We start from the raw sequence: 57,671 nt of genomic DNA on the forward strand, positions 1-57,671 counted from the left end.
ATTGTGGGAACTATATAAACTCGGTTGTCAGGGAAACGACGAGGATTTCGTTCTTCCTTTGGATTATTCTATCACAGATTACACTGATTTGATTTGGGGAACAAGGTTTTAAGGATTAGGAGGATTGCAGTTTTTAACTGACGATTTGTCGGCTATTAGCTGTCGGCTGTTGTCTTTAAGTCAAAATCGGCATATTCTATGAGATTATTGGTGACTTTATGCAAAGATGGGAAAAAGGGTGAAATGATGTGGCTGACGACAAACAGCACCGATTTTAACTCAAAGGACACGATGGGGTTTTCTATCGGCTGTTGTCTTTAAGTCAAAATCGGCATATTCTATGAGATAATTGGTGACTTTATGCAAAGATGGGGAAAAGGTGAAATGATGTGGCTGACGATAAACAACACCGATTTTAACTCAAAGGGTGCGATGGGGTTTTCTGTCGGCTGTCGGCTTTAAGTCAAAATCGGCATATTCTATGTGATAATTGGTGACCTTATGCAAAGATAGGGAAAAAGGTGAAATGATGTGGCTGACGATAAACAACACCGATTTTAACTCAAAGGGCGCGACGGGGTTTTCTGTCGGCTGTTGTCTTTAAGTCAAAATCGGCATATTCTATGTGATAATTGGTGACTTTATGTAAAGATAGGGAAAAAGGTGAAATAATGTGGAAGACCACAAGCAACACCGATTTTAACTCAAAGGACGACAGCAAGGAAAGCGAATAACTTTTTAAGTTGACACAAATTCTGCTTTTTCCACTTGTGTTTTATTATAAGTGAAATAGTTAAAAAATAGAGGTATTATGCGTAAGAAATGGTGGATCATAATCGGAATAATCGTTCTGATTGTAGCTGGCTTGCTTTTTGCCAAAAGCTGCGGCAAAAAGAAACAACCGGAAAAAGTTCAGGCAACGGAAGAAGAGACCTATACTGTAAAGCGGGGTGACATATCTTCTCGGATAGAAATTACCGGTGAAGTTCAGCCCAAAGCAATGGTTTCTCTGAAGTCCAAAGTCAGCGGTAAAATAGTAAAGTTTTATGCCGATGAAAATGATTATGTTACCTCCGGGCAGATAATTGCCGATATTGAACCGGACTATAATCAAGCAAATACATTGTTTAACACGAAAGCGATGTTGCAAAAAGCAGAAATAAACCTGAAAAATGCGCGTAAGGATTTGACTGACAAAACCGTTCTTTTGCAGCAACATTTTATCTCTCAGGATGAATTTAATAAGGCAACCGATGCTTTACAGGAAGCGGAAATTGAATATGCTCAAGCCAGCAGTCAATATGAAATGATTCGCGATTTGGATGTGCCAGGAAAAGTTACTCATGTTTATGCCACTTCCAGCGGAGTTGTTATTGAGCGTGATATCAACGAAGGAGAAATGGTTCAATCCAGTTTAACGAGTTTTGGAGAAGGCACGGTGATAATGAAAATTGCCGATTTGAACCAAATGATCATTAAAAGTAACATCAACGAAGTGGATATTTCGAAATTCAAACTGAGCCAAAATGCGGAAATATCTTTAGATGCGCTTCCTTATGATAAATACGAAGGAAAAGTCATTAGAATCGCTCCTCAAGCTATCATCGAAAATAATGCCAAGGTCTTTCCCATTGAAATTAGCATAAATGCCACGGGAAAAACCGCAAAACCTGGAATGACAGCTAATGTAACTATTCTGGCAGATTCGCGTGAAAATGTTTTGGTAATTCCCATTCGAGCCGTGTTCAGCAACGATAAAAATCAGGATATCGTTTATCTGGTGACAGGAAACAAGACCCCAACTCCCGCTCCCAAAACTAAAGGTAAAGAAAAAACAGAGGTAACTGCCAATAATGTGGCAACTCCGGTAAAGCTGGGGACGAATGACTTATTGCAAGTAGAAGTGATTGAAGGGCTTAAGGAAGGCGATAAAATTCTGCTGAACGAACCCGGAACAGCTAAAAACAACTTTATGATGATGTAAAAAAAATGATTAAAATTGATAAACTTAGCCGCTATTTTGGCGATATCAAAGCCGTGGATGAAATCAGTTTCTGCATTCAGGATAAGGAAATAGTTGGCTTTTTAGGACCCAATGGAGCCGGAAAAACCACTACCCTCAGAATGATTGTGGGCTATTTGCAACCCACTTCTGGCAACATAGAAATTGATGGAGAAAGCATTTTTGCCAATCCTTTGAAAGCCAGCAGTCAAATTGGCTATTTACCCGAACAAAATCCTCTCTATGATGAAATGAGCGTTTATGAGGCATTGGCATATTTTGCTTCTTTACGCAAACTGAAAAAGGATTATTTTATGCAGCGTTTGGATTTCGTGGTGAAAAACTGCGGACTGAAAGAGGTCTTATATCAAAGAATAGGAACACTTTCCAAGGGTTATCGTCAACGCACTGGTTTGGCACAGGCAATTTTACACGATCCCCGGATTATCATTATGGACGAGCCAACTTCTGGGCTTGATCCCAATCAAATAATTGAAATTAGAGAGCTGATTCGAGAATTGGGAAAGGAAAAAATGGTATTGCTCTCCAGTCATATAATGCAAGAAGTGCAAGCATTATGTGACAGGGTGGTAATTATCAATAAAGGCAAAATCATTGTGGATGACACAAAAGATAACTTACCTAACTATTTAATCAAGAGCCGAATGCTGAATCTGGAAGTGCAAGGTGAAAATATTGATTTTTCCGAGTTTTTGGCAATGTATCCTTTTGTGGAAGCAGAGATATTGTCCCAAACCGAAACAACTTGCGAAATCGGTTTTTATGAAACACAAGAAATTGATTTACGCCAAGAACTTTCCAGCTATATCAGACAAAAAGGTTGGTTGATTTTAGAATTATCTGCCAGTAAACTAAGCTTGGAATCTATTTTCCACGAGCTTACGGAGGGTGAAAACATTGTAACGGAAGAAGAAGCAAATGTTGAAGAGCAGACAGAGCAAACCGAAACGGAATGCTCTTCAGAGGATGGAGAATAACGATGAAAACTGTTTTTACCATTGCCAAAAAAGAATTTCAGGTTGCCATGCGTTCTGTTTCCACCTACATTGTTTTTGTCCTGTTTTTAGTGATTATCGGCGTTATTTTTTCCAATATGGTGTTCAAGATTGCCCGAGCCGAACTGCGCTTTTTGTTTGAAATGATTCATATCATCTTTTTGTTTTACATACCTGCCATAACAATGGGAAGCATAGCGAAAGAAAGACAAAGCGGAACTTTGGAATTGCTATCCACTTTGCCGATCAAGCTTTCCTCCATTATTTGGGGGAAAATTTTGGCTGCTTTATATCAGTTAATCACGATTATTATCCTCACGCTGATATGCTTTGGCATAATTGTTATTTTTGGCGAAGGAATAGATTACGGGGCAATAATTTGTGGCTATATTGGTTTAATTCTGGCTGGTCTTGCCTACACTTCCATCGGAGTGTTCGCTTCCAGTTTTCCCAGTAATCAAATATTGGCTTTCGTGCTGGCTTTGCTGATTTCAGCTGTCTTTTATCTGCTGAAATTCATTTTACCACTTTTGCCGTTTAGCATTGTGCCGGTGTTTCAATATCTCAGTTTTGATTATCATTTGAGCAGTTCTTTAAAGGGTGTGATAGATACGCGCGATATTCTCTTTTTCTTGGGTGTAACGGTTATTTTTGCGCTTTTGGCACAATTTAATCTGCAAAGTAAAAATCTGATGCAGGAGCGTTAAATGAAAAAGGCAAAAAAAACCAGTTCCATTCTGGGCAACCTGTTAATCAAGCTGGCAATCGTTCTGATGGTTTTGTTGATTGGCTCCTATGCCAAAGTGCGATGGGATTTTTCCCAAAATAAAGCATATTCCCTTTCGCAGGTTAGCAAAGATGCGGTTAAAACGCTGAAAGACAATATGGTTGTGAAACTATACTCCAGCAAGGATTTACCTGCTCAGATGAGTGCTTCCGATCGCTATGTGAAAGACCTTTTGGAAGAGTATAAACAGGCAGGGAAGGGAAAATTTCATTATGATTTTATTACTGGTCTTACGCAGGAAGAACTGAAAAATAAAGCTCAACTTTATGGCATTCCGACAATGTATTTCCAGATTTTTGAAAATGACAAAACCACTACCAAAGAGATTATTTACGGCTTAGTATTTGAATATCAGGGCAATTTTGAGTCCTTAAACATATTACCGGATATGCAAAATCAGCTGGAATATGAAATGACCCTCAAAATTCAGAAAATTGCCCGCTCTTCTTTACCTGACATTTCCGTTTATGCTGATACGCTTTATTCCGTTATGCCCAAAACGAAATATGAAAATGAGCTTAATTCCAATTACAATGTCCATTTAACCGATTTGATGACTCCTCCGCAACAGACCCCAGTAATGATTTTCCACGCCGGATTTGATTCTTTAACCACTACCCAATTGTATAATTTAGACCAATATATAATGAAAGGTGGAAACCTGGTTGTTTTAGCCGATAAGATTGCTTCCAACGGAGAAAGAGTTTTGGAAATAGATTCCAATCTCTTTTCTTTTCTGGAAAATTACGGCATCAAATTCAGCAATGCCATTGCTATGGATATTTTCTGCGATTCCAGACAAATGGGGGTGGACACTAATATTTCTTTTCCCATTTATCCTGTCTTAAGGGGTTCCCAACATCCCATTACAAAGAATATTTCCAATATTATCATATATATGGGCAATGGGATTATGTTCAATCGAAAGCCCGGTTTGAAATTGCAAACCATTCTGGCTACATCCACAAATAGCGCACTTTTGGAAGGGCCAGATTATGAACTTGATCCGAACTTGTTCATAAGCCCCGATCCCAAAGTATTCACTAAGCCCCCCATTCCTTTGGGAGTTATTGTGGAAGGCAAAATGGAAAGCTATTTTGCCAAGCAAACTCAAAACCAAAAACCGGGTTTTGTGCCGGAAACCACTAAGAGCAAAATAGTGGTTTTTGGAGATAGAGAACTGTATATAGACCCCGATAAACCCATTTATGAAAATAGATATAAGATAATCTTAAATGCCGCGGATTGGATTATGAACCGCAAAGATATGATTTCCATTCGTTCTCGTCAATTACAGGAAAGCATTTTGGATATTCCCTATTATATGCATAAAAGGAATCTCATCTGGGGTGACCCGGCAAAAACGGAACTAAGAATAAAACTCGGCATCAACATCGCTGCAACATTCTTACCTTCTTTAATTCTTATTTTAGTAGGAGGAATTATGGCTTTGCGCCGGAAACGGAATTTGAAAAAGGTAAATGAAGAAAACTAAATTAATTCTTCTGCTGGTTCTGATTATCCTGATTGGGCTATATTTTATCCTAAAAGCTTATCAGCCGAAAGAAAAACTTGCCCGAGTTTTTGATCTGGATACTTTAGCCATCAACAGGATTGAAATCTACGACGCCCAAAATACCCTCAAAATGGTTAAAGAAGGCAAAATCTGGAGATTGACCTATCCAGTTAAATGGGAAGCTGATAGCTTGAAAATCCAGGCATTTTTTAGAGATGTGATATCTGCCACTTACGATACCACTCCTATGAGCACAGGCAAAGAGGCAATAGATAAATATCAACAGAAAGATGAAGAAGCGCTGCATATTATTGTGAGCGATGGGAAAAAAACAGTGCATACTCTATTCAGCAATTTGAACAATCCTTACGATTATTTCCGCTACGCTCACAAGAATGATATCTATCAGATAAAAGCCAAAGTTACCAATAACTATAATACGGAATTAATCAATTGGCGCTCTTCTCATATTGTCAGTTACCAAGAAGAAGAATTGCTGCAGATTGAAGTTACGCATCCCAAAAATAAATACACTCTTACCCGTAAAGGAACGGATTGGCATTATAAGGATTCCACCCAGGAATTTAAAATAAATCCGTATAATCGGGGGTTGATCAAAGTTCTGAATATCCTGGCAAATCTGAATACCTTTATCTTTGTAGATGACGCTGCGGAGAACTATGCAGCCAAATTCCAAAAGCCATATTGCACGGTAAAATTATCCTTAACCAATAACCGCTCTCAGGAACTGAAATTCATAGAACACACTAAGGGTGAATATTTAATGATGATAGATAATGATTCAAGCGTCCTTTTTGTTATCAGCTGGGATTCCGTTTTTCGCTTTACCAGGCATCCGGATGTATTCAAGTATTTGGAGTATTACTAAAATGCTAAACCTGAAAAGAATCAAAGAACTGGATAGTGAACTATATCAAAAGATAACAAAACTGTGGCAAGAAACGGGAATCAGCAAACCGGAACGCAAGGACTCCTTGGAATCCATAAAGAATAATCTACATTATACTGGCACTATTATCATTGCAGAAGAAAATGAAGACCTGGCAGGCGCCGTTTGGGTATGCCACGATTATCGTCGTCTTTACATTCACCATATGGCTGTTTCTCCTTCCAGGCAAAATCAAGGCATCGGAAGTAAGCTGCTATATGAATGTATTGCCATAGCCAAAGAGCTTGGTTTGCAAGCCAAATTGGAAGTTAATATCGACAATCCTGCCGCCTTTCATCTTTATCAGAAATCTGGCTTTACAGAACTTACCGGTTACAGAGTGCTCATTAAAAGAGATGTTTGAATAGTTCTATTTCTTTGCAGTTTTACTGCGGAATATAATTAGAGGTGGCTATGAAAAAACGATTACTTGTAGCAACGGGCGGGGGTGATTGCCCCGGCTTAAATGCAGTTATCAGAGCTATTGTAAAAAGAGCTGCTCTTGAACACAATTGGGAGGTTTTAGGTAGCATTGATGCTTTTAACGGAATTTTACAAGACCCGATGCACATTATTGAACTAACTCCCGAAATAGTTGCCGGAATTCATGTTCGGGGAGGAACCATCATCGGAACGACCAATAAAGGGGGTCCTTTCTCCTGGCCCATTAAAAATCCCGATGGAACCTGGACTGCCGTAGATCGCTCTCAGGACTTTATGGACCGCCTGCGTTATCAAAATATTGAAGCATTAATCAATATTGGCGGCGATGGTTCGCAACGAATATCTCAACAACTTTACGAACTTGGCTGTCCCGTTATCGGAGTGCCTAAAACGATTGATAATGATCTTTCAGCCACGGATTTCACTTTCGGATTTCAAACCGCGGTAGATATTGCTACCGATGCTGTGGATAAACTTGTTACCACTGCCGCAAGTCATCATCGTATCCTAATTTTGGAAGTTATGGGTCGTTATGCAGGTTGGATAGCGCTTCATTCTGCCATCGCGGGAGGCGCGGAGGTCTGTTTGATTCCTGAAATTCCCTATAGCATAGATAAAGTAATGGAAGCAATCAATGAACGCATAGACAGAGGTCACGATTTTGCCAATATTGTAATTGCGGAAGGTGCCAGACCCATAGGGGGAGATATGACTTTTCAGCCAAGTGAAGAACCGGGAGCAATGAAAATGAAATTAGGGGGAGCGGGTTTACGACTGTCTCAGGAATTGAAAGATGCCGGCTGCACCATTGATATTCGCGAAACCATTTTAGGGCATTTGCAAAGAGGTGGAACTCCGAATGCCTTTGACCGGATTTTGGCTTCCCAATTTGGGGTAAAGGCATTTGAACTTGTTTTAGAACAAAAATGGGGCTCTATGGTTGCCTATCATCATCCTAATATTGTAGCTGTTCCTTTGGCGGAAGCCATCCGACAATATAACTATATTGATGTTTCATCGGACTTAGTGGCAACCGCACGCGGGCTAGGTATTTCTTTAGGAGATTGATCTTGAATGGGGATCTCGCCGAAGAAGCCACCGAAAATGTTTCCCGCAGATTACGCAGATTTATTTTCACGCAGATTACGCAGATTGCGCTGATTCTGTTTTAAAGACCAGGATTTTAATAGAATATTTCGCCACCGAAACCACCGAAAATACCGAATTTTCTTCACGCAGATTTCGCAGATAGCGCAGATTCAGTTTTAGAAACAAGGATATGAACACAGTATAGAAATAATGGAGGGTTGAAATCCCCGTCAACCACAACAAACAAACTATCAAGCTGTTATAAAATAAGGCGGAAACTACATAACTCGGTTGTCAGGGGAACGACAGGATGTCGTTCTTCCTTTGGAATATTCTCTCACAGATTACGCAGATTCAGTTTTAGAAACAAGGATTTCAGGATTAAGAGGATTTATAGTTTAGTTCCGTCAGGAACGATATATACTAACGACGGGTTTTAACCCGTTGCAAATAGTAACAGATACAATTAGTCCCAGCGGGACGACAGATATTAACGACGGGTTTTAACCCAGCGTTGAAATACAGGAGGGTTGACGTCCCCGTCAACCACAACAGACAAACTATCAAGCTGATATAAAATAAGGCGGAAACTACATAACTCGGTTGTATGGGGAACGACGAGGACGTCGTTCCTCCTGGTCAACCACAACAAACAAACTATCAAGCTGTTATAAAATAAGGCGGAAACTACATAACTCGGTTGTCAGGGGAACGACGAGGACGTCGTTCTTCCTTTTACACAGATTTAGTTTCACGCAGATTTGATTTTAGAAACAAGGAGTTAAGGATCATGGGTTTGTAGTTTATTTATCTTTAATCTTAATTAGTTGCTGATTCAGTTCTTCCACTTGTTTTCTTCTGGCGTATTTTTCCGCTGGAAAGTGATAAGCGTGTTCCTTATACCTATCTGCAAATAACTTTTCCAGTGCTTTTTTTATAGCGGAAGAACTCTCCATCGGGCAGATATTATTCTGTCCGCTTTCTGCTAAAAGTTCTGCAGCTTCTCCTTGTTTAGGGATAACAGCCAAAATGGGTTTTCCTATTCTTAAATACTCAAATACCTTGCTGGTAATGACTCCGTGAGAAGTATTGGAATTTATCAACAGTAGCAAAGCATCGGAAGATTGCATTGCGGCTAAGGCATCTTTATGGGTAAGCTGAGGAATTATCTTCACAATTTCTTCCACTCCGCTTTGCTGAATTTCCTGATAGGTCTCCCTATGGTAGTTTCCATAAAAATAAAGACAAAAACCTGCCGGGAGTTTATTTTCCTGTTTCAGTTCTTTTATGGCTCGCAGCAACCATTTTAAAGAGAGTTTGGCTGTAATGGTGCCAAAATAACTCAATGAATATTTATCAGGATCGGTTTTCACTTCTTTCAAGTCAGCAAAATCCTCTTCATCATTGCCATTATACAGAAGGAAGGTTTTGTCCCGCAGTTTGCTGTCAAAATGATTACTAATATCTTCTACGATGCCTTTGGAAGCCGCAACAATTAATGCTGCGTCTTTTAGAATCAATTTTTCAAAATGGCGCGAAAAGCATCTATTTAAATATGTTCCTTGCAATTTATAGTCATTCAGGAGAGTCCAATAATCGCGCATATCCAAAACATAAGGCAGTTTAAAGCGTTTACTTAAATATCTTACAGCCACGGCAGATGAAAAGGGTCCGCAGGAAACATAGATAAGATCGTAGCTATCTGCCGCAAGGAATTTTTTGGCTGTCTTCAGTAAATTGGGCAGCCAAAGCACTTTATCATCCAGAGGATAGAGCCAACGGATAAATATTTTCAATTTTTCCGGAGTTTGGTGATATATCTTATCAGACATCGTTTTGTTTTTCCCGCTTAGCTTTTCCAGGATGGACATTGGATCAAAAGAGGGAATATGGATGATGCGATTTTGTTCGCATTGAGCTAACAGTCCGTTATCGTAATAGTTATAAACTATATTGCCCACAGTTAACACATCAATTGTATTACCCAGTTGGCTTAAATATTTAACTGTTTTTAGGTTTCGTAAAGAGGCAGGTCCCGCCAGAGGAGGATAGAAATAACTGATATAGAGTATTTTCATTGGGAGTTAAGTCCGTTGATTATTTTAAAAAGCTCTGGTTCCAGGGCTTCCCAATTAAATTTGTTCTCAGTAAGTTTAATGCACTTATCGCTCATTGCCTGATATGTATTCTTATTCAAGTTTAGCATTTTGGCACAGGCATCGGCTAATGCTTTAGATTGATAAGCCGAGCAGATACCTAAACCGTTTTTTTCAATCAGTGCTTTCATTATGGGGGTTTTAATGGTAACTACGGGAAGTCCGGCAGCCAGATATTCCAAAACTTTTAGGGGGGTGGAAAGTTGTAAGCGCTTATTTTTAGGATTAAATATCCAAAGTCCAAATTTACTGCGTTTTAGCAAAAGACCGATTTTTTCTGCCGGAATCCAGCTTTGATAATAAATTAACGCATTCAAGTTATTATCATTGATGCTTTGATTGAATCTCTGTTCCACTTCTTTTTTAAAGAATTTGCCCACAATCAGCACTTTTAGAAAAGGAAAATCTTGTTTTAGCAGGGAAACCGTTTTCAAAATTTTAAATATTCCCCTATCCTCCGTTAATCCACCAATATAGATAAAATCAAAGTTCATCTCACATATTTGTTCCAAAGAGCCCGGCATATTGCATTCGTAATCCCAAACATTTTTTACCGGATAATTGGGCAGGACAAGATATTGCCTGCTTTGGTTTCTATCCTGAAGTTGTTTTTGCATTGTGCGGTTTACGGTGAACACGGCATCTGCTATTTTCAGCAACTGCTTTAAAGATACTTGATAAATTAGGTAGGCAGGAAAGCGCAAAAACAGGGGAAACCTTTCACTGAAGGCAATTGCAAAGAATTCGTGAACATCGAAAATAACCTTTAGCTGCAGCTTATGCTTCAGAACCCAGGCAATCAGCAAAGTTAAGGGCTCCACGCAAATTAGGATATCCGGTTTTAAATCCCTAACCTTTTTACCCAATTGCCAAATGGCAGCCCAACGGGAGGAAGCGTCAACAACCATTTGATAAGGATTGAGCTTGTTATTTATTACTCCGTTGGTAGTAATCAAATAAACTTCGTTTTCTTTGGCTAAACTCATTGCCAGCTTGTAATATAAACGCACATCATTCGTAGGATGCGTGTTGGTAACAATACATATCTTCATTTTCAGGACTGCCTTTTAAGGTTAATCTTTTACATTATATTAAAGCATAAGCATTTATGTCAAGAGGAAAAGTGGTTATTGCATCGATAACTTATTTAAGCATACCAAAACAATAGTGCCTATCACTCCTCATAATTTGGCTCTGAAAGGATGGATAAATAAAATAAGCTAACTCTCAATTATGGAACAATGCTATTTCCCATTTGCCCAATTGCTAATACGAGGTCTGGGAGATTGGCTCGTAAGAATTAATTATATCCATTTCCACGCCTGCCAGCCATAACTTAATGAGGCAAATAGAATTGGGATCTGGAGGCACATTACATTTCCCGCGTGCTTCTTTCAGTTCTAAACCTTTTTTTTCGGATTCATAATACAAAACAGTGAGCCGTTGAGGATAGAGCATTTTAGCCACAAAGTATGTTTTAGCGCGAATATCTCTCAGATAAGAATAAATGCAATGATGCATTTCCGTGCCTTCTCGATATAATTCAATTGAATTATGAATATGTTCTATCCAAAGCGTATGGCATTTGATATCTTTGGCAATGCTTTCCGGAAATGGCTCATAATCTACCTGGTCGATTTTCGTTATTTGTTTTGCCAGCTCATCGTGGTAATTTTGAACTTCGACCATTGTCCTCAGGTTCATTTTTTTAACTGGCAAACCGTTGTCCTTGATAATTTCACGCATGCGGTAAATATCACTAATTTGAAAACTGATAATCTCTATTTCTTTCTGATTCATAGTGGCAATTTTAGCGATCAAGTTATAGTTCAGTATTTCATCTGCTCCCATACATACGAGGGATAAACTAAAGGCATTGTGCACAGGGAAAAAAGATAATTGACGCAGTAAGTTAGGATTATTCTGCAAACTGGTTCTTAAGATGAAGAAAATATTAGTGGAACAAGATTCCGGTTTTATGTTAGCAAAGGTCTTAACCATCGATTCGCAAGCTGGAAAGCCAAAATAACCCAAAATCTCTTTGCGTTTGTGGGTAATTAGTTTGGCAGAAGATTGCCAGTATTTTTTGCTTTTTAAGGGATGAAAAACAGCGTGCGCACTAAGCAAATAACCAATCGCCGGATTTGTCTGCATCAGTTCAAAAGCATAATTTCCTTCCCTTAAAAGCAGACATAAAATGAACCAATGGCGAGAAGCAAAACGGTTCACCAGCTCAATTTTTTCCGCTCCTATATATGCCTCCATACTTTTGTAGATAGATTCTTTGTGCCGAGCATCCAAGCGAATGGCATAATTACTACTTTTCAGGTTATCGGCTTTGGGCATCCTAAATATAAAAGGATAAGATTGGGTAGGGAGAAAACTTTCCCAGTAATTGTTTTTCAGCTGTTTCTGATAGGCAGCGGGATAAGGACTTCCAAAACGAATGACCTTTATCTTGCGTTTGGTAAAATGATAGAGTTTACCCTCTTCCGCACTGAAGATAAGCGTGCTTTTTTCTATCTCCCGATAATGTCTGGAATCGGTTTTAAATTCCTTTGTTTCCATAGTTTGCCTCCTGCCAGTTTTTTTTGCTCGCTGCAGAATTAATCCACTTTTAGGTGTTTCGCATAAAAACATTCCACTTCAGATGAATATTAATGTCAAGTAAAATCGGGCTAAACTGAAAGGGATATTTTCCTTGACGAATCCACGGTTCATAAAATTCTGGAAAAAAACTCAAGGAGACCTAAAATGGCTGTTAAAATTGATAAAGAGACCTGTATCGGTTGCAGTGCATGTGTTGATGGATGCCCTGTTTCCGCTTTAACGATGGTTGATGGAAAAGCAGTATGTGATGCATCTCTTTGCATAGATTGTGGTGCCTGCATAGCTACCTGCCCCGTTCAAGCAATTTCAGAATAATTAAGTTCCACATATCCTTACACTTAAAGAATTAAGCAACCCCGAAAGCAAATTTTATTTGCTTAGGGTGTTGTTTTTTCTTATATTATTGATATGTTGTCTTAAGCCAATTCCCCCCTTGGCAACTAATTCATTTTCGCTAAAACAGAATTTGGCATAGCATTACATCGTTATCTTAAGACATACAAACGAAGAAGAGGTATTACAAATGAAACGCTTTATTTTATTTTTGCTTATAAGTATTTCGGTTGGGCTTTGTTACTCCATTCAAGTGAGTGGAAATCAAAGCGGTATATGGTCTCCGGAGAATAATCCTTATGAAGTGATAGGTGCCATAACTGTTCCTTCCCCAGATTCTTTAATCATTCAAGCAGGGGTGGAAGTGCATATTATGGGTTCCTATCAAATTACCGTTCAGGGAATTTTGAATGCTTATGGAACACAGGCAGATAGCATTCGTTTTTTGAATATGCAAACCAATCCGACCGCTCTTTGGCCTGGCTTGCGTTTTGAAAATTTACAGCTTACCAGTCACTTGAATTATGTCTATATAGAATATGCCACTTACGGAGTGCGCACGATAAATTCACCCATCGCTTTGGCTCACTGTCATCTAAATCTTTGTGAAAAGGGAATGGAGCTTTATGGCATTGGTTCTGCAGTTCCTCTTCCTAATGTAATAGAATATTGCCTAATAGAAAACTGCACGCAAAACGCTATTTTGGTTACCTCTAATAGCAATGCCTATATCAGGTATAACGAAATTTGCTATAATGGAACCGGACCTCAATTTCGGGCAGCGATTCAAATGGGCAATCAATCTGGCGTAAATCAATGCAATCCCAATATCTTAAATAATCATATCCATCACAACTACAAACAGGGAATTTCTGCTTGGGACATTGCCTCTTCGGGTTCCATCAATCCCCAGATTTTAAACAACATCATTGAATATAACTATACCGGCATCTATTTATTACAGGCATCTGGTTATGTAGCGGATAATCAAATCAACTTCAATTTCATTCCGGGAGATATGAATTCCGGAGCGGGAGTAATGGTTTCGGGAGTTACATCCATCCCTTATTTTGAGCGCAACCATATTGAGGGTAATTATACCGGATTTTACATTACCAATAACGGCAAACCAGTTTTAGGCAACTTGGCTTTAAATCATATTTGGGCGCAAGGAGAAAACACCATTATCAACAATATCGATGCTTCTGGCAATAATAATTCCGTTTTTTGCGATACATATCCCAATGCCAGCTTCATCATTATGGCGGAAAACAATAATTGGGGTTTTTCTACTGTAGCCGCAATTGCTGAGACCATCAACGACCACAATGATAATGCTGCTTTACCGACAGTGGATTTTGAACCCTTCATAATTCCTATGGAAAATACAACCATCAATGGCAGTTATAGTTACAGCGGAACAGCTCAAATTGCTGCAGCACGCTTGGAACTAATTACCGTATCCGAAAGTAATATTCAAGTTACATTTCCCCTTTCCGAGCTTAATTTTTCCCTTGAAACAGATATCGCTGAGGATTTTTATATGCAGGTTGTTCTAACCGAAACAGGAACGGGCAAAGAATTTTATGGTTGTGCCGGCGGTTATGGCACTCCCACTGTTTTTTCACCCAATCCAGGTAATTCCATTAATGTAGGCACAATTGAAGTTACCGATAATCCTCTGCCCCGTTATGAATATGTGGCAGAACCATTTCAGGAGAATAATTTAACCCTCTATCCTTTGGCAACGGGAAGAGGACTTTACTGTTATGAAAAGCTGGATATCGTTTATGCTGAAGGTGACTATCTATACCTGAAAAGAAACTTTTGGCAAACTCCCACCGGGGAAGTGGTAACGGAACTACCTGTGGGCACTATTTACAAAAAATATTTGCATATTAACGCCGGGGACAGCTGGCAGCAGACCGAAGTTAGCTATCCGGGCAATGTAACTTTTACTTCTACCGTTTATGTGGATAATTGCGGGGGAGAATTTTCCAATTCTGACAAACTTTTTACGCGTAAGGACGCCCAAGGCAACATTATTGATAAATGGTTGAAATTGAATAGCGGAGAATTACTTTTCCACTATCAAAATCATTATACCATTGCTAAGGAAAGGGTTCAGTATATTCCTGGCAATAATGATCCCTTAACTGCCGGCAATATTACACTCTTTACCGCTGAACCGTTAAATGATAATCCCACTTACTTGGTTTATGATCCTAATATTCAAAATCAGGTTCGCCTTTTCTGGCAGGCACCTTCCACGGGAAATTACAGCTGGACAAATTATCGTATCTACGAAAATGGTCAGCAAATTGCCGAAATTCCCTTCTCTCTTAGCGAATATGTGGTTAGTCCTTTTAATCCGCAAGTTACGACTTCTTATTATATAACCGCCACCGATGGAACCAATGAATCGGAACCCAGCAATTCAGTTACGGTTATTATAATCGGAACCGAAGATCCCATTCAGAAACCGGTGGTGATCAATGTTTTCCCCAATCCGGTAAATTTTGTGACCGGCTCTGCTTTGAAGATAGAAATGAAGAATTTGCAGAGTAGAAATGCCGAGCTGGAAATCTACAATATTAAAGGACAATTGGTCTTTCGCCAAAACAATCTTGACGCTAACACTATCCTCTGGAATGGAATAGATAATAAAGGTGTGCACAGCGCGTCCGGAATCTATTTCTTGAAAGTGAAAGTTATCGGCGAAAAACCTGTAACCCGCAAAATATTGGTCTTGTAAAAAGGATTTTAGGATTGGATTTTCGGACCAAGGATTTAACAGAATAATTAACCACCGAAGCCACCGAAATTCGATAAACAACCGAGGACACTGAAAAAAATTTAAGCACGCAGATGGCGCTGATGACGCAGATTTAATAGATTTTGGGGCATTTTAGAAACAAGGATTTCAGGATTGAAGCTTAGAAACAAGGATTTCAGGATTTCAGGATTAGGAGGATTTAATTATATAGCCAAAAAAAGCCCCCCAAGGGCGACACAATCATAGCGATGGGAGCGTAAGCCCCTCGGTAAAAATAAAATACGCTCATTATTTTTTTTATTTTCTTTTCCCAAAAAAGCCCCCCAAGGGCGACACAAAAATAGCGATGGTGGCGTGAGCCCCTCGGAATAAGGATTTTAGGATTTAAGCTTAGAAACAAGGATTTAAGGATTTTAGGATTTAGAGGATTTTTTTGAAACCAGGATTTAAGGATTCATAAGTTATCTATTTTAGGTTAGTTCCGTCAGGAACGATACATACTAACGACGGGTTTTAACCCGGCGCAAATAATAACAGCTACAATTAGTCCCAGCGGGACGCAAATAATAACAGCTATAATTAGTCCCAGCGGGACGACAGATATTAACGACGGGTTTTAACCCGGCGAAAATATAGGAGGGTTGACGTCCTCGTCAACCACAACAAACAAACTATCAAGCTGTCATAAAATAATGCGGAAACTAAATAACTCAAGCTTGTATGGAATAATGCGGAAACTGCATAACTTGGTTGTCAGGGGAACGACGAGGACGTCGTTCTTCCTTTAAATATTTTCTCTCACAGATTCCACAGATTTATTTTCACGCCGATTGCGCTGATAACGCAGATCTAATTTTATAAACAAGGATTTCAGGATTATGAGGATTATATTTTATAACTGCTTATTATATAAGAATTTGATAAAGCCCCTGAGGGCGACACAAAAATAGCGATGGTGGCGTAAGCCCCTCGAAAAAAGAAGACACAATCATCATCTTTTTTATTTTAGCCCCTGAGGGCGACACAAAAATAGCGACGGTAGTAAAAATAATCTGTCGGTTGTCGACTTTAAGTCAAAATCGGCCTTTTTAATGAGATAATTATTGACATTGTTCAAAGATAGAACCAATGAATGGAGTTATGTGGCAAATCACAAGCAAAACCGATTTTAACTCAAAGTGCGACTCACTGTTCATTAACAGTTCTTCTTTGCTCGCTAATTTCTCTTACAATTCCTTAACGTTCTTCTTTGCTCGCTAATCCTTCTTACTATTCCTTAACAATTGTTCTTTGCTCGCTAATTTCTGTTACAATTCTTTAACAATTCTCTAACATCTCCGTAACGGCATTACAGCAGTGTTAGGGAAGTGTTACTGAGTCATTACATAATCGATTAGCCACGAATCAATTAAGCCAACCAAAAGCAAAAACACGAGAATTATAGTTAACTTGCTTAAATGCAATATAGATAGCAGGCAATAAGTCATTCTCAATAACTATGTTTTTCTGCTGGTTTCTCTTTTTAGCACTCTATATATCTTCCCAAAGTCATCACCCAAGATTCCTATTTCGTATTCTATCCAATAACAGACAAAAGCAAGGGGAGTAAAGTTGGCAGGCAATAAGTCATTCTAAATAACTATGTTTTTCCACTGCTTTCTTTTTTTTGCATTTGTTACCTCTTCAGAAAATCCTTGCCAAAAATTCCCCTTGCATATTTTATAGAAAATAGACAAAAGCAAGGGGAGTAAAGATGGCAGACAAATTATATTTGCTTGATGGCACAGCGTTGTTATACAGGGCTCATTTTGCCTTTATCAAAAACCCGTTAATCAATAGCAAAGGAAAAAACATAAGCGCCCTTTTTGGTGTTATCAATTCTTTTTTACATATCATAGAAAATACTCAGGCAGCTTATGTAGCCATATCTTTTGACCGAAAAACCCCCACTTTCAGGCATAATTTATATCCGGCATACAAAGCTCAGCGTCCGCCTATGCCGGATGAACTTGCAGCCCAAATTGAGCCAGTAAAACAATTCTTCGAATTGATCGGTTTAAAAGAAATCGGTTTGGATGGTTATGAGGCAGATGATATTTTGGGCACTTTGGCAAAGCAATATGAAGATGAAATGCAAATTGTGCTTGTAACCAGTGACAAGGATTACTGCCAATTAGTTGATGAACAATCAGTTATGCTTGATCCTATGAAAGATGCTCTGCTGGATAGAAATGCCGTTTATGCCAAATATGGCGTTTATCCGGAGCAGTTTATTGATTATTTGGCTTTGGTGGGTGACCCTTCAGATAATATTCCCGGAGTAAAAAGCATCGGTCCTAAAACTGCTTCAATGCTTTTAACAGAACATAAAACCCTCGATAATATTTATGCTAATTTGGAGACATTGAAGCCACGCCTGCAAGAATTGCTGCTGGAAAACAAGGATAGCGCATACCTTTCCAAACAATTAGCCACTATTAAAACCGATGTCCCCATTCCCAAACCCACTTTGGATTATTTAACTTTTTGGACGAAAGACCTGACGAAGGCAATTCCTTTGCTGGAAGAGTATGAAATTAATTCCATCAAACGCAAAATTGAGCTTAAATATGCGGAAGCCAAATCGCCTGTTCAACTTCCCGAATTTCAGGACGATATTTTTTCGGCAAATACGGAATCCCCTCAAGATACATCTGAAACAGAAGCAAAAATGCCTTTTGAAGCAGTTTTGGTTAACCCTCGCAATTTCGTTACTTTGCTGAAAGAACTGAAAGAAGCAAAACAAATTTCCATAGACACGGAAACGGATTCCCCTGAACCAATGCTGGCAAATTTGGTGGGCATATCTTTTTGCGTAGAGGAGAAAAAGGCATATTATCTACCTTTAAAGCATCGGGCAAGAGAAAATTTACCCCTGCCAGAAGTTATTCGGCATCTAAAAGATGCGTTAAAAGATAAAGTCCTGCTGGGACATAATCTCAAATTTGATCTGATAGTGCTTGCCAGGCACGGATTGGAATTGCATAATCCTCTGTTTGATACAATGCTGGCTGCCTATATTTTGGATCCTGGAACACTGAATTATTCTTTGACTGCTTGCGCTCTTAATGAATTGAATTATAAGATGATACCGATTAGTGATTTGATTGGCAAAGGCAAAAATCAAGGCACTTTTGATCTGGTAGAGCCAAATGTTGCCTGTGTTTATTCCGCAGAAGACGCTTGGGCTGTGTATAAACTCTTTCCGATCTATCGTCGGAAAGTGGATTTTAGCCCGATGGCAACTCTGTTTGATTCGATTGAATTGCCGCTCATAAAGGTCTTGCAACAAATGGAAATGAACGGAGTGGCGATCGATTGTTCCATCTTGGAGGAAATTTCACGGCAAATAAATCAGGAATTAAAAGACCTCACCGATAAAATTTATGCTTTTGCGGGCTATGAATTTAACCTAAATTCTACGCAGCAATTGGCAAAAATGCTCTTTGAAGAAAAAAAGTTGCCCTTAGGAAGAAAAACTAAAACCGGTTTTTCCACCGATAACAATGTTTTGGAAGATTTGGCGGTGGATTATGAAATTACCAGAATAATTATCCAGTATAGGCAACTAACCAAATTGCAATCAACTTATATTTCCGCGCTGCCCAAAATGATCAATCCCCAAACGAAAAGGATTCATTCTTCCTTTAATCAAACAGTTACCTCCACGGGGCGTCTTTCTTCATCCAATCCAAATTTGCAAAATATACCGGTTAGAACCGATTTGGGGCGCGAAATTCGCAAGGCATTTTGTGCTAAGGATAATGAGCATCTCATTCTGGATGCCGATTATTCTCAGATAGAATTGCGTTTATTGGCTTTAATGAGTGAAGACGAGGTCTTAATTCAGGCATTCAAACAAGACCTGGATATCCATAAAAGAATGGCTGCCAAGATTTTTAATGTAACCCTCGAACAGGTCTCCACCAGTCAAAGAAGAGCTGCCAAAACCATTAATTTTGGCATTCTTTATGGAATGGGGCAACGCAAACTGGCGCATGACCTGGGTATATCATTATCTGAGGCGAAAAAAATAATTGATGATTACTATGCCCAATTCCCTTCCATCCGCGAATTTATCAATCAATGTATCTATAAAGCTCGCCAGCAACATTATGCGGAAACCCTTTTTGGCAGGCGTTTATATCTGCCCAATATAGAAAGTAAAAACCAAGGACTAAAAAGCGAAGCGGAAAGAATAGCGGTAAATATGCCTATTCAGGGAACTGCTGCTGACCTGATAAAAATTGCTATGATAGATATTTACAATCAGATAGCTGAACGCGAAGACATAAAAATGATTCTGCAAGTGCACGATGAACTGATTTTCGAAATTCAGCAAAATGTGCGGGAAGAAGCGAACTTAATCGTTAAAAAATGTATGGAACAAGCCCTGCCAGCTAAATATGCGGAAAAAGTACACCTTAAGACGGATGTGGGAATAGGGAAAAATTGGTTTGAAACCCACTGAGAAAGCTGACGAACAAACAAGTTAAGTGGTAAAAAAGAACCTTATAAAAAGAATCTGAACTTAGTTATGAGGAGGATTCTCTTTGACTTTTTCGGTATCCTCGGCATTTGATTTTTCTGCATTTTCGCTATGTTTTAACCGCTCCAACCAGTGGGATTTTTTGGGAAAATGCAACATCCAATGGATAAGAAAAAACGCTAAAACAAGAACGATGGCTCCAATCACGATCAGCAACCAAGGAAAATTTTTCCTCAGTTCCACTGTCATAAGTTCTTGTTTATGCCACATTTTGCGAGTATCAAAACGCCAAGTAACGGTGCGATTTTCATAATCCACATTTTCGGATAAAGCATTGGTGGAAATAATTTTCCAAGGTAAATGAACTTTATAGGTCCAGATTGGATTATCAGGTTGTAATCTGCCTAAAATATCTTCAATGCCATCTACTTCTTCTGGTTCCTGATTGCCGAGAGCTATTCTGCGCTTAAAAGTTATTCTTCTGCCCGGTTCTTTGTTGAGGGTTATTTTGCCCCAAAAATCGGCTGCACCCAATTGATCATTTACATTATTAAAGGCATCAATGCTTTTAAATTTGAAACGAATGGTGTAGATTACATCAGGTCCCTTTCTGTGAATGGAATAGGATTGTAAGTTTATACCTGGCAATGTTGCTTTCCGCATAATTTCTTCCGGATTTTCATAAGGAGAACGATGAATAACGCGCAAAACAGCTCTTCCTGAGCCATTGTGATTTATCCACAATTCTTCGTCATATTGAACGCAACCCGCTAATAGCAGTAGCGTTAGTAGCAACAGTCCAAGGCGTTTCATTAACCAATCCTTCTTAAAATATAAAGATTTACAAAGCAATAAAACCAAAAGCGTTTTTTTTGGCAAGGGAAAAATTCCTGTTGACAAAAGTATTAAATTGCTTATAATAGTATAAAGAGATTAAGTAAGGAGGAAATTATGATAGCTCTAAGACAATTATGGCGTTGCCTCATTTGCGGAAATGTAGTTGAAGTAACTTTTGTGGGTGGTGGCGAATTAGTTTGCTGCGGACAGCCAATGCAGTTGTTAACTGAAAATACGGTGGATGCGGCAGTAGAAAAACATATACCCGTTATAACCGATTTAGGTGATAAGATTGAGGTAAAAGTGGGAAGCGTTCCTCACCCGATGGAAGCAAAACATTATATTACTTTTATTGAAGTTCTTACGGATACGAAAGTGATCAGAAAAGAACTAAAACCTGGAGATGAACCTAAAGCCATCTTTAACATTAAGATGGATAAAGTGAAAGAAGTGCGCGAATACTGTAATGTGCACGGTCTTTGGAAAGCATAAAAGAAGGAGATAAAATGACATTTATTGACACTCGAACTGCTGAAAATCTAATGAAATCCTTTGCGGGAGAAAGCCAAGCGAGAATGAGATATCTTTATGCAGCTAAAACAGCTAAAAATGAGGGCTACGAACAAATATCCAATATTTTTACGGAAACGGCGGAAAATGAAAAAGAACATGCCAAGATATTCTTCAAACACTTGCAAAAACTTGGTTTGGAAGGTGAAATGCTCAATATCATCGCTTCTTATCCAGTTGGCTGGTCTGCCGAGAGCACTCAAAAAAATCTGGAATATGCAGCCAATGGAGAAAATGAGGAATGGACTGAGCTCTATCCCGTTTTTGCCGATGTTGCCGAAGAGGAAGGTTTTAGCGATATTGCTCATTCCTGGCGAATGGTTGCCAAAGTGGAAAGAGAGCATGAAAAACGATTTCGTAAGCTATTCAACAATATAAAAGATCAAAAGGTCTTTGTGCGTGAAGGAAAGGTCTTCTGGAAATGCCTGAATTGCGGTTATATTCACGAAGGAACAGAAGCGCCGAAAGTTTGCCCTTCCTGTAATCACCCTCAAAGCTATTTTGAACTTTTTGTGGAAAATTACTAAGATAGCAAGGAGGCAGAAAAATGCAAAAATATCAATGTATCGCTTGTGGATGGATTTACGATCCCGCTGAAAACGACAATATATCTTTTTAGGATTTACCTGATGACTTTGTTTGCCCCGAATGCGGTGTAGGCAAAGATATGTTTGAACCGTTGGATTAGAAATATCCATTCCTAAAACTACCGGGGAGTTTTGGCTCTCCGGTAGTTTATCTAAATGCAGAAGCAGCTATTGCGGAGCTTAGTAATATAACTCTATGTGGGTGATAGTTATTTAAAAATTATAATACTGGAGAAATTGAAGTGCAAAAGCAAGAATTTGACGAAATTCTGGATTTTGCCGTTTCGCGCGAACAAGAAGCGGTAAAATTCTATCAGGACTTGCAAAATTATGCTCGATTTAAAGACCTGAACAGTATGCTGAAAGGTCTGGAATCGATGGAACAAGGACATATCAAAGTAATTGAAAATATCAGACAAAACGGTGTTAAAGAAGAAGATATAAAAAAAGTAACCAATTTGAAAATCAGCGATTACTTAAGTGTTGATATCGCCGATTTGGATATGAATTATCAAAATATCCTCGTGCGAGCAATGAAAAGAGAAGAGAATTCTTTTATGCTCTATTCCGAAATGAGCGTTAAATTTCCCGATCCTGAAATTGCCACTCTTTTTAGACGGTTGGCTGCCGACGAAGCACAGCACAAACTTTTTTTTGAAGGTCTATACGACGATTGGTTGAGAACTGGAAATTGAAACTTGCGCTTGACACCACTCAAAATTCTGGTTCCATTGCTTTGGCTGATACAAATAGAGTTGTTTATTCCGCTTATTTTGACATCAAAATAACCCATAGCGAAACCCTGATGCCAGCTATTGACTATGCTTTTTCTTTTTGTAATTGCCAACGCCATGAACTGAATGAAATCTATGTATGCAAGGGTCCCGGCTCCTTTACAGGAATAAGAATCGGACTGGCAACCGCCAAAGGAATTGCCTTTGCTTTGGGAATTCCTCTTTATGCTTATTCTTCTTTAGAATTGGCTGCCTTGCCGGCAAGCGGATTGGGACGAAATATTTTAGCTGCCATCGATGCTAAGATGCAGGAAGTATATTACGCTTATTATGACGCAAAGCTAAAAGAACTGATTCCTGCCGGTATTGGCAAACCAGAAGAGCTGCTAAAACTTAAGCTACAGGATTTTATTTTATGCGGAAGTGCTTCAGAAATTCTCTCACCGTTATTTATCGATGCCGGATATAATTTCTATACTCTAAATCCGATTCTGAAAATACCCTCGGCAGCAGGACTTTTTGCCTTGCCCAATATTTTACCGGTAAAACATCTACCGGAAGATCTGGAAGAGCTGGAACCGCTCTATTTGAGAGAAGCTAAAGCACAGATAAAAAAATTATAGTTCCAACGAGCAGTTAATTAAGATTGAGTTACCTGTTTCCAATAAGCAAACCCTAAAGCAATGCAGATAATTAGTTATCTATAAGAACTTATAGAGAGTGTAAAGAAAATAATAGCGTGAAAATACTTGACGAATTGACACAATTTATGTTTAAGGAACATTACTTGCTTTAAATGATAAAGCACTAAATTTAAAATAATGGATATGATTATGAAAAAAGCACTTATACTAATATCAGTCCTCCTCGTCGGAATCAATCTTTCTGCGTTTGATACAATAATTAATATAGACCCTTATGCTTGGCAGAATAAACAAGGAGCAGATGCTTTTCCGGTTACTTTAACAACGGGTGAACCGATTCTACCTTTTGTCCCAGTGAATATTTTGCTACCTTTCGGCAATAAATATCTAAGCTCAGAAGTATCTATCTCTAAAGCCGAAACAGTAGCCGAAAACATAACTTTTGAAATTGCTATGCCTCCTTTGCCTACTTCCGCTCCAATGCCAAATCTAACACAAACCTTAGTTAACCCCAAATTGGAAAATCGCTTATATCCCGATAAACAGTGGCAATTTTTGGGCATTCAATATTATCGGGGATATCAAATTGCTTTGTTCAATGTATATCCATATCGATACAATCCTATTACGAAGAAACTGTTTGCCAGTTCTCAAGTTCAAATATCCTTGAATAGTGAATTTGAAGATGCAGAAGCTGAATATGAGGCAAATTTTTATACCAATAGTGCCAAAACCCAATCTGCCTTGAATTCCCTGATCTGCAATCCAGAAAATATTGCTACCTACCAATCTGCCCCTAATTATAGAAATGTGGCTAATGTAGCCAGAAATATAGATCTTTCCACACCCCGCCAAATGATCATCATTACCAATAATTCCAGATTGAGCTGGTTTTCTTCCTATTCCGTTTGGCATTCCGATAGAGGCGTTTCCAATGCAGTTTTTTCGGTGGAAGATATCCTTTCTGCCTATCCCGGCACAGATAATGCGGAAAAAATCCGCAATTTTATTATCAATGCCTATCAAACTTGGGCTAATAGTTCTCAGCCATTGGAATATGTAATTCTGGGCGGAGATGATGAAATCGTTCCTGAACGAGGCGCTTATGGTCAAGTTGGCGATACTATAGATTTGCGAATGCCTACCGATATCTATTTTAGTAATCTCGATGGTGACTGGAATGCAAACCAGAACCAAATTTGGGGTGAAACAAATGACAACACGGATATGATACCGGAAATCCACATTGGCAGATTTCCTGCCGAAACCCAAACCGAATTTAACAATATGTTCAGCAAGATTCAGTATTATGTTGATAATGATACCTTTAGCAACAATCTTGCTCTTTTTATAGGTGAACAGCTGAATGACAATCCTTTAACATGGGGAGGTGATTACAAAGATAATGTAGCACAGTATCTTCCCGACGAATATAATATGCATACCCTATACCAAAGAGACGGCACTTACAGTTCTCAGAGTGTTTATAATGCCATCAATGCTGGTGCCGGAATTATGAATCATATGGGGCATGCTAATGAATCAACTTTAATAGGGCAATCCAATGGAACTGTAGAAAGCTTAACTAATACAGAATATGGTTTTCTCTATTCCCAAGGTTGTTATCCTGCTGCATTTGATCAACGCACTTCCGGAAACAATGAATCCATCGGAGAACATTTTGTAACTGCTTCCGGTGCATTATTTTCCTTTATTGGAAATACTCGTTACGGATGGTATAGTCCTGGCAATGTGAACGGCGCTTCTGAATATTATGATCGGCAGTTTTTCAATGGTTTATTTGAACAGAATTATCCTGCCTTGGGAGAAGCGTTAACTTATTCTCGTCTGCAAAATTTGAATAATGCCTTAAGTAGTGATGTTATGCGCTGGTGTTATTACGAAATGGTTCTTTTTGGTGATCCTTCCATAGAAGTAAAGCCCTTTAACAATTCTCTGCCCTTTCTGAATCTGGATGGTTATACTTTTTCCGATGAAGAAGGAGATAATAACGGAACCATCAGCATTGGCGAACTTATTTGTTTACATCCTCTTATTTCCAATGCCAATAATTGGAACACTGCCTTTAATGTCTCGGCTCGTTTGGAAAATTTACCTGAAGGGATAAATTTGGTAGGAGGTAACATCTCCATTCCGCAGATTCTTCCGGGAGGTTTAAGTTCTGAAAATTTTAAATTCCGGCTGCAGCTTTCCGATAATTTGAGTTTCGGTTCTTATAATCTAACCTTGGTGATTGATTCCATAAATCCTTTAACTCAGCAATTAACTGGTGAACGCAGATTTACCGTATCGCTGCAGATAACTATGATAGACAATCGTTTTCCCTGGGAAACTATGAACAATGGTAAATCGGCTCCTGTAGTTGCAAACCTGAATTCGACAAATGGCAGTGAAATTATCTACGCGGATGTTTTCGGCAACAGTTATTATATTGGAACTGATGGCAATATGTATCAGACAATTGAAGCTCCAGAAGGAATGATTATAAACCATAGTTTTGCTTATGGCGATGTGGATGGAGATACGGAAAAAGATCTGGTATTTTGCAGTCGGAGCGGAAATATTTTTGCTATGCGCTTAGATGGAGATATCATATTTAATTATCAAGCAAATACGATGCTTCTCTATTCTCCCGTTTTGGCAGATATAGATGGCAATGGATCTCTGGAGACAATTGCGGGAGGGATAGATGGAAACATTTATGCCGTTTCTTCGACGGGTGCATTGCTAAATGGTTTTCCTTATAATGTGGGAAGCAACATTCCTTGTGAACTTGCCGCAGCTGACATTAATGCTGATGGTGCCCTGGAGATTGTAGCTGGCTCTTTAAACGGATTATTATATGTAATAGGCAACGGCGGAATGGTTTTACCGGGCTTTCCTCTTCAGCTAAACGGTTCGGTTACCGGCTCTCCCACGATCACAAATACCAATCGGATCGTTTGTTCTACCCCCACAGACATTTATATCATTTCTCCTTCTGGAAATATTGTGGCAATGCGCAATATCAATTCACACATAGCGGGAGGTTTTGCATTGGGAGATATAACTGCCGATGACATTGGCTTGGATATAGTAGGCATAACGATAAATGGATTTTTGTATGCCCTAAATGAGAATGGCGCTGATCTTCCCGGCTTTCCGGTTGCGATCAATGATATTTTTAATTGCCCTCCCTTGCTTGCCAACCTGGATAATGATCCGCAAGCTGAAATATTAGTTCAGAGTTACGAAAACTCTGTCTATGGATATAATGCTGACGGCAGTTGTTTAAGCGGTTATCCTTTTATGAATATTTATAATGGCAGCACGCCTGCCACGCTGGTTGATTTTGATGCAAATAATCAGATCAAGATGGTAATGGGACATTCCAATGGAGTGTTAATGCTCAATTTGCAGAGAACCGCTTCGGATTTAAGACCTTGGATTACTTATAGAGGCAGTTCCTTAAGGCAGGGCTCTTTTGTTTCCACCGGTTTTGTAAGCAATAGCGATGAACTGGGCGTCCCCAGCGTTAATGCCTTATTAGGTAATTATCCCAATCCCTTTAATCCGGAAACGACCATCCGCTTTTCTACTAAGGCAAATACCATTGCCAAACTGGAGATTTTCAATTTGAAGGGTCAGAAAATAAGAACCCTAATTGATGGCATTCAAAATGAAGGCAATCATAGTATTATTTGGAACGGAAGAGACGATTTTTCCAGAGAAGTTGCCAGTGGAGTATATTTCTATCGTTTGAGCGCTGAGGGGAAATCTTACCAGCACAAGATGTTGCTTCTGAAATGAATATAGCCGCAAACATTTTACGCCTGCAGGAAAGTATCTCCGAAACCCTTATCCGAACAGGACGCACGGATGAAGTAACCTTAATTGCGGTAACCAAAACACATCCGGTGGAAGTAATGGAAGAAGCTTTGCGAGCGGGGATAAAGCATATCGGAGAAAACAAAGTGCAGGAAGCCAGAAAAAAACTTCCTCTGCTTACTGTGCCTTACGATAGCTTTCATTTTATCGGTCATCTGCAAAGCAATAAAATAAATCAGTTGCTGGATTTAAAGCCCACTTTGATTCATTCGGTGCATTCTTTGGAGCTGGCAAAAAGATTACATTACGCCTTAGGCAGAACTAATCGGACTCAGGATATCCTTATTCAGATTAATAGTAGCGATGAGATGTCCAAAAGCGGTTTTTCGTTTTCGGAAGCAGCGGAATCCATAATCCGCATAGCGGCGCTCTCCACTTTGCACATCAAAGGTCTGATGACGATTGGTATGCTGGGAGAAAAAGAAATCAGTCGCCCCCTCTTTGCCAAAATGAAATGTCTGTTTGAAGAACTTAAGTCCTTGGAAATTCCCGGCGTGGAAATGAAATATCTCTCCATGGGAATGAGCGATGACTATACAATCGCTTTGGAAGAGGGCTCTAATCTGCTTCGGATAGGAACTGCCATTTTCGGAGAGCGAAATTACGGAGCTGGCGAATGATCTATTTATTTGCTGTTTTAATTATGATAGTTGGCTATCTATACGGCTGTTTTTCCACTGCCCGGATTATTGCCAAAAGTTTTCGCTCTTTGAATGTATATAAAATCGGCTCAGGTTTAGCTGATACGGAAAATATTTACACCAACATCAGTAAACCATTGGGAACATTAGTAGGAGCGATGGATGTAGCCAAAGCGTATTTATTCTTGATGATAGTGGAGGTTGTTTTACGCTTCATTGATACCAAAGTAATAAATTACCCCGGCTTTAATGTTCTTTACGGTGAAAATGTAATGATGATTTTTGGCATTAGTATGCTTATTGGTCACTGTTTACCCTATAATCATCATTTCAGAGGTGGACGCGGTATTTTTACCTATATGGGTATGCTTGCCTATTTTGCCTTTTTACCTACTTTGATATCCGCTTTCATTGCTTGGATTCTTATCGTGCGTTTTAAGCAAATTCGCTTTGCCCAGTATTTGATTGTAATTTTACCGGTTGTATTATACATTGTGTTTTATACCCTGTTTAATTATCATAATTATATGCCGCCCTATTTCATCACTCTTTTGTTTGGCAATGCCATAGCGATGGGGATTTTAAATATAATCGTATCGAAAAAACTGGGAGAATTTTAGCTTCCCTAAAGAGGTCTGACGATGGTAAAAGTAATTCCCGTAGATAGTAAAAAGCAGCTGCACGATTTCATAATGTTACCTTTTACGCTCTATAAAAATGAGCCCAATTGGGTTCCACCTTTGATTGGCGATCAGAAAAAGCTCTTTAATCCGAAAAAGAATCCTTATTATCAACACTCTGAAGGGAAACTTTTTCTGGCATTCAAAGACGGAAAACTTGCCGGTAGAATTTCTGCTCATTCCAATACCCAGCATAATAAAGAGCATCACGAAAATATCGGCTTTTTTGGCTTTTTTGAGTGCCTAAACGATCAGGAAACTGCCAATGCGCTTTTTGAGGCAGCTTATGAATGGAATCGTTACCGCGGTTTTACTTCTCTAAGGGGTCCTATGAACTTCAGTGTAAATCAAGAATGCGGTTTACTGGTAGATGGCTTTGAATATCCACCGATGGTTATGATGCCTCACAACTTTCCCTATTATCCAGTTCTCTATGAAAATTACGGTTTAACCAAAACAATGGACCTCTACGCTTTTATCAGTGAATATCATTCCATTCCCCAACGCATAGCGGAAATGGCGGAAGTAATCTCAAAACGCAATAATGTGCAAATCCGTTCCTTATCTTACGATAAAAAACAACGCAAAAAAGATATTGAAACCGTTTTTGAAATATACACAAAGGCATGGCAATACAATTGGGGAAATGTGCCAATGACGAAACCAGAATTTGATAATCTGGTAGCGGAATTATTGCCCATTGCCGATCCAGATTTGGTTTTCATAGCAGAAGTAGATGGCAAACTTGCCGGCTTCAGTTTAACTTTGCCAAACTTCAACGAGGTCTTAAAAGTTATGCAAGGCAGAGTAAATCCGCTAACTATCCTCAAAGCGTTAAAAGCCAAAAAACACATCACTTCCGTCCGCGTGATCACAATGGGCATAGTTAAGGAATTTCAAGGTCGGGGAATTGACACTCTTTTATATTACCACTCTTTTAAAAACGGCTTGCCCAAGGGCTATTATCGCAGTGAATTTTCCTGGGTGCTGGAAAATAATATGCCAATGATTAATGTAGCTGAAAAACTGGGCGCCAAAATTTATAAGACCTATCGTCTTTACGATAAAGCAATTGAAAACCGCAAATAACGGATTTTGAATGACTGATTTCTCTTTGAAAAGAAACTCCCAAAATTCCTCTTTACTATCTGCCATTGATCTTATAACGCTTATTTTTTGCGGCTGGATTCTTATTTATATGTCTTGCGGGATTATGCGCTCCCCGGAAGCCATAAAACACCTTCCCGTTTATCTTGGCATATTTACCAGTGTGCTATTTTTGGCTTGGTTGCAAAAACAACCCGGCTGGAATTATACAGAAAATAATCCCACTAAACGCTACAAGGCCTTAAGTTTCTTCCGAAGCATCTATCCCGTTCTGTTATTTGGCTATTTTTACACTTCGGGGCACGCTTTCAACCGGATTATTTTTCGGGACTGGCTGGATCCATTTTTTATGAGGATCGACCAATTCATTTTTGGTTACCTTCCTTCTTTAACATGGGGCAAGGTCTATTCGCACTGGGCAGTTCAGGAATTGTTTCATTTTGCCTATTTCTGTTATTATCCAATGATAGCGGGTATTCCTATATATCTCTATTTTACCAATAAAGGGGCGTTCAAGGAAGTTATTTTCAACCTCACTTTCGTCTTTTATTGCTGTTATACCATTTATTCCGTCATCCCTGTTATGGGTGGACGCTACATTCCGGAAGCGATGGCATTAACTAAGGTGTATCATTCCGGTCCTTTTACTCATATTATGGCATTTATTTATCGCACTTCCAATCACTTAGGGGGTGCTTTCCCCAGCAGTCATATTGCTATTGCAATTGTTTTAACTATTGCCGCCTTGCGTTTTATGCGTCCGCTGGGCTATATTTGCACTTTTATAACCTTTTTCCTCTCCATTGCCACTGTCTTTTGTCATTATCATTGGTTTATTGATGCCGTTTTTGGTGTTATAACAGGTATTGCAGGATATTATTTGGCAAATTATATGCGCTCATTTCTGCTGAAAAAAGGTTATGCCTAAACCATATAAGGAAATAAAAAATGGCTAAATTCCCAATTTATATAATCTTGCTTATCCTACCTTCTTGCCTCCTTCTTGCTCAACAGGTAACGCCTTTACCTGTAACTTCTTATGATTATGCTCTGCCCGAAAATAATGTTTCCCCTTTCGCGATGGGTTCCGGAGGTCTCAATTTAACTAATGCCGATGACCCTTTTTGCGCTTATGGCAATCCTGCTTTGATGGCAGATAACACTGTGGGAGCATTATCCGTCTCCTTCCGCTTAAAAAATCAGGAAGATCTTGATTTCTACGAAGCTCTTCAGTTTAGCAACACTTTAAAAGATAAACAATTCAAATACTTCGTTCTCAATACGGGTCCCGTCTCTTTCAGTTATCAACCTGTTTCTGCAGTGCATATCAGTCAGTTTTCCAATGACGGAATGAATAGTGAATATTATGACTACCAGTTGGATAAAGTGCAATTTTCTTGGGGCGGCAGAGACGAAAGATATCCCAAATTCGGAGCCGGCTTAAATGTTAAATATCTTACAGGACGGTTAGTGTATCTGAAAGAGCATAAGGTCGGCAACAACCTAATTCGAGATGGATTTATTGACGATAAAGTTAGAGGCGCTTCCGGCGACCTTGGTTTTACTTACAAAATAGGTAATGTTATTTATGCCGCTTCCTTTTATGATCTGCTTTCTATGCTTTGGTGGGAAAATTATGATGGGGAATCAATTCAAAGAAGAGCTGCTTTGGGAGTTGGTTTTGAAGGTGAAAACAGCCATTATTACATCGGAATGCAAGGTAAAATGGCAAAAGAACCTGAAAGTACCATTCACTTTGGCTATGACTACAGCTGGAATTTCTCCCAAAGCACCAGTGCCACCACTACGAAAAATCGTAATTCCCTTGATCTCAGATTTGGAGTTTACAGCCACGATTTTTACGGAACCGATAACATAAACTACACGCTTGGCGGCGGTTATTATTATAAAAATTTACGCTTTGATTTTTCGCTGACGAATTCTGGTATGAAACTTGCCGATAGCGACTATCTATTTTCCATCAGCGCAGGTATTTAATTGTTTCAGCTTTCCTTTTTAAATGCCACACTACTCTTTTTTGCGGCTGCAACTCTCTTGCCCTTGCTGATTTGGTTGCTGGCAAAGAAAAAACCGCAAAAAATCGTCTTTCCTTCCCTGCGTTTCATTAAGCTTAGTAAAGAACAGGAAAAAAGCCGCAGCAAACTGAAAAACATTTTATTGCTAATTATCAGGATGCTGATTATTTTGCTGGTAGTTTTGGCAGTGGCACGCCCTATGTTTAATTCCCCCCAAATAAAACCTTCCGCAAAGCATCCACCCACCGCAGTTGCCATTTTGATTGATACTTCCTATAGTATGGAATATGCGGAAACAGGCAAAAGCGCACTTCAATATGCCAAGGAGGCATTACAAAAAATAAATTCCCAAGCCAATGCCGACGACCGTTTCATCCCCATAAGTTCCGATGAAAATTGGAACTTGATTCATAGCCAAATTTATGCCGGAACCATACCGGAGACACTGATTGAACAGCTAACAACTACTTACACACCTCTTTCGCTGAAAGATATGGTTACAGCGGCAGAAACAAAACTATCTGAAAGTCAGATGCCCAATCGAGAAATATATCTAATCAGTGATTTACGCATTCCCCCCGTTAATTTGACCTCCAGTGTTCCCATTGCTTTGATACCTTTGCCTCAAACAGTTGGCTATGAGAATTTGGCAGTTATCTCAGCTAATGCATTATATCAGCTTGTGGATAAACGCAACCAACAACTTATCCAATTTACGGTTGCCAATTATGGCAATGCTGAACGCAAAGATGTTTTAGTTAAAGCGATAGTAAACGAAATCAAACTGGCGGAAAAATTTGTTTCCATTCCTCCTCGCAGTTCAATTACGGAAACGATGACCGTAGATTTACGCTCCGATGGCTGGCAAAGTGGTTTTATAGAAATAAACGATGAACGCCAAATTATGGACAATCGCTGTTATTTTGCCTTCCCATTTTACAGCAAACCCAAAATCGGCGTCATTACGCAAAATGACAATTTGCCTCCTATTCTGGCTACTGTTTTGAAGGTTTACAGCGCTTCCAATTATCAAATACTTTCTCCGGATGAGCTGTCTTTGAATGATTTGGATAATTATCAGCTTTTTGTGGTCTATAATTGTGGGCCTATCACTACCCGCCTAAGGGAAATTTTTACCAATTTGCAAAATCGCAAAATCGGATTATTATATTGTTTGGGAAATGATCTTGCTGCCGATTGGAAATCATATCTGAACAATACTTTTGGCTTGGATATCAGAGAACGAATGCAAAAAACGGTTACCATCGATAACTTAAATGCGCATCACTATATCAGTTCTCTTATTGCCGGCAAAGCTTTGAAAAGTCCTACCGTAACTGATTTTTGGCAGGCATCCAATAAAAAAGCCAGTGTGCTGATTTCGGCTCAAAACTTTCCTTTGGCAGTGATTAAAGATAAGCAATCCCTTTGGTTGTGGAATATAGTTAGTTCTGGCATCCCTTTTTATATTGATCCCGCTTTTCCCGTTTTAGCTTATCGGACTTTTGATTACATCGCGGGAAAGGAAATTCCGGAAGCGGATGCCAAAATCGGGACGATGCTAACTTTTGCTAAATTAAAGTTGCCCGCGGGTGAAATTATCAGCAGTGGACGCTATTTAGCCAATGAACCGGGAATTTATATTTTTGAACCTGATACCCCTCGCAGTTACGCAATGGCGATAAATATTGATTACAGCGATTCTGAGGCAAGAACTTTTCTTCCTGAAGGCGTGAAGAATTTGGGTAATAATTGGGAAGGAAAGCTTTTCTTTTCGCGCTTAGGTTATGACCTATGGAAAATTTTACTTGCCATTGCTTTCGCTTTGATGATTTTGGAAATTATTATCATTAAAATGGAAGAATCCAGAGCAAAACCATAAGTAAGAAGGCACAGTAATGATTTTGGAAAATATTACCGATCCTAAACAAATAAAAGGATTAACGGTCAGCGAATTAAAAATCCTGGCTAAGGAAGTTCGCACTCGCATTGTAGAAGTCGTTTCCCAGACAGGGGGTCATTTAGCTCCCAGTTTAGGAACCGTGGATCTCACCGTTACCCTGCTTTATCTTTTTGATCCACTTGTAGATAGAATCGTTTGGGATGTAGGGCATCAGTCCTACGCTTGGAAAATTTTAACGGGACGCAACGCTCGCTTTGACACTTTAAGACAATATCAAGGCATCAGCGGTTTCACCAATCGCGAAGAAAGTCCTTATGATGCTTTTACTACAGGCCATAGCAGCACTTCCATTTCCGCCGCTTTGGGCATTGCTTGTGGCAGGGATTTAAATGGCGAAAAGGGTCATTGTCTTGCCATTATTGGTGATGGGGCTTTAACGGGTGGAATAAGTTTTGAAGCATTAAATTATGGGGGCCATCTCCAAAAAGATAAATTCATCGTAATTCTTAATGACAACGAAATGTCCATCTCCAAAAATGTGGGCGGATTGCAAAAATATATGGCAAGAATGCTTGCCAGCAAGTCCTATAATGTTCTTAAAAAACAGGTCTGGGATTTCAGCTCCACTTTACCTTCCAAATTTCGGCGCGGTTTCATCTACGGCGCCCAAAAAATGGAAGAATCGATGATGAATATTTTGGTGCCCAACATCATTTTTGAAGATCTTGGCTTTAAATATGTAGGGCCCATTGACGGGAATGACATAGACCAGCTTTTGCGCATCATTAAAAGAGTTAAGAACTATATGGTCGGTCCCGTTTTAATTCATATTGTCACTCAAAAAGGAAAGGGCTATCTTCCCGCGGAAAAAGATTCCGAACTTTTTCATGGAACAGGACCTTTTGACCTCAAAACCGGTAAGCAATTTAGCAGTGGAAAACAATCTTGGAGCGAATTTATGGGCTCAACTTTGGTCAATTTAGCTAAGCAGAATCCCAAAATTGTAGCTATAACCGCGGCTATGACTGCCGGTACAGGCCTAACGGATTTTGAAAAGAATTTTCCCGATCGCTTTTTTGATGTGGGCATTGCCGAACAGCATTCCGTCACTTTGGCGGCAGGGATGTCCACGAAAGGTTTAAAGCCCTTCATAGCAATCTATTCCACTTTTCTGCAAAGAGCTCTGGACCAAGTTATTCACGATGTAGCTCTTCCCAAATTGCCAGTGGTTTTTTGTATTGACAGAGCCGGACTTGTAGGCGAAGACGGAGCCACGCATCAGGGTGCTTTTGACATATCTTATTTAAATTTCATTCCCAATTTAGTCATTTTAACTCCTTCCACGGCTGAAGAACTTTCCGCGATGCTTGCTTGGGCTGCGGATTATCAAGCAAATCCTGTGGCTATCAGATATCCGAGAGGAGGGGTAGTTCATTCTAAGGAACATCAAGAACCAATGAAATTTGATCCTTTTTCCGCTAAAATTCATTCTGATGAAGGTAACATTGCCTTGGTTGCTTGTGGAGATGCTTTTTTTATCGCTGAAGAAGTTCATAACTTATTGGCACAGAATAATATCCAATCCCAATTAGTGCAATTATTGGCTGTTAAACCCTTGGATGCCCAAACGCTTGAAAATTTGGCAGCTAATTGCAACTATATCTTCACTTTAGAAAGCAATGCCATCATCGGAGGAATGGGCTCCAGAATAAGCCAACTGCTTTCTCTTTATTCGGTTAAGGTAATCAATTTTGGCTATCCTGACTACTTCATTGCGCACGGCAAAATTTCTGAATTATTGGATGAGATCGGTTTTACTCCACAAAAGCTGTATGACAAAATAACGCAGATCATCAATGAATAATGTGTTCGAAATTATTTGTGCGCCTGCCACTCCCGCCGGATTTTCCGCTCTGGCAATAATTCGTCTTAGTGGTTTAGGTTGCATTGAACTTGTAGCCAAGCACTTTTCCAAGAGCAAAGAACTGCTATCTTTATCTTCTCATCGGCTGATTCTGGGCACTTTTCATTCTGCCGCGGGAGAAGCTATAGATGAAGTTCTGCTTTCTGTTTTTAGAGAACCTCATAGTTATACGGGAGAAGATGTTGTGGAAATATCTTGTCACGGAAATCCCAACCTTGTGAATAGCATTTTGCAGACCCTGATGCTTTCCTGCCGTTTGGCAAAACCGGGGGAATTTACTTTGCGCGCTTTTTTAAACGGAAAAATGGATTTGAGCCAAGCCGAGGCAGTTAACGATCTTATTCAAGCCCAAACATCCAAAGCTGAAAAGGCCTCCTTCAGGCAACTTAAGGGCTCACTTAGCCAATATTTGCAGGAATTGCTGAATCGGATAACGGAACTTCGTATCCATTTTGAACTTGCCATTGATTTTGCCGACCAGGATTTGCCACTTCCCGATTTTGATTTGATGCATCAAGAACTGATTGATATTATCCAAAAGGCAGAGGAACTTATCAGCACAGGTGAGCAGGGAAAAAAACTCCGCACCGGCATAAAGATCTGTTTAACCGGTGCACCCAATGTAGGTAAGTCATCACTTTTTAATGCTTTGCTGCAACAGAACCGGGCAATCGTTACTCCCCATCCGGGAACCACCCGAGATTATCTGGAAGAGTATCTATCCATAAATGGCTTTCCCATAGTTATTTATGATACTGCAGGCCTGCGCGAATCGCCGGATGACATCGAAAAAATGGGTATTGCCAAAAGTTACGAATTAATGCAGGAATCCGACCTCCTTTTATATTTAGTGGAAACAACCGCCGCAGTAAAACTTGCACAACCCATTTCCACTTTACTCTCCAATTCCTCCCTTGCGCCTGAACTTTTTGCCAAAACCCTGGTCGTATTTAGTAAAGCAGACCTCCAAAAAGAAAATTTGCCCCCAATCGCCGGCGGTGTCTATTGTAGCGTAGTTACGGAAAATGGTTTGAAAGACCTCACTGAAACAATTTCCCAGCGCTTGCTGCTTAGCGACGACTTGCCAGATAAACCCATCCTTATCAATAACAGACATCTGATTGCCTTAGCTAACTGCTTGCAATCCTTGCATCAAGCCGAACAATGCCTGGTGGAAAACCAAGGTTTTGAATTCATTGCCTTTGAATTGATTTCCGCCAGCAATGCATTAGAAGAAATTTTGGGCATCATTACCACCGACGACCTCCTAAACAAAATATTCAGTGAATTCTGCATTGGAAAATAAGCCACGGCAAAATAGCAATTATCTTCATTGCCTCAGAATGTAACTTCTCCTTAGTTACGGCAAGTGACTAAATTAACTAACTCGCTGCCACAGCATACCTTGATTGCTGTTTCCATACCTTTTTTAAACGGATTGCATACGCCCAATACGCTGCCACTGCATACTCTGCTTACTGTTTCCATACCTTTTTTAAACGGATTGCATACGCTAAAAACGCTGCCACTTCATACTCTGCTTACTGCCCCTTTATCGTTTTGCCATCCATTTTTTTATTTATCGCTTACCGATTTATCTAATGCCCCTCGCTTTGATGCCGTTTGCCTGTCAGACCCTTTCTACTACAATTTCCGTGTATCCACAGCAAGAATTATTTCTTCTTCTGCTACAATTTCCCCATATTCACAGCAAGAACTAATTACAACCTACCCAAAAATGCTCTTCTACTGCCCAGGCATCTTCCCTTTATGCTGCATTGACATAGCAGTAACATTTCCGTAACGAAACAACGGCAGTGTTACGGCAGCGTTACTTGATCGTAAGAGAGTGCACTGTGTAACAAATAATTAACTGATTCTATCTTATCACAGCAAAACCATTGAATAATTAGGAACAATGGCATTCTCTCTATGATTTTTGGCTGATGGGGAGAAATAATTAAAATCCTGAACAAATTATCCTATCAGAATTGAATACAAGAGACCTCTACTTGCTATTTCTCCAATCTCGGCTAACAAATATCTGCAGATGATTGGAAAGGATAGCAAAGAAGGATATTTTTTACCTTTACCACCCAGATGAGAAAAATTTTGTACTTGACAGAACTGAAGCACTAAAAATATAAGAAAAACAACTATGCGAGGATAATGATTTATTATGAAAGATGAATCTCATTTATCACACACACTAAGCCTGATAGAGCAATCGGTAAAATTCCATTCATAGTCTGAACTGTTGAGGAAGATGATGGATTTGCAACAAAACATCTGTCCAATATGCCATAGAGAGTTAAGTGAAAACCTAAGAACAAGCGATTATGGAAACATAGTTCATGTTGTATGTGCATACTGCGGTAACTTCAAGATAACAAATCATGTATTACTTGATATGTTGAGTGAGAGACAGCAGAAAAATGAGCCAGACATGGACATGAGTATTGCCTTAAGACATCTATCATCTATGGCAGCAGATGAGATTGATTTAAAGTATGAAAACTACGAAAAGATTAAGGGTAGTATTCAAATTCCTTCCGATCCATTGGAAGTTCTCGATCTTCTTATGCTTTATTGTGGGAAAAAAGCTACCAGGTTCAATGTAGGTATAACAGTTCCAAAAATCGATATTCCATTATTGTATGTGCACGATGACAACGATATGCAAGCATTACTTGAAATGGCTCAGGAATTGGAGTACATTGATCAGTATCATTCAGAACAGAATAATTATGTGTTTACACTAAAAGTCAAGGGATGGGATAGAATAATCCAGCTTCGTAAAGTTAGACCAGAATCTAAACAAGTGTTTGTGGCAATGTCGTTTAACAATAAATTAGACGAAATCTATCATCAAGGAATTGCGAAAGCAGTTGAACAATGCGGATTGATCCCTATCAGAATAGACCTTGTTGATTTTAATGACGAGATAATATCAAATGTATTAAGTAGGATAAACCAAAGCAGATTTTTAATAGCGGATTATACAGATAATAGACCAGGTGTCTATTTTGAAACTGGTTATGCTATCGGTAGAGGTTTGCCAGTAATTTATTGCTGTCGGGAAAGCGATAAAGGGTATATTCATTTCGATATTAATCATTACAAATTCATTCATTGGATTGATGTAAGTGACTTTAAGACCGAACTTGTAAAGAGGATAACTAATACTGGTCTAAATACTTAACTTAATATGTTATAAACCCTTTGAGGAGAATTGATGACTAAACAAGAGTTAGAAATCTATGAATCTCCTGCAGTTATTAAACACATAGAGATTTTGCAGGATATCATCAATAGAATGGCTGGAAACAGCGCAGCTTGTAAAACATGGGCATTAACAATCGTTACAGGTATAATAGCTTTGTTTTACAATGATGGATTTCCCATATTGCTTGGCATCATAATTGTAGTTCTTTTCTTCGCCTTAGACTCGTTTTATGTGGGTCTTGAAAGCCATTTTAGATGTCTTCATAAAGAATTCGTGAAAAAAATGAATGAAAACAAGCTTGTAATAGAAGATATCTACAGCATCAAGACCAAGCGTAATTTTCTTATTCACTTACAGTTCATTTTGTATGGAATGAGATCATTTTCCACTTTATTCTTTTATCCACCTATTTTGGTTATAATCGTTGTTCTGTTTTTGTGTAATTAACATAAAATAAATAAGGAGGTTCAAATGCCAAAGAGACAAGTTTTCTACAGCTTTCATTTCAAGAACGATGTTATGAGGGTTCAACAAATAAGAAACATTGGGGCAATTGAAGATAATAAGCCGGTATCAGAAAATGAATGGGAGGAGATTAGGAGAAAAGGGAAAGATTCTATTAAGAAATGGATCAATGTCAATATGAGTTATCGATCTTGTGTCATTGTATTGGTTGGCGAAGAAACAGCTGACCGTGAGTGGGTTCAATATGAAATAAAGAAAGCTTGGGAAGATGGTAAGGGATTACTTGGAATTTACATTCATAACATTCGGTGTCCGAGAAACGGTAAATGTAATAAAGGTGATAATCCTTTCGAACAATTTACTTTACAAGATGGTACTAAGCTATCAACTAAGGTAAAATGCTATAACCCAAAATCTGATGATGCTTACAACGATATAGCTAAAAATCTTGAGAAATGGGTTGAAGAAGCAATTGAGAGTAGGAAGGAGTAGATATGTATAGGGGATTTAATGTTAAGAATATCGAGATAGAAGATGAAAAATACTATAATAAAGGATATGAGAAAATGGTTGAAAACAAGAATGCAATTTCTGATAAGTTACACAATTTCATTCCTAATAATGGTAAGATCGATGGAACAAATATTCAGAACTCTTGGTTCCCAACAATCGACGCAGATGTTTTTATTTCTCATGCCCATAGTGATGAAAACATTGCTCTTACATTGGCTGGATGGTTATGGTGTCGTTTCCGCCTAACATCATTCGTGGACTCTTGTGTTTGGGGATATTCAAATGACTTACAGAAGATAATTGATGAGCAATTTTGTAAAAAGGGTTACAATTCGAACAGTTATGAAAGCAGAAACTTTTCTACTAGCCATGTGCATATGATGCTTGCTAGTGCTTTAACGATAATGATTGATAGCGCAGAATGTTTATTTTTTTTAAATACGCCAAGTTCACTGTCAGTAAGTGACATTGAAGATAAGACTTGCTCTCCTTGGATATATCATGAATTAACTATCAGCAAGTACATAAGAAAACGATTTCCAACAAGACATAAACGCAAGAGTTTATTAGCCTATAGGTCAATACCAAAAGAAGCTCGATTAAAAATGGAATACTATATTGATTTGTCAAATTTGGTTACAATATCAGAAAGTGATTTGGTTGTTTGGGGAAACCACTGTAAGAGTACTAAATTAAATGCTCTTGATGATTTGTATAAAAGACATCCTATTAATCCTATTAAAAAGAGAAGTGCTCCTAAAGTGTGTAGATATCCATGTAGTTAAAAACAGAGATTATATTAACTTTGAAGTCCGGTATTTCCAATGAAACAGTGGAAACAGAGTATGGATTTCTAAGACACCAATTTGGTTCATTTCTGATAAGGAGAATAGATGAAAAAAGTTATACCAATAGTAAGTCCCGCTGTTAATTATCTAACTTATGTTCAAGCAATTTGTGGCATAAACTGGGAAATTGAAGATAAAGAGCGTAAGAACGAAATGCTCTCGGAAGAAGATCAAGTTTATATGCAATCTTGTGCCGATAACTTGAGATTTGGAGATGGCTCGGTATCCTCATTAACAGAGATATTTTACTTCCTTCCAGCTTATATATTCAAAGAAAATAGTGCCGGCATTATGGAATATTTTTCCTGTTTAGAACACTGTTATGATGTAGGTAGTCCATCACCTTTAATTGAGGAATATGGTGACCATATTAAACGAATGCAAGAATTTAATGCTTCCTTTTTACTGACTATTAAATCATTAAATCAGGAAGAAGTACTCTTTAAAATCAAGCATCTAAGCACTATATATAAAACATATTACCTGAAATATTTGCACTTGATCTGGAGCCACGATAAAGTAATTATAAATAGAACATTTGATTACATAAATGAGACATTCTCCGTGAATGACATAGTTAGTAAATGGGAAGTAGCTACAGGTTTTGATCTGCTTGCCGAGCAATATCAGCTGATTATAGTTCCCTCTCTTCAGTTTGGACCATGCGCAAATTCATTGCATTATGGTGTAAATATCTTCCCGGCTATTACAGAATACTGCCCTAAGGAATACTTTGATCATTTTATCTCGCATGAGATTGGAACCCACATCCTAAAACCTCACACTTTAGATAAAGCTGACATAGCAGATGATAATTTTCGCATCCCCTATATTGCTTTTGAGAATCTGGCAAAACACATCAACCTAAAGATCCTATCAAATAGATATCAATATGAGTTAGGTGAAGAATATTACGAGGATGCGATTTTTGAAAGTATCTATAATAATCTGGATACATTGGCTAATGATGATATTGGTGCTATGTACTTTACTGCCATAGACCAGTATAAGAAATTGAAATCATAGAATGATTCCGATATGTAGGAATGTCACCTGTTGTCTGCTATATGTTTTTATAATCTGACATTATGACGATCTATTATTGCAATATTCGGTGATACTTCCTTTCCCTTTTCAGTAATATATTTTCAATTTTCGCTGATACTTTATCCTAAACTCATCCTTGGGATTGTTGCCTTGCAGAAAAAGCTTGACATCCACAGGGCTTTAGAGTATTATATTATAAATGATTTATCTTGTTTGGATACATTGGGGATAAATGCTTCCGTGCCTTTGCCAAAAAGAATTCGGTAAGCAGGTGGATTCCCAAAGAAAATAAGTTGTAACCAGAAAAATTTGATATTAGTAAGTATCAAAAAAGCGAGAAAGCAATGAAACAGATCTTAACAGTTATTTTGGTTGGCATAACCGCGTTACTTATGGCTCAATACGAAATTCCGTTTGGAAACATTCGGCATAGTTCCAGAGATGAAAATGGAAATATTCATTTGCGTTGGGAGGATTTAAGCGGTGGGACATTAAATCCGGATTTTTTGTATAGTGCAAATGATGCACCTTGGCAGAATTCCCCTATTCAAGATATTTCCACCGGAGAAAAAGAAGCGTTGGCACCTTATACTTTCGGTCAAAAATTGCGATACCGTCTTCATTACAGCATTGAAGAGATGGGTGAAAGCATTGCAATGATGCAATCTGCCTATTGGGATAGTGATACATTTCCTCCGCAACTAAATAAAATGGCTTACATAGCTACGGATGCGGAAGGAGACAGTGTAACGGTATATTCTCAAAATCTGGATTTGCGAGAGTCCTATACGGCGATCAGCTCAGACAAAATATATTTTTCAATGCAGAACCTCAGCGGGAATTTTCCGATAATGAATTCCTTAACCAGTTATAATGTTTACCTGGGTGTTTTGGGCAATGTTAGTTCGCTGATGGATAGTGTTGGCTATGCAATGATCTATAGTTTTAATATTCCCGGCGTAGTTTCCAGTGGATTGTATAAAGTGGGTTATGATTCAGCAACTCAGATGCCGGTTTTTACGCGGTTGGGCAATGTGCAAAGTCAGGTTTCCGGAGGGGCATTAAATCTTGCTTGCAATATCAGTGATTTAACTGCCGATCCTGATTTCGGCTCTTTGCCGGACGCTTTATTGATGTTGGGGCTTACGCTGAAGGTTGATATTGACCTGGCAAATCTTCAACCCCAAATAGGACTGGGCGATTATAGCACTCCTGCCTACATAATTTTTCAAGACAATAATTATCAGGTTAGCCAAAATACCGCTCCCGTTTGCACTTTTAACAGTTATGATCCTTTCACTGAACTTATTCAGATAGATTATTTGGATGCGGATGATGATTTTCCTTTGTTGGCGGAAACCGAATTACCCGATGGAACAATTTTGCAATTTGTGCCTACAGGTGTGGATTATGCTTTGGGCGTCACTTACACTGTGCAATTACCGGATGTGAATATTCCTTACATTACTTGGAGGTTTAGCGATAACGGTTTTGATATAGTTCAAAGTGAATTTCATTTAGTTGCCAATCAAGATGAAAACATTGTGCCGACAAAACTTTCTTGCTCTCTGCCAAATCCAGTGTATTCATTTCCGGTGATGATAAACCTGAAGGGCTTGAGTGCCAAACCGATAAATATAGAGATTTATAATGTCAAAGGACAAAAAGTAGTGCAACTGCATAATCCCAAAGCGGAAAATGGCAAATATAGTGTAAGTTTAAATAGAAATCAACTGGGTTCGGGAGTTTACTTTATGAAAGTGGAAAACGGCTCTCAAACTCTTAAGCAAAAATTTGTGGTGGTAAAGTAAAAGAAGATATGTTTATTGATTATGCCAGAATAAAAATCAAATCCGGCAACGGAGGCGATGGAGTAGTTAGTTTCCGACACGAAAAATATGTTCCCAAGGGCGGTCCTGATGGTGGGGACGGAGGCAAGGGTGGAGATGTTATCGCTATGGGAGATAGCAATTTAAACACTCTTTTGGACTACCGCTATCATAAAAATTTCAAAGCCGGAAACGGAAAACCAGGTGCAGGAGCCAAAAAAAGCGGCTCTAAAGGTGAGGATTGTGTTTTGCGTCTTCCTTTGGGAACCGAAATATATGTAATTGAAGAAGATAAACGCTATAAATTGGCAGATGTCACGGAAGCGGGAGAATCTGTTATTCTCTCCAAAGGTGGTTATGGAGGCAAAGGCAATTCCAATTTCGCCACTCCCATCAATCAGGCGCCCAGAATTGCCACTTTAGGCATAAAAACCGAAGAAATGGAACTGGAATTGGTTTTGAAACTGATGGCAGATGTAGGTTTGGTTGGCTTTCCCAATGCCGGTAAGTCAACCCTTTTAAGTGTGTTATCTGCGGCAAAACCCAAAATTGCGGACTATGAATTCACTACCTTGGAACCAATGCTGGGCGTTGTGTATGTGAGTGATTATCAAAGTTTTGTGCTGGCAGATATTCCGGGCATAATTAAAGGTGCGCATTCTGGTAAGGGATTGGGAGATCAGTTCTTGCGTCACATCCAGCGGACTCATCTTTTGCTGTTTTTAATTGATGTTGCCGCTGAAAATCCCCTTGAGGCATATAATACTCTGAAAAAAGAATTGTATCTATATGATTCCTTTATGGACAAAAAGCCGCATCTAATCGTTATCAGTAAAACCGATACTATCCCGCCTGAAGAATTGGAAGGCAAACTGGCAGAAATAAAAAAATCCTTCCAAAAACAATATCAGGAAGATATAATTGCCATTTCTTCCGTCAGCAATGAGGGTTTGAACGAACTTAAATACAAAATTTACAATATGTTGCAGCAGAGTAAGTAAGTGGATAGATTCAATGCTTGGATCTGCCTGAAATCTGCTCCGCTTTTAGGACCAAAAGGTGTTCTGGAAATTTTACAGCGCTATCCTGATCCACAAGAGTTTGTGGGAAACCCCGCTCATAACATCTACCGTGAGGATAAGCTTAAGCCAGAAACTATCAAACATTTAAGTAATTTTGTCCTGCCGGAAAACAGCCCTAAAATAGTGGACTTGCTGGCTAAATATCAGATCCAATATCTTTGCCTAACCGATCCTGACTATCCTGCCTGTTTAAAGGAGATTTGTGATCCGCCCTTGATTTTGTATTACAGAGGAGACCTTTTAGAAACCCTCAAAGACCTTTGTCTGGCAGTTGTGGGAACCAGAAAACCTACTTCCTACGGAGTGGAAATGACTCGGAAAATTCTCTCTCCGCTCTGTGAAAAAGGGGTAAATATTATCAGCGGTTTGGCAATGGGAATTGATACAATTGCCCATCAGACAGCTCTGAAAGCAAAGACAAAAACGATTGCCGTTTTTGCTTCCGGTTTGGAAACTATCTATCCGCCAATGAATAAAGCCCTTGCCGAGCACATTATGGATAATGGGGCATTAGTTAGCGAATATGAACCCGGCAGCAAATTGGAACGCTGGAATTTTCCTGCGCGCAATAGAATTATCAGTGCCCTTTCCCAAGCAATTTTGGTTGTGGAAGGTTCTCTCAATAGCGGCGCTATGCTTACTGCCAAATTTGCTCAGCAACAAAATAAACCGCTGTTCGCCTTGCCGGGAAACATTAATAACCGCAATGCACAAGGTCCCAATTTACTAATCCGACAGGGAGCTACTTTAGTAAGTTCCGCAGATGATTTAATCACTGATTTTGGGCTAAGCTCCTCTGTGAAAGAACAGCTGGAATTGATTCCGGAGCTTTCTGCTGAAGAACAATCAATATTTGACCTTCTTTCGGAAGCACAACGAGACATCACTTTTGATGAACTTTTGCTAAAAACCGGGTTGGGCTTTGGAAAACTTTCCACCTTGCTATTGAATTTGGAGCTGAAAGGAGTGATAGCCAAAAGTAGCGGAAATAGCTATATCAAATTGTGAGATAATTTCTTGTAACATAGAAAGCAAGGGAAAGGAAAGGAAAGGAAGCAAGAGGTTATTTTTATATTCACTGGTAACCTAAAAACCCAGAAACCCTGTCCCAATCTTCTCATCAGAATTAAATAACAATAAGACCCTTCCTGTTATCCCTCCAATTTTAACTGATAAATATATGTAGCTGATGGGAATGGATAATAAGGAGGGATACTTTTTACCTTTACCACCCAAGAAATGGCTTACGGTAATTTAGTCACCTTGCGAACCAGTTTCCCGTTTCCATAGTTAATGGAGACAAAATACAATCCCGCCGTTTGATTGACAAAGACCTCGCTGAAGTCAAGCTGTGTTATCGCTCCGGCTTTCAGGATGTGCTCACTTTGGGTTATCAATCTCCCTTTTAGGTCGTAGATACTTATGCAAACAGGGCTGGAATTCTTTGCTTCCAGAATCAGGGAGAGATCACTGGCAAAGGGATTGGGGCTAAGGACCGCTTTCAGAGAATGGGTTTGAACTACATTATCTTCATTGGCAACATTGGGATCTGCTTGGTTCAGAACATAGAGCATACCATTATTCACAGTTAGGGTGTAGGCAATTATTCCATATTCTTTGGTTTCCCATTGATAGTAGTAATAGCTGATCACATTCGTTTGATAATAGTAGCGAACCAGCAAAGCAGGATAACTTCCCAGTGGTGTGCTAACTTGACCTTCGGCTATCACTTTGCCACTGACTACATAGGTTCCATAAGCCCAATTATGCGTCCCCGACCAGGTTTTGCCCAAATAATGTGGTAAGCCCATAGGAACAGGTGGATTCCAAACAAAATCCGGAGAAGCCGTGTAACCAATGCTGAGAATGTCACTACCGGTATTTTGGTAGTATTGAGTTCCACTGCTGTAATAATCCAGTATGTTTTGCTCAAAAACGGCAGACATATTGGCATTGGGGAAGCCGTTTACATTCTGCACACTGTGGAAGATGTTATTGACATATCCGGCAGAAGGCATATTAAAATTCCAAAGCTTGTTTGTGCCTTCCGAGAGGTCTGTTCCAGAAGAATTCCAAGGTCCTTCACTGTAGTTTCTGATCTTTCCTTCTGTGTAGCCATAATCGCTAACTTCGATCGTAAGGCAAAAACCCCGTAGCCAGTATAGCGAGATCGCCAATATCAATAGTATCCTGCGCATTTTCAGATTCCTTATTCCTTTTTTTGTATATTATGAGGGCGTTTTCCTCTTTTGGCTCTACAAATGACGCTTGCGGGATTGTGTCAACTTTTCTTTCTGCTGGCTTATCCCTATTTTTCACCGGAGCTTTATTTTCATTTTTCCTGGCTGATATGTTCTGCTTAATTTACCTTGACACATAAGGCAATGTCAATTTTATGGATTAACATACATAATTGTATATAAATTTAAGGAGATAGCTAAAAAATGAAAAGGACTTACCAGCCCTCAAACACATCACGCAAAAATACGCACGGTTTTCGTAGCAGAATGGCTACCAAAAATGGACGCAAGGTTTTAGCTCGCAGAAGAGCAAAAGGGAGAAAGACCTTAACCGTATGAATTTATGGTCAAATGGATTACTTCTCATTCTGACTATGCCGATTTTTTTCATCCCGCTTTTGAAATCCGCACAACATATTTTTATGTGCCCGTGCTCAGAGGTGAAAGTGCAGCGGGCATTACCATCAGTCGTAAAATTGGCAACGCCGTTAAACGCAATTTGCTTAAGCGCAGAATCAAATCTTGGTTGCGTACGAATCAGGAAAATATACCGGTTAATTACCGTTTTAATTTAATAGCCAAAACAGGGGCAGCGGATCTAAAATGGCAGGAATTATCACAAGAGCTATTAAGAGTGATAAATCAATTAACATCAAAAGCATCCTGCTAAAGCAGGTTTTGCGGTTTCCTAATCTGCTTTTTTTGTTTCTCATTCGTTTTTATCAGCTCGTTTTTTCTCCCTTTTTACCTGCCAGTTGCAGATTCGAGCCATCCTGTAGTGTCTATGGCTATCAAGCATTCAAAAAATATAACTTTTTTAAGGCATTTTATTTAACTACCCTGCGTATCCTGAAATGCAATCCTTTTCACAAGGGCGGATACGATCCACTTCCCTAAAGGTTAAACAATGGAAAAAAGAACATTACTTGCGCTGCTACTCGTTTTCATTCTCTTTTTAATCTTCAATGAATTCGTTTGGAAGCCACAACAAATAAAACAACAGCAGTTACAACAACAAGAACAACGATCTCCCGTTCCCCAAACAGTTAAAGAGCCAGTCAAACCCGATTCCAGCAATTTTATTGCTTTGTCTGACACTCTTTTAGCAAAAGGAATTACGCCTGCCACAATTCAGCTCTCCAATAAATTGATGACCGTTACTTTCAGTAACAACGGGGGTGTAATTAAACAAATTGAATTGCGTAATTATGCAATGCACGACAGCACTAAAGTTAAACTGATTCCTGCAAACAATTCACTTGCCGGCATAAAACTCATTCATCCCGCCACTGAGACCCCTTTAAAAGATGTTATTTTTAACTATAATGTCTCTCCCGATTCAATGGGAATCACTTTTTTCCTGGGTGATGAGAAAAATCCGCAAATCAGTAAAAGTTTCGCTTTGGACGATCAATACGGCATAGCTTTGGATGTGGATGTAACTAATTATATAGTTACCAATGGCATAGAAGTAGATTTCGGTTGCGGAATCGCCGATACCGAAAAAACTACCAAAAGCAAAATACAGGATTATCGGTTTATGTTTTATGCCGATAATGAGATTTTTAAAACAACTTTGGCGAAAATGAAGAAAAAACAGCCCTCCGGTTCTTTTAACAGTTTCAACTGGATGGCTTTACGCGGTAAATATTTTACTCTTGTGCTAAAAGAAAATGAGCCCGCTCTGATGCGTTCTTTCAGCACCGGTTTGAATCCAGAAACAGGTAATCCTACTTTTGTGATTGATTCCCGACAAAGCAATCCCAAACAAAGCTGGCATCAAAGTTTTGTCATTTATGCCGGACCTACGGACTATCAAATCCTGCAAAAATATGGAAAACAAATGGATAGCATTCCCGAAAGGGGCGCTTCTTGGCTGCGTTGGCTTTCCAATATTTTTGAGTGGATTCTGAAATTTTTACACCGTTACATTAAAAACTACGGAGTAGTTATTCTGATTTTTGCCCTGATTATCAAATTATTGTTGCATCCTTTAACTCAGCATCAATTAGTGCATAGCATGCGGCAGCAAAAAATGCAACCTTACATTGAAGAAATCAGAAAAAAATATGCCAACGATGTGGTAAAACAACGCGAAGAACTATCCAAGCTCTATAAAGAAAATAAAACCAGTATGACTGCCGGCTGTTTGCCATTGCTGATTCAAATTCCCATCTTGATTCCGCTTTATAGTGTTTTGCGTTATTCCCTCGATATGCGAAATGCTTCGTTTTGTTTATGGCTGAAAGACCTCTCCGAGCCAGATCCTTATATGATTCTCCCAATTATTATGGGTGGATTTATGCTTTTACAATCGTTGATGATGCGACCCAAAAATGTAGATACTTCGAATATGACGGAACAGCAAAAAATGCAGCAGTCCCAGATGAAAATTATGACTTGGGGTATGCCGATTTTTATGATTATCATCTTTCGTAGTATGCCTGCAGGTTTGGTTTTATACTGGACAACCTTCAATGTGCTGTCCATCATTCATCAATACTATCTTACCAAATACATCAAGAAAAAGGAAAATCAATGACCACTATAGATAAAAGCGGAACATCTCTGGAAGATATTATCAGAGATTTCCGCAAGGATTATAACATTCACGATTGGGAACTGCAATACGAAATCTTAAAAAAACCCTCCAAAGGCATTTTTGGACTTTTTGCCCACAAACTTGCCGTAGTGCGTTTCCAACTACCTACTACACAGGATAGAGCTAAACTTTTTATGCAGGCCTTACTGGAAAAAATGGGCATTAAATATGCCTCCTTAAACAGTAAAATGGAAGGCAAATCTATTTATCTCGAAATAAACGGTTCCGCCGATTCCGGTTTTTTAATCGGCAAAAACGGTTCTATGCTCGATAATTTGCAATACTTGATAAATCGTATTTTTGAAACCGACCGCCAGGTGGAAAAAATTTACCTGGATGTAGATGGATATAGAGAACGCCAGGCAGACATTTTCATTAAACCCTATATTCCTAAAATACTGCAAGTTAAGCTAAGCGGAAAATCCATTACCTTGGAACCGATGACCGCTTCCCAAAGACGCATCATTCATCGTTTCGTGGAAAAAGAAAATGGCTTGCGCACTCTTACTATTGGCGAAGGCGAAAAAAAACGCATTGTTATCTTTTCGGCTCGCCAAAACGAAAAAGATGCCCTCTCTCAAAGCAAAGCCATACACCAAAACCGCAACCCTCATCCTGACCATCCAACCAAAAAGCCAGTAACAAAGACCTATCCCAAAAATAATAATGCCAAATCCAAACCGCACTTAAAACAACCTGATAATACGAACTAATATAATTATGATCAAAATCTTTCCTGTCCCCGCCGGTTTTTATTGGTCTGATAGCGGTGCCTTTATGGGTGTTTTACCGTATCCGCTTTGGAGCAAAAAATCCGAAATCGATGAACGCTTTCGCCGCAAACTGAATTTGAACCTACTCTTGATTCAAAGCGGAAACCGCAACATTTTAATCGATACGGGATTGGGCAACCGTCTTTCCGCCAAACAAAGAGATATCTATCAACCCGGTGAATTTCTGCTACCTGTTTCGCTTGCGGAATTAGGACTGCAAGATAAAGATATAACAGATGTAATTATGACTCATCTGCATTTTGACCACGCCGGCGGAATTGTTACCGATTTTGGAACTTATGAGGCATTAACTTTCCCCAAAGCCAGGTATTGGATTCAAAAAGCGGAATGGGAAATGGCTAAAAATCCCGATGAACTAAATCAGGCAGCTTATAACTTTGCACAGCAATTATCCCTTCTGGATCAAAAAGGGAACATCACTTTCGTTGAAGGGGAAGCGGAAATTGAACCCGGAATTACTTTAACCCAAGTTGGAGGCCACTCTGTCGGTAGCCAAATTGTGACCATCGATTGCGGCACGGAGTATTACATTTACGCCGGAGACATTATTCCTACTCTGTTTCATAGTTCTTTGGCAATAACTTCCGCTTATGATGTTTCCCGCATTCAATCCGTTGCTGCCAAAAAACTTATCTATAGTCGGTTACAAGAACATAACGGAATTTTACTTCTAAACCACGACATTTCACAATGGCAAATACCCTTTTCGGAATTGAAAATTGGCAAGCAAGCAATAAAGGATAAAATAGATAGTTAGTTGAAACAATAAAGTAAAGGAGAAATCCTCATACCGCTGTTTACATAGCTGCCAATAATCTATACAAAACCATTGTCTTTCCGTTCTTTTCCTACTTGTTTTCAGCTGAGGAAGCTGCAGTAAAAAGAGAGGTGAAAAAATACAATCTTCTTAATCTTTACATCCTTGTTTCTAAAGTTCAAACCTTGAATCCTGGTTTCTAAAACTAAATCCCTTACATCCCAAAAATCTTGTTCATCTCAGGCCTATTATCTTTTTGAATCTGCGAAATCTGCGTCATCTGCGTGAAACTAAATCTGTGTAATCTGTGAGAGAATATCCCAAAGGAAGAACGACATCCTCGTCGTTCCCCATACAACCGAGTTATCCAGTTTCCACTTTATTCTATAAAAGCTTTATTTATGTAGTTTCCGCATTATTACATACAAGCTTGATTTATCCAATTTCCACTTTAATCTATACAAGCTTGAGTTATGTAGTTTCCGCATTATTCTATATATGCTTGATAGTTTGTCTGTTGTGGTTGACGATGAAATCAACCCTCCTTTTTTTGCCGGGTTAAAACCCGTCGCTTATATCTGTCGTCCCGCTGGGACTAATTTATTTGTTTTACATTGCGCCGGGTTAAAAACCCGTCGTTAGTATGTATCGTTCCTAACGGAACTTAAAATTTGAAATACTCTAAATCCTAAAATCCTTGTTTGTAAAGAAGATAACATCATAATCCTAAAATTCTTGTTTCTAAATCTAAATCCTAAAATCCTGGTTTATAAAACTAAATCCCTTAAATCCCAAAAATCCTGTTCATCCCAGGCCTATTATCTTTTTAAATCTGCGTAATCTGCGTGAAACCAAATCTGTGTAATCTGTGTAATCTGTGAGAGGATATTCCAAAGGAAGAACGACATCCTGTCGTTCCACATACAACCGAGTTATCAAGTTTCCACTTTATTCTATAAAAGCTTTATTTATGTAGTTTCCGCATTATTCCATACAAGCTTTATTTATGTAGTTTCCGCATTATTCCATACAAGCTTGAGTTATCCAGTTTCCGCATTATTCCATACAAGCTTGAGTTATCAAGTTTCCGCATTATTTTATACAAGCTTGAGTTATGTAGTTTCCGCATTATTCTATATATGCTTGATAGTTTGTCTGTTGTGGTTGACGAGGACGTCAACCCTCCATTATTTTCGCACCTGATAAATATCTTGGTTTATAAAACTAAATCCCTTAAATCCCAAAAATCCTGTTCATCCCATACCTATTATCTTTTTGAATCTGCGCCATCTGCGTTATCTGCGTGAAACCAAATCTGTGAGAGCTAAATTTCGGTGTTTTCGGTGGCTACACAATTCCTGCAAACCTTCTTTTTAACCCATCCATAGCTCCTCTTTCTATCCTCTTCCACTCAACCTAAACGAGGGGAGGAGGAGGAGAGGATGAGGCGATGAGGACGGGTGGTTAATAAGGAAATGGTTGCAAAGATACCATTTAGAGTCAAAAAATCGCTATTCGGGTAGCTAACCGTTTATCAGTCAATCGCCTATCAGTTATCTTGATTTGTCGGCTTTTTATTTTGGTAGAGAGCGATAATATCCTCTTCCAAATCTGCTGGAACCATACCTTTAATGCTTTCTCCGTTAAATATTCGCCTTCGGATATCGGTTGCGGAAATAGGGCAGAGTTGAATATCCAAAACGGTAGCTTTCAATTGGTTAATAACTTGTGGCAGAAGTGGATAACCGGGGCGTGGGAGAATGATGAAAGAGACATATTGTTGTAAATAGGGATAGTTATACCACTTATGCAGATTGAGCAAATTATCGGATCCGATGATAAAAGTAAAATTCACTTCCGGATGCAGGTAAAACATTTTTTTCATCAAATCGGCCGTATAGCCGCTACCTGATTTATCCGCATCGGTTATGGCAAAGTTACTATTACACATAATTGCTTTTTCTACAAGGGCATAGCGTTGTTCAAAAGGAAGTAGGATGGAATTTTGTTTAAAATGATGATTGCCGCTGGGCGCAAATAAAACGCTATCCGCAGCCCGGAGCTTCAAAATTTCAGTCGCTATATGCAAATGACCCAGATGGACAGGATCAAAAGTTCCGCCCAAAATAGCAACTAAACCCTGCACTTTATTTTTCCAATGCGCTGAACTTTTTAGCTAATCTTTTTGCCTCTTTGGAATCGGGATAGCGAGTTTGAAGTTTAGTATAGCTTTCTTTGGCTTTTTCGAGGTTCTTTTGATGGAGATGAAGTTTGGCAGAATAGTAAAGCGCTTGACGGTCAATTTCGTTATAATTTCCCAGGGCGGTGATATCGTCAAAATACATTAGTGCGCTGCTATAGTCCTTCATTTTATAATATAGATAGCCGGTTAAATAGTCCTTCTCCAATAATTTATACTGGCATTTTTGAATATATTCCAGCGCTTTGCCATAGCGAGAATCACTTGGATAGCGATCGATAAAAGTTCTGAATGCCTCAATGCAATTTACTGTTTCGGTTTGATCATATTGGGGCGGAAGGGATTCTTCAAACAGACATTCGCCTTTGCGGAAATAGGCATCGGAGACATTCTCGTGATCGGGAAAAGAACTGATAAATTGTTCATACCGGGCGCGCGCATCGGCAAATTTATTCATCTTGAAGTAACAATCGGCTACTTTCATTGTGGCATAAGCAGTCGAAGCAGATTTGCGTTCAAAAGATATCTCTTCATAGATAGTCGCTGCCCGAGAATATTTACCTTTGGCATATAGTTCATCGGCATTTTTTAACTTTGCCTCCGTGGAAAGCTGGGTTTTGTTACTGCTGCAAGAAAAGAGGCAAAAAACCACTATCGGGATAAGAAGGAAGTATTTACGCACAAAAGATTCCTTTTTTTAATCAAAATTCCACAGCAGAAAAACCAGTGAACCAATGGCTGCACCGGCGACGATGGGTTCAAACCAGCGTTTATGTAAAGAGGAAGTGCTGGAATTTTTCTGCTCCGGTAAAGGTAAATTACAGGTGGAGATTTTTTTTACCTGCAAGGAAGGCAGCTCTATCTGCCGAATCTCAAAAATGTAAACAGGATAACGCTGAGTTCGATAGGAAAAAAAACTGCTGTGAGTTTCCTCTTGCCAGATAATGTTCATATTTACTTGAATCAGCAAAGCATTTGTGATGCCATAAGAGGAAAGGTTAATTGCTTTGCCTTCTTCCACAGAGAAAAATAAATCTCCGGTCTCGGATATATTATAACGCAGGTCTGCTCCCGCTTCGATCAGAAGAGAACTTATTTTTTCAGTTAAAACGGGATTCCAGTCGCCACAATTAATATCCAGAAAAAGCGGCTGCCCAATCGTAATTTCGGTTGCTATGTTCTGCGCTATTTTATCAAGAGCGGATAACTCTTGAGAAGATAGAAGGTTCGCACTAAGCAAGAGAACCCAAAAGGGCAGCAGATATTTAAACATTCTATACGGATTGTAAAAACGCCTTATAAGCCAGATAAGTTGAATATAAATCCGCTTTGGAACTAAGTTCATATAGCGAATGCATACCGATTAAGCCCACTCCGCAATCCAAAACTTCAGCTCCTAAATTGGCTAAAATATAGGCAATTGTGCCACCGCCACCTTCATCAACTTTGCCCAGTTCTCCTGATTGCCAGAAAACTCCTGCGCTATTGAAAATCCGGATGACTTTGGCTAAAAATTCGGCATTGGCATCGTTGCAACCATACTTTCCGCTGCTACCGGTAAATTTGCTGACGCCAATTCCACAATTGAAAAGGACGGCATTTTGTTTTTCGTGCACATTAGGATAATTGGGATCGATGGCTACAGTTACATCTCCACTTAATATCTGACTGTTAATAAATGTCTTACGCAAACTATAACTGCCATTGTCCTCTCCCTTGTAGGCAAGAAGATCGGCAACAAAATCACTAATAAATATGCTATTGGCGCCGGTATTACCCTGACTGCCCACTTCTTCTCTATCGGAAAGATAAACGATCATCGTGCGTTTTGGCTTTTCCGCAATGTTATTCAGTAAAGCCATCAACGCATTATAGGCACTAATGCGATCGTCCTGTCCGTAGCCAACAATCATTGAATTGTCCAAACCACAATTTCTTGCTTTATAGGCAGGGACTAATTGCAATTCCGCACTTAAAAAATCGGCTTCGGTAATGCCATATTTTTGATTTAACAGCTTGATGGTATATGCTTTAATTGCTTCTTTTTCTTCATTGCCAGGTTCCTGCATACCGGAAAAAATGAGGTTCATTTTGCTGGCGTCAATTGCCTCACCCAAGTTCTTGGTATATTGTTCTTTATGTGCCAAATGCGGTAAAAGATCAGGAATGATAAAGACCGGTTCATCTTCCTTTTCGCCAATGCAAATATTGAGAATGGAACCATCATTTTTAATGACTACTCCGTGCAAAGACAAAGGTGTGGAAACCCACTGGTATTTTTTGATGCCACCGTAATAATGAGTCCTCATACAACCCAGGGCACTGTTGCCGTCTTCGTATAAAGGATTTTGTTTAAGATCCACTCGGGGGGAATCAATGTGGGCTGCAACCATATTAAATCCCTGAGAGAGAGGTTCCGTTCCCAAATAAGCTATTGCCATTGTTTTGTTGCGAAATACACTGTAAACTTTATTGCTTCCTTTTTTGCTTAAGGGAGTAAATTTACTTTTTTGCAAGAGTTCCAAAATACAGGCAATTGTTTCTCTTTCCGTTTTTGCCTTATTCAAAAATTGAATATATGGTTCGGCATAAGCCATGGCTTTGTTTTGTTCATCCAGAGATGCTTCTTTCCAAAAGTTTTTGCGCTCATAACTGAGTGCCTCTTTTTGTGTTTTAGTGTTTTTCATTGCTACTCCTAAATATTTATTTTATTTCTATTATTTTTAATTGTCTATCGCCGATAGGTGCTTTTACAATGGCAACATCGCCCACTTTTTTACTTAATAAAGCTCTTCCAATAGGCGAAACCACGGACACTTCTTGAACTCCTTCCTCGCTGTAATAATTTAATTCATCGGCGCCTACCAAATGATAACAGGTATTTTCATTCGTGCTGATATCTTCCGCTATGCAATAACTACCGAAACGAACTGTGTCCTTGGGAAATTCACTGGTGTCAATTACTTTCAAACAGGCACAGCGACGCCTGAGAAAATCAATTTCACTGTCTATGGCTCGCTGCCTTTCGCGGGCAGCTTTGTATTCTGCATTTTCACTGAGGTCTCCAAATTCACGAGCAACAGTAATGGCTTTAATAACTTCCGGGCGCTCGGCAAGCAAATCATTTATCCTTTGTTGCAGCCGCTGCATACCCGTTTTGGTGATAAATTGTGTTAAGTCCAAGAGATTAAACAGCTCCTTTCTTCTTTATTAAAATCCGCTGAGCGGTTGTAGCCGCTTTTTTTAAACGCGCATTGCCACTTTTTGTCCAAACCTCAATCGGAGTTTCCAAACCAGGAAAATAATCGGTTATGGACGCACAAAGCAATTCCACAATTTGAGGATCACGGCTAATGCCATATTCCTGCCAAATTTTTAAGTAATAATCGGGATTAAGCTTAGCCACCGTTTTCAGCATCGTAATATGAATGGATGTATATTCTCCCAAAGGATATAACCATTGATGCACAAAATAATTCATTACTTTGGGAACAAGGTCTTCGCGTTTCTTTACCAGCTTAATCAACAAATTCAACGCTGCTTTATGCAAATTGGGCTCTGAACTGCTGGCGTAATGAAAAACTTTCTCCAGATATTTATCAGGATATTTGCGCAAAAGAGGCAGCATCACTTTGTCCAAAAGAGCGTTGATATCTGCTTCGGAAGCCGTTGATAATGTTTCATCCAACAAAGGAAGATACACGGAGGGCTTTTTAGGTAGCAGTTTGCTGATTATCTGTGCAAAAGCCAGCTTTCCATAATCTCCTTTCTTGTTCCATAAAGCCCTGTAAAAAGGAATATAGGCGTCATGTTTTTTCCCCAGCTGCTGAACTATGTTACTCGCTACATGATAGATAACCTCCGCTGGAATTTTGCCGTTTACCCTCTCCGGATAAGCAATAAAGATGATTTCAAAATCATAATCTCCATTCGGCAGCTTATTCTTAAGAAAATCCGCAGTATCCATATTCAGCCGTTCTTTCCAGTCAATGGTTAACATCTGTCTCTCCCAATATCACTATTTTTTCTCTGTGTGGCATTAGCTCTTAAAATGCCCTATCTTGTCAATAGAAAAAAACAATTGCCCTGCAGTAAAGGGTTTTAACTATCTATAAATTGCTGTATTTGGCTATCAATAATGATTTATCCTAAACTAATACAGTTGCTTCTTTTTTTTAAAATGGCTGGGATGGAAGGAGTTGAACCCTCACATACGGATCCAGAGTCCGCTGTCCTACCATTAGACGACATCCCATTTTATATTTACTGGCTGGGCAGGAAGGATTCGAACCCTCGTATGGCAGGACCAAA

General features: G+C 39.1%; 49 protein-coding genes, 2 tRNA genes and 1 pseudogene (1 of these 52 running past the window's edge). 39 read left to right on the plus strand and 13 right to left on the minus strand.

Going from position 1 to position 57,671, the window contains the following annotated elements:
- Positions 1-811: 811 nt before the first annotated feature.
- The 7 genes from ABFC98_04260 to ABFC98_04290 are packed head-to-tail and all read left to right on the plus strand — an operon-like array spanning position 812 to position 7,782.
- Positions 812-1,984, plus strand: coding sequence for an efflux RND transporter periplasmic adaptor subunit (locus ABFC98_04260; GenBank protein MEN6445242.1), 1,173 nt, complete (start codon positions 812-814; stop codon positions 1,982-1,984).
- A 5-nt stretch (positions 1,985-1,989) separates the two neighbouring features.
- Positions 1,990-3,000 (plus strand): ATP-binding cassette domain-containing protein, encoded by a 1,011-nt coding sequence (locus ABFC98_04265; protein MEN6445243.1) that lies wholly within the window; start codon positions 1,990-1,992, stop codon positions 2,998-3,000.
- 2 nt (positions 3,001-3,002) lie between these two features.
- Complete coding sequence (locus ABFC98_04270; protein MEN6445244.1) at positions 3,003-3,725, plus strand: ABC transporter permease subunit; 723 nt, start codon at positions 3,003-3,005, stop codon at positions 3,723-3,725.
- On the plus strand, positions 3,726-5,300 hold the full coding sequence (locus ABFC98_04275) for a Gldg family protein (protein ID MEN6445245.1): 1,575 nt from the start codon (positions 3,726-3,728) through the stop codon (positions 5,298-5,300).
- The gene (locus tag ABFC98_04280; protein ID MEN6445246.1) at positions 5,287-6,210 is read left to right on the plus strand and encodes a DUF4340 domain-containing protein; all 924 of its coding nucleotides are present in this window, start codon (positions 5,287-5,289) and stop codon (positions 6,208-6,210) included. Before ABFC98_04275 ends, ABFC98_04280 begins: the two co-directional genes overlap by 14 nt.
- Position 6,211: 1 nt before the next feature.
- Complete coding sequence (locus tag ABFC98_04285; GenBank protein MEN6445247.1) at positions 6,212-6,634, plus strand: GNAT family N-acetyltransferase; 423 nt, start codon at positions 6,212-6,214, stop codon at positions 6,632-6,634.
- Positions 6,635-6,684: 50 nt separating this feature from the next.
- On the plus strand, positions 6,685-7,782 hold the full coding sequence (locus ABFC98_04290) for an ATP-dependent 6-phosphofructokinase (protein ID MEN6445248.1): 1,098 nt from the start codon (positions 6,685-6,687) through the stop codon (positions 7,780-7,782).
- An 824-nt stretch (positions 7,783-8,606) separates the two neighbouring features.
- On the opposite strand, the gene ABFC98_04295 is transcribed toward ABFC98_04290, so the two are convergent.
- The 3 genes from ABFC98_04295 to ABFC98_04305 form a co-directional block, all read right to left on the minus strand.
- Positions 8,607-9,881: a glycosyltransferase family 4 protein gene (locus ABFC98_04295; GenBank protein ID MEN6445249.1), complete on the minus strand. Its 1,275-nt coding sequence runs from the start codon at positions 9,879-9,881 to the stop codon at positions 8,607-8,609.
- Complete coding sequence (locus ABFC98_04300; protein MEN6445250.1) at positions 9,878-11,011, minus strand: glycosyltransferase; 1,134 nt, start codon at positions 11,009-11,011, stop codon at positions 9,878-9,880. The genes ABFC98_04295 and ABFC98_04300 overlap by 4 nt, the downstream gene beginning before the upstream one ends.
- A 214-nt stretch (positions 11,012-11,225) precedes the next feature.
- Positions 11,226-12,527 carry a PcfJ domain-containing protein gene (locus tag ABFC98_04305; protein MEN6445251.1) on the minus strand — a complete coding sequence of 434 codons (1,302 nt, stop codon included), beginning with the start codon at positions 12,525-12,527 and terminating at the stop codon, positions 11,226-11,228.
- Between the two features lie 186 nt (positions 12,528-12,713).
- Here ABFC98_04305 and ABFC98_04310 point away from each other — a divergent pair, with 186 nt between their 5' ends.
- The 3 genes from ABFC98_04310 to polA all read left to right on the plus strand — a co-directional run bounded on the left by ABFC98_04310 (position 12,714) and on the right by polA (position 20,188).
- Positions 12,714-12,884 (plus strand): 4Fe-4S binding protein, encoded by a 171-nt coding sequence (locus tag ABFC98_04310; GenBank protein MEN6445252.1) that lies wholly within the window; start codon positions 12,714-12,716, stop codon positions 12,882-12,884.
- 208 nt (positions 12,885-13,092) lie between these two features.
- Positions 13,093-15,657, plus strand: coding sequence for a T9SS type A sorting domain-containing protein (locus ABFC98_04315; GenBank protein MEN6445253.1), 2,565 nt, complete (start codon positions 13,093-13,095; stop codon positions 15,655-15,657).
- 1,774 nt (positions 15,658-17,431) lie between these two features.
- The gene (gene polA / locus ABFC98_04320; GenBank protein ID MEN6445254.1) at positions 17,432-20,188 is read left to right on the plus strand and encodes a DNA polymerase I; all 2,757 of its coding nucleotides are present in this window, start codon (positions 17,432-17,434) and stop codon (positions 20,186-20,188) included.
- A gap of 60 nt (positions 20,189-20,248) precedes the next feature.
- Here the strand turns inward: polA and ABFC98_04325 are convergent, their stop codons facing one another.
- A complete protein-coding gene (locus ABFC98_04325) occupies positions 20,249-21,019 on the minus strand; it encodes a hypothetical protein (protein MEN6445255.1) in 771 nt (256 codons plus the stop codon).
- 138 nt (positions 21,020-21,157) lie between these two features.
- Between ABFC98_04325 and ABFC98_04330 the strand changes: the two genes are divergently transcribed.
- The 23 genes and pseudogenes from ABFC98_04330 (at position 21,158) to dprA (ending at position 45,775) form a co-directional block, all read left to right on the plus strand.
- Entirely contained in the window at positions 21,158-21,535 is a 378-nt protein-coding gene (locus tag ABFC98_04330; GenBank protein ID MEN6445256.1) for a desulfoferrodoxin, read from the plus strand.
- A 14-nt stretch (positions 21,536-21,549) separates the two neighbouring features.
- Positions 21,550-22,140 (plus strand): rubrerythrin, encoded by a 591-nt coding sequence (rbr, locus tag ABFC98_04335; protein MEN6445257.1) that lies wholly within the window; start codon positions 21,550-21,552, stop codon positions 22,138-22,140.
- Positions 22,141-22,160: 20 nt separating this feature from the next.
- Positions 22,161-22,301 (plus strand): annotated as a pseudogene (locus ABFC98_04340) (rubredoxin).
- A gap of 141 nt (positions 22,302-22,442) precedes the next feature.
- Positions 22,443-22,895: a ferritin family protein gene (locus ABFC98_04345; GenBank protein ID MEN6445258.1), complete on the plus strand. Its 453-nt coding sequence runs from the start codon at positions 22,443-22,445 to the stop codon at positions 22,893-22,895.
- A complete protein-coding gene (gene tsaB, locus ABFC98_04350) occupies positions 22,892-23,557 on the plus strand; it encodes a tRNA (adenosine(37)-N6)-threonylcarbamoyltransferase complex dimerization subunit type 1 TsaB (GenBank protein ID MEN6445259.1) in 666 nt (221 codons plus the stop codon). Before ABFC98_04345 ends, tsaB begins: the two co-directional genes overlap by 4 nt.
- A 210-nt stretch (positions 23,558-23,767) precedes the next feature.
- Positions 23,768-27,388, plus strand: coding sequence for a C25 family cysteine peptidase (locus tag ABFC98_04355; GenBank protein MEN6445260.1), 3,621 nt, complete (start codon positions 23,768-23,770; stop codon positions 27,386-27,388).
- The gene (locus ABFC98_04360) at positions 27,385-28,086 is read left to right on the plus strand and encodes a YggS family pyridoxal phosphate-dependent enzyme (protein ID MEN6445261.1); all 702 of its coding nucleotides are present in this window, start codon (positions 27,385-27,387) and stop codon (positions 28,084-28,086) included. The genes ABFC98_04355 and ABFC98_04360 overlap by 4 nt, the downstream gene beginning before the upstream one ends.
- Positions 28,083-28,727 carry a glycerol-3-phosphate acyltransferase gene (locus tag ABFC98_04365; protein ID MEN6445262.1) on the plus strand — a complete coding sequence of 215 codons (645 nt, stop codon included), beginning with the start codon at positions 28,083-28,085 and terminating at the stop codon, positions 28,725-28,727. The genes ABFC98_04360 and ABFC98_04365 overlap by 4 nt, the downstream gene beginning before the upstream one ends.
- Positions 28,728-28,748: 21 nt before the next feature.
- Positions 28,749-29,876, plus strand: coding sequence for a GNAT family N-acetyltransferase (locus ABFC98_04370; GenBank protein MEN6445263.1), 1,128 nt, complete (start codon positions 28,749-28,751; stop codon positions 29,874-29,876).
- A 10-nt stretch (positions 29,877-29,886) separates the two neighbouring features.
- Positions 29,887-30,822 (plus strand): phosphatase PAP2 family protein, encoded by a 936-nt coding sequence (locus ABFC98_04375; protein ID MEN6445264.1) that lies wholly within the window; start codon positions 29,887-29,889, stop codon positions 30,820-30,822.
- A gap of 20 nt (positions 30,823-30,842) precedes the next feature.
- The gene (locus ABFC98_04380) at positions 30,843-31,892 is read left to right on the plus strand and encodes a hypothetical protein (protein ID MEN6445265.1); all 1,050 of its coding nucleotides are present in this window, start codon (positions 30,843-30,845) and stop codon (positions 31,890-31,892) included.
- Positions 31,893-33,812 carry a BatA domain-containing protein gene (locus tag ABFC98_04385; protein MEN6445266.1) on the plus strand — a complete coding sequence of 640 codons (1,920 nt, stop codon included), beginning with the start codon at positions 31,893-31,895 and terminating at the stop codon, positions 33,810-33,812.
- 16 nt (positions 33,813-33,828) lie between these two features.
- Positions 33,829-35,697: a 1-deoxy-D-xylulose-5-phosphate synthase gene (gene dxs, locus ABFC98_04390; GenBank protein MEN6445267.1), complete on the plus strand. Its 1,869-nt coding sequence runs from the start codon at positions 33,829-33,831 to the stop codon at positions 35,695-35,697.
- Positions 35,690-37,063, plus strand: a complete 1,374-nt coding sequence (mnmE, locus tag ABFC98_04395) for a tRNA uridine-5-carboxymethylaminomethyl(34) synthesis GTPase MnmE (GenBank protein ID MEN6445268.1) — start codon at positions 35,690-35,692, stop codon at positions 37,061-37,063. Before dxs ends, mnmE begins: the two co-directional genes overlap by 8 nt.
- A gap of 63 nt (positions 37,064-37,126) precedes the next feature.
- Positions 37,127-37,561: a hypothetical protein gene (locus tag ABFC98_04400; protein ID MEN6445269.1), complete on the plus strand. Its 435-nt coding sequence runs from the start codon at positions 37,127-37,129 to the stop codon at positions 37,559-37,561.
- Positions 37,562-38,023: 462 nt separating this feature from the next.
- Positions 38,024-38,959, plus strand: a complete 936-nt coding sequence (locus ABFC98_04405; GenBank protein MEN6445270.1) for a hypothetical protein — start codon at positions 38,024-38,026, stop codon at positions 38,957-38,959.
- Between the two features lie 33 nt (positions 38,960-38,992).
- Positions 38,993-39,430 carry a hypothetical protein gene (locus ABFC98_04410; protein MEN6445271.1) on the plus strand — a complete coding sequence of 146 codons (438 nt, stop codon included), beginning with the start codon at positions 38,993-38,995 and terminating at the stop codon, positions 39,428-39,430.
- A gap of 24 nt (positions 39,431-39,454) precedes the next feature.
- Complete coding sequence (locus tag ABFC98_04415; protein MEN6445272.1) at positions 39,455-39,940, plus strand: TIR domain-containing protein; 486 nt, start codon at positions 39,455-39,457, stop codon at positions 39,938-39,940.
- A gap of 2 nt (positions 39,941-39,942) precedes the next feature.
- Entirely contained in the window at positions 39,943-40,746 is an 804-nt protein-coding gene (locus ABFC98_04420) for a hypothetical protein (protein MEN6445273.1), read from the plus strand.
- A gap of 108 nt (positions 40,747-40,854) precedes the next feature.
- A complete protein-coding gene (locus tag ABFC98_04425) occupies positions 40,855-41,835 on the plus strand; it encodes a hypothetical protein (protein MEN6445274.1) in 981 nt (326 codons plus the stop codon).
- A gap of 365 nt (positions 41,836-42,200) precedes the next feature.
- Complete coding sequence (locus ABFC98_04430) at positions 42,201-43,667, plus strand: T9SS type A sorting domain-containing protein (protein MEN6445275.1); 1,467 nt, start codon at positions 42,201-42,203, stop codon at positions 43,665-43,667.
- Positions 43,668-43,675: 8 nt separating this feature from the next.
- Positions 43,676-44,686: a GTPase ObgE gene (gene obgE / locus ABFC98_04435; GenBank protein MEN6445276.1), complete on the plus strand. Its 1,011-nt coding sequence runs from the start codon at positions 43,676-43,678 to the stop codon at positions 44,684-44,686.
- Positions 44,687-45,775: a DNA-processing protein DprA gene (dprA, locus tag ABFC98_04440; GenBank protein MEN6445277.1), complete on the plus strand. Its 1,089-nt coding sequence runs from the start codon at positions 44,687-44,689 to the stop codon at positions 45,773-45,775.
- A 236-nt stretch (positions 45,776-46,011) separates the two neighbouring features.
- On the opposite strand, the gene ABFC98_04445 is transcribed toward dprA, so the two are convergent.
- Positions 46,012-46,965: a T9SS type A sorting domain-containing protein gene (locus ABFC98_04445; GenBank protein ID MEN6445278.1), complete on the minus strand. Its 954-nt coding sequence runs from the start codon at positions 46,963-46,965 to the stop codon at positions 46,012-46,014.
- 246 nt (positions 46,966-47,211) lie between these two features.
- Between ABFC98_04445 and rpmH the strand changes: the two genes are divergently transcribed.
- The 6 genes from rpmH to ABFC98_04475 are packed head-to-tail and all read left to right on the plus strand — an operon-like array spanning position 47,212 to position 51,160.
- Positions 47,212-47,346: a 50S ribosomal protein L34 gene (gene rpmH / locus ABFC98_04450; protein ID MEN6445279.1), complete on the plus strand. Its 135-nt coding sequence runs from the start codon at positions 47,212-47,214 to the stop codon at positions 47,344-47,346.
- Between the two features lie 4 nt (positions 47,347-47,350).
- Positions 47,351-47,677, plus strand: a complete 327-nt coding sequence (gene rnpA / locus ABFC98_04455) for a ribonuclease P protein component (protein ID MEN6445280.1) — start codon at positions 47,351-47,353, stop codon at positions 47,675-47,677.
- On the plus strand, positions 47,611-47,904 hold the full coding sequence (yidD, locus tag ABFC98_04460) for a membrane protein insertion efficiency factor YidD (GenBank protein ID MEN6445281.1): 294 nt from the start codon (positions 47,611-47,613) through the stop codon (positions 47,902-47,904). Before rnpA ends, yidD begins: the two co-directional genes overlap by 67 nt.
- A gap of 10 nt (positions 47,905-47,914) precedes the next feature.
- Positions 47,915-49,549, plus strand: coding sequence for a membrane protein insertase YidC (gene yidC, locus ABFC98_04465; GenBank protein ID MEN6445282.1), 1,635 nt, complete (start codon positions 47,915-47,917; stop codon positions 49,547-49,549).
- A complete protein-coding gene (locus tag ABFC98_04470; GenBank protein ID MEN6445283.1) occupies positions 49,546-50,322 on the plus strand; it encodes a R3H domain-containing nucleic acid-binding protein in 777 nt (258 codons plus the stop codon). Before yidC ends, ABFC98_04470 begins: the two co-directional genes overlap by 4 nt.
- Before the next feature lie 7 nt (positions 50,323-50,329).
- Positions 50,330-51,160, plus strand: a complete 831-nt coding sequence (locus tag ABFC98_04475) for an MBL fold metallo-hydrolase (protein MEN6445284.1) — start codon at positions 50,330-50,332, stop codon at positions 51,158-51,160.
- Between the two features lie 1,549 nt (positions 51,161-52,709).
- Here the strand turns inward: ABFC98_04475 and nadD are convergent.
- From nadD to ABFC98_04515, 8 genes are all read right to left on the minus strand, one after another.
- Positions 52,710-53,306 carry a nicotinate (nicotinamide) nucleotide adenylyltransferase gene (gene nadD / locus ABFC98_04480; protein ID MEN6445285.1) on the minus strand — a complete coding sequence of 199 codons (597 nt, stop codon included), beginning with the start codon at positions 53,304-53,306 and terminating at the stop codon, positions 52,710-52,712.
- Position 53,307: 1 nt separating this feature from the next.
- Complete coding sequence (gene bamD / locus ABFC98_04485; GenBank protein MEN6445286.1) at positions 53,308-54,042, minus strand: outer membrane protein assembly factor BamD; 735 nt, start codon at positions 54,040-54,042, stop codon at positions 53,308-53,310.
- Positions 54,043-54,057: 15 nt separating this feature from the next.
- Positions 54,058-54,633 (minus strand): hypothetical protein, encoded by a 576-nt coding sequence (locus ABFC98_04490; protein MEN6445287.1) that lies wholly within the window; start codon positions 54,631-54,633, stop codon positions 54,058-54,060.
- A gap of 1 nt (position 54,634) precedes the next feature.
- The gene (locus ABFC98_04495; GenBank protein MEN6445288.1) at positions 54,635-56,047 is read right to left on the minus strand and encodes an aminopeptidase; all 1,413 of its coding nucleotides are present in this window, start codon (positions 56,045-56,047) and stop codon (positions 54,635-54,637) included.
- A gap of 16 nt (positions 56,048-56,063) precedes the next feature.
- A complete protein-coding gene (gene greA / locus ABFC98_04500; GenBank protein ID MEN6445289.1) occupies positions 56,064-56,543 on the minus strand; it encodes a transcription elongation factor GreA in 480 nt (159 codons plus the stop codon).
- Between the two features lie 4 nt (positions 56,544-56,547).
- Positions 56,548-57,360, minus strand: a complete 813-nt coding sequence (locus ABFC98_04505) for a hypothetical protein (protein MEN6445290.1) — start codon at positions 57,358-57,360, stop codon at positions 56,548-56,550.
- A gap of 181 nt (positions 57,361-57,541) precedes the next feature.
- A tRNA-Gln gene (locus ABFC98_04510) sits at positions 57,542-57,615 on the minus strand.
- Positions 57,616-57,627: 12 nt separating this feature from the next.
- Positions 57,628-57,671, minus strand: a tRNA-Gln gene (locus ABFC98_04515) (it continues 31 nt past the right edge of the window).

The sequence above is a fragment of the Candidatus Cloacimonas sp. genome (assembly GCA_039680785.1).
Lineage (GTDB): Bacteria > Cloacimonadota > Cloacimonadia > Cloacimonadales > Cloacimonadaceae > Cloacimonas.

Bases quoted from the DNA above. Each gene is read 5' to 3' on its own strand.
- ABFC98_04475 (MEN6445284.1), top strand. From the start codon at position 50,330: ATGATCAAAATCTTTCCTGTCCCCGCCGGTTTTTATTGGTCTGATAGC.
- polA (MEN6445254.1), top strand. From the start codon at position 17,432: ATGGCAGACAAATTATATTTGCTTGATGGCACAGCGTTGTTATACAGG.
- ABFC98_04420 (MEN6445273.1), top strand. From the start codon at position 39,943: ATGTATAGGGGATTTAATGTTAAGAATATCGAGATAGAAGATGAAAAA.
- obgE (MEN6445276.1), top strand. From the start codon at position 43,676: ATGTTTATTGATTATGCCAGAATAAAAATCAAATCCGGCAACGGAGGC.
- yidD (MEN6445281.1), top strand. From the start codon at position 47,611: ATGGCAGGAATTATCACAAGAGCTATTAAGAGTGATAAATCAATTAAC.
- ABFC98_04260 (MEN6445242.1), top strand. From the start codon at position 812: ATGCGTAAGAAATGGTGGATCATAATCGGAATAATCGTTCTGATTGTA.
- ABFC98_04370 (MEN6445263.1), top strand. From the start codon at position 28,749: ATGGTAAAAGTAATTCCCGTAGATAGTAAAAAGCAGCTGCACGATTTC.
- ABFC98_04380 (MEN6445265.1), top strand. From the start codon at position 30,843: ATGGCTAAATTCCCAATTTATATAATCTTGCTTATCCTACCTTCTTGC.
- ABFC98_04415 (MEN6445272.1), top strand. From the start codon at position 39,455: ATGCCAAAGAGACAAGTTTTCTACAGCTTTCATTTCAAGAACGATGTT.
- ABFC98_04305 (MEN6445251.1), bottom strand. From the start codon at position 12,527: ATGGAAACAAAGGAATTTAAAACCGATTCCAGACATTATCGGGAGATA.
- ABFC98_04490 (MEN6445287.1), bottom strand. From the start codon at position 54,633: ATGTTTAAATATCTGCTGCCCTTTTGGGTTCTCTTGCTTAGTGCGAAC.
- yidC (MEN6445282.1), top strand. From the start codon at position 47,915: ATGGAAAAAAGAACATTACTTGCGCTGCTACTCGTTTTCATTCTCTTT.
- ABFC98_04430 (MEN6445275.1), top strand. From the start codon at position 42,201: ATGAAACAGATCTTAACAGTTATTTTGGTTGGCATAACCGCGTTACTT.
- ABFC98_04405 (MEN6445270.1), top strand. From the start codon at position 38,024: ATGATGGATTTGCAACAAAACATCTGTCCAATATGCCATAGAGAGTTA.
- rbr (MEN6445257.1), top strand. From the start codon at position 21,550: ATGACATTTATTGACACTCGAACTGCTGAAAATCTAATGAAATCCTTT.
- ABFC98_04325 (MEN6445255.1), bottom strand. From the start codon at position 21,019: ATGAAACGCCTTGGACTGTTGCTACTAACGCTACTGCTATTAGCGGGT.
- ABFC98_04410 (MEN6445271.1), top strand. From the start codon at position 38,993: ATGACTAAACAAGAGTTAGAAATCTATGAATCTCCTGCAGTTATTAAA.
- ABFC98_04375 (MEN6445264.1), top strand. From the start codon at position 29,887: ATGACTGATTTCTCTTTGAAAAGAAACTCCCAAAATTCCTCTTTACTA.
- ABFC98_04330 (MEN6445256.1), top strand. From the start codon at position 21,158: ATGATAGCTCTAAGACAATTATGGCGTTGCCTCATTTGCGGAAATGTA.
- ABFC98_04470 (MEN6445283.1), top strand. From the start codon at position 49,546: ATGACCACTATAGATAAAAGCGGAACATCTCTGGAAGATATTATCAGA.
- ABFC98_04280 (MEN6445246.1), top strand. From the start codon at position 5,287: ATGAAGAAAACTAAATTAATTCTTCTGCTGGTTCTGATTATCCTGATT.
- mnmE (MEN6445268.1), top strand. From the start codon at position 35,690: ATGAATAATGTGTTCGAAATTATTTGTGCGCCTGCCACTCCCGCCGGA.
- rnpA (MEN6445280.1), top strand. From the start codon at position 47,351: ATGGTCAAATGGATTACTTCTCATTCTGACTATGCCGATTTTTTTCAT.
- ABFC98_04495 (MEN6445288.1), bottom strand. From the start codon at position 56,047: ATGAAAAACACTAAAACACAAAAAGAGGCACTCAGTTATGAGCGCAAA.
- ABFC98_04285 (MEN6445247.1), top strand. From the start codon at position 6,212: ATGCTAAACCTGAAAAGAATCAAAGAACTGGATAGTGAACTATATCAA.
- ABFC98_04290 (MEN6445248.1), top strand. From the start codon at position 6,685: ATGAAAAAACGATTACTTGTAGCAACGGGCGGGGGTGATTGCCCCGGC.
- rpmH (MEN6445279.1), top strand. From the start codon at position 47,212: ATGAAAAGGACTTACCAGCCCTCAAACACATCACGCAAAAATACGCAC.
- ABFC98_04445 (MEN6445278.1), bottom strand. From the start codon at position 46,965: ATGCGCAGGATACTATTGATATTGGCGATCTCGCTATACTGGCTACGG.
- ABFC98_04295 (MEN6445249.1), bottom strand. From the start codon at position 9,881: ATGAAAATACTCTATATCAGTTATTTCTATCCTCCTCTGGCGGGACCT.
- ABFC98_04360 (MEN6445261.1), top strand. From the start codon at position 27,385: ATGAATATAGCCGCAAACATTTTACGCCTGCAGGAAAGTATCTCCGAA.
- ABFC98_04275 (MEN6445245.1), top strand. From the start codon at position 3,726: ATGAAAAAGGCAAAAAAAACCAGTTCCATTCTGGGCAACCTGTTAATC.
- ABFC98_04265 (MEN6445243.1), top strand. From the start codon at position 1,990: ATGATTAAAATTGATAAACTTAGCCGCTATTTTGGCGATATCAAAGCC.
- ABFC98_04355 (MEN6445260.1), top strand. From the start codon at position 23,768: ATGAAAAAAGCACTTATACTAATATCAGTCCTCCTCGTCGGAATCAAT.
- ABFC98_04270 (MEN6445244.1), top strand. From the start codon at position 3,003: ATGAAAACTGTTTTTACCATTGCCAAAAAAGAATTTCAGGTTGCCATG.
- ABFC98_04505 (MEN6445290.1), bottom strand. From the start codon at position 57,360: ATGTTAACCATTGACTGGAAAGAACGGCTGAATATGGATACTGCGGAT.
- ABFC98_04365 (MEN6445262.1), top strand. From the start codon at position 28,083: ATGATCTATTTATTTGCTGTTTTAATTATGATAGTTGGCTATCTATAC.
- ABFC98_04300 (MEN6445250.1), bottom strand. From the start codon at position 11,011: ATGAAGATATGTATTGTTACCAACACGCATCCTACGAATGATGTGCGT.
- ABFC98_04315 (MEN6445253.1), top strand. From the start codon at position 13,093: ATGAAACGCTTTATTTTATTTTTGCTTATAAGTATTTCGGTTGGGCTT.
- ABFC98_04425 (MEN6445274.1), top strand. From the start codon at position 40,855: ATGAAAAAAGTTATACCAATAGTAAGTCCCGCTGTTAATTATCTAACT.
- ABFC98_04310 (MEN6445252.1), top strand. From the start codon at position 12,714: ATGGCTGTTAAAATTGATAAAGAGACCTGTATCGGTTGCAGTGCATGT.
- dxs (MEN6445267.1), top strand. From the start codon at position 33,829: ATGATTTTGGAAAATATTACCGATCCTAAACAAATAAAAGGATTAACG.